Annotated in this window: 57 protein-coding genes, 1 tRNA gene and 1 pseudogene (1 of these 59 running past the window's edge); 22 read left to right on the forward strand and 37 right to left on the reverse strand. The window is 66.5% G+C overall.

Features of this window, described 5'->3' with window-relative positions; all coding sequences use genetic code 11:
• Positions 1-413, reverse strand: a 413-nt coding sequence (locus NP4_RS24355) for an IniB N-terminal domain-containing protein (RefSeq protein WP_218023988.1), incomplete at its 3' end; no start/stop codon positions are given.
• A 254-nt stretch (positions 414-667) separates the two neighbouring features.
• Here NP4_RS24355 and NP4_RS24360 point away from each other — a divergent pair.
• The 6 genes from NP4_RS24360 to NP4_RS24385 all read left to right on the forward strand — a co-directional run bounded on the left by NP4_RS24360 (position 668) and on the right by NP4_RS24385 (position 9,879).
• On the forward strand, positions 668-2,323 hold the full coding sequence (locus NP4_RS24360; protein WP_082876189.1) for an Hsp70 family protein: 1,656 nt from the start codon (positions 668-670) through the stop codon (positions 2,321-2,323).
• A 9-nt stretch (positions 2,324-2,332) separates the two neighbouring features.
• Positions 2,333-4,843 (forward strand): LuxR C-terminal-related transcriptional regulator, encoded by a 2,511-nt coding sequence (locus NP4_RS24365; RefSeq protein WP_082876190.1) that lies wholly within the window; start codon positions 2,333-2,335, stop codon positions 4,841-4,843.
• A gap of 58 nt (positions 4,844-4,901) precedes the next feature.
• Positions 4,902-5,993: a hypothetical protein gene (locus NP4_RS24370; protein ID WP_068002163.1), complete on the forward strand. Its 1,092-nt coding sequence runs from the start codon at positions 4,902-4,904 to the stop codon at positions 5,991-5,993.
• 189 nt (positions 5,994-6,182) lie between these two features.
• Positions 6,183-7,541: a S1 family peptidase gene (locus NP4_RS24375; protein ID WP_068002165.1), complete on the forward strand. Its 1,359-nt coding sequence runs from the start codon at positions 6,183-6,185 to the stop codon at positions 7,539-7,541.
• 254 nt (positions 7,542-7,795) lie between these two features.
• Positions 7,796-8,959: a S1 family peptidase gene (locus NP4_RS24380; RefSeq protein WP_373863864.1), complete on the forward strand. Its 1,164-nt coding sequence runs from the start codon at positions 7,796-7,798 to the stop codon at positions 8,957-8,959.
• A 77-nt stretch (positions 8,960-9,036) separates the two neighbouring features.
• Positions 9,037-9,879, forward strand: a complete 843-nt coding sequence (locus NP4_RS24385; protein ID WP_068002168.1) for an NRDE family protein — start codon at positions 9,037-9,039, stop codon at positions 9,877-9,879.
• Positions 9,880-9,931: 52 nt separating this feature from the next.
• Here NP4_RS24385 and NP4_RS24390 read toward each other — a convergent pair whose 3' ends face one another.
• On the reverse strand, positions 9,932-10,702 hold the full coding sequence (locus tag NP4_RS24390; protein ID WP_245998461.1) for a DUF8020 domain-containing protein: 771 nt from the start codon (positions 10,700-10,702) through the stop codon (positions 9,932-9,934).
• Between the two features lie 473 nt (positions 10,703-11,175).
• Between NP4_RS24390 and NP4_RS24395 the strand changes: the two genes are divergently transcribed.
• Together NP4_RS24395 and NP4_RS24400 are read left to right on the forward strand one after the other, a co-directional pair.
• Positions 11,176-14,316 carry a heterodisulfide reductase-related iron-sulfur binding cluster gene (locus NP4_RS24395; protein ID WP_068002175.1) on the forward strand — a complete coding sequence of 1,047 codons (3,141 nt, stop codon included), beginning with the start codon at positions 11,176-11,178 and terminating at the stop codon, positions 14,314-14,316.
• A 400-nt stretch (positions 14,317-14,716) separates the two neighbouring features.
• The gene (locus NP4_RS24400) at positions 14,717-15,472 is read left to right on the forward strand and encodes a lytic polysaccharide monooxygenase (RefSeq protein WP_068002178.1); all 756 of its coding nucleotides are present in this window, start codon (positions 14,717-14,719) and stop codon (positions 15,470-15,472) included.
• A 170-nt stretch (positions 15,473-15,642) separates the two neighbouring features.
• Here the strand turns inward: NP4_RS24400 and NP4_RS41155 are convergent, their stop codons facing one another.
• Complete coding sequence (locus tag NP4_RS41155; RefSeq protein ID WP_147288074.1) at positions 15,643-15,870, reverse strand: hypothetical protein; 228 nt, start codon at positions 15,868-15,870, stop codon at positions 15,643-15,645.
• 665 nt (positions 15,871-16,535) lie between these two features.
• On the opposite strand from NP4_RS41155, the gene NP4_RS24405 reads away from it, so the two are divergent.
• Complete coding sequence (locus tag NP4_RS24405; RefSeq protein WP_068002180.1) at positions 16,536-16,955, forward strand: hypothetical protein; 420 nt, start codon at positions 16,536-16,538, stop codon at positions 16,953-16,955.
• 7 nt (positions 16,956-16,962) lie between these two features.
• On the opposite strand, the gene NP4_RS41160 is transcribed toward NP4_RS24405, so the two are convergent.
• The 9 genes from NP4_RS41160 to NP4_RS24445 all read right to left on the reverse strand — a co-directional run bounded on the left by NP4_RS41160 (position 16,963) and on the right by NP4_RS24445 (position 25,529).
• Entirely contained in the window at positions 16,963-17,298 is a 336-nt protein-coding gene (locus tag NP4_RS41160; RefSeq protein WP_156524940.1) for a hypothetical protein, read from the reverse strand.
• Between the two features lie 121 nt (positions 17,299-17,419).
• On the reverse strand, positions 17,420-18,880 hold the full coding sequence (locus tag NP4_RS24410) for a hypothetical protein (protein WP_147288073.1): 1,461 nt from the start codon (positions 18,878-18,880) through the stop codon (positions 17,420-17,422).
• Positions 18,881-18,918: 38 nt separating this feature from the next.
• Complete coding sequence (locus tag NP4_RS24415; protein WP_062512662.1) at positions 18,919-19,278, reverse strand: phage tail fiber protein; 360 nt, start codon at positions 19,276-19,278, stop codon at positions 18,919-18,921.
• An 80-nt stretch (positions 19,279-19,358) separates the two neighbouring features.
• Positions 19,359-19,703, reverse strand: a complete 345-nt coding sequence (locus NP4_RS24420; protein ID WP_068002187.1) for an LtfC-like domain-containing protein — start codon at positions 19,701-19,703, stop codon at positions 19,359-19,361.
• Positions 19,704-19,718: 15 nt separating this feature from the next.
• On the reverse strand, positions 19,719-21,107 hold the full coding sequence (locus tag NP4_RS24425) for a hypothetical protein (RefSeq protein WP_068002191.1): 1,389 nt from the start codon (positions 21,105-21,107) through the stop codon (positions 19,719-19,721).
• Positions 21,104-21,556 carry a phage gene 29 protein family protein gene (locus NP4_RS24430; protein ID WP_068002194.1) on the reverse strand — a complete coding sequence of 151 codons (453 nt, stop codon included), beginning with the start codon at positions 21,554-21,556 and terminating at the stop codon, positions 21,104-21,106. The genes NP4_RS24425 and NP4_RS24430 overlap by 4 nt, the downstream gene beginning before the upstream one ends.
• Before the next feature lie 17 nt (positions 21,557-21,573).
• Entirely contained in the window at positions 21,574-23,256 is a 1,683-nt protein-coding gene (locus NP4_RS24435) for a Gp37-like protein (RefSeq protein ID WP_068002197.1), read from the reverse strand.
• Positions 23,253-24,134, reverse strand: coding sequence for a hypothetical protein (locus NP4_RS24440; RefSeq protein WP_068002201.1), 882 nt, complete (start codon positions 24,132-24,134; stop codon positions 23,253-23,255). Before NP4_RS24440 ends, NP4_RS24435 begins: the two co-directional genes overlap by 4 nt.
• A 54-nt stretch (positions 24,135-24,188) precedes the next feature.
• Positions 24,189-25,529 (reverse strand): hypothetical protein, encoded by a 1,341-nt coding sequence (locus tag NP4_RS24445; protein WP_147288072.1) that lies wholly within the window; start codon positions 25,527-25,529, stop codon positions 24,189-24,191.
• On the opposite strand from NP4_RS24445, the gene NP4_RS24450 reads away from it, so the two are divergent.
• Together NP4_RS24450 and NP4_RS24460 are read left to right on the forward strand one after the other, a co-directional pair.
• The gene (locus tag NP4_RS24450; protein WP_147288071.1) at positions 25,506-26,243 is read left to right on the forward strand and encodes a hypothetical protein; all 738 of its coding nucleotides are present in this window, start codon (positions 25,506-25,508) and stop codon (positions 26,241-26,243) included. The genes NP4_RS24445 and NP4_RS24450 overlap by 24 nt on opposite strands.
• A 559-nt stretch (positions 26,244-26,802) precedes the next feature.
• Complete coding sequence (locus NP4_RS24460) at positions 26,803-27,357, forward strand: beta propeller repeat protein (RefSeq protein ID WP_147288070.1); 555 nt, start codon at positions 26,803-26,805, stop codon at positions 27,355-27,357.
• A 3-nt stretch (positions 27,358-27,360) separates the two neighbouring features.
• Here NP4_RS24460 and NP4_RS24465 read toward each other — a convergent pair whose 3' ends face one another.
• The 12 genes from NP4_RS24465 to NP4_RS24510 form a co-directional block, all read right to left on the reverse strand.
• On the reverse strand, positions 27,361-27,750 hold the full coding sequence (locus tag NP4_RS24465) for a hypothetical protein (RefSeq protein ID WP_147288069.1): 390 nt from the start codon (positions 27,748-27,750) through the stop codon (positions 27,361-27,363).
• A gap of 40 nt (positions 27,751-27,790) precedes the next feature.
• Entirely contained in the window at positions 27,791-28,096 is a 306-nt protein-coding gene (locus tag NP4_RS24470; protein WP_068002217.1) for a hypothetical protein, read from the reverse strand.
• A gap of 161 nt (positions 28,097-28,257) precedes the next feature.
• Positions 28,258-28,566: a hypothetical protein gene (locus NP4_RS24475; RefSeq protein ID WP_068002219.1), complete on the reverse strand. Its 309-nt coding sequence runs from the start codon at positions 28,564-28,566 to the stop codon at positions 28,258-28,260.
• A 27-nt stretch (positions 28,567-28,593) separates the two neighbouring features.
• The gene (locus tag NP4_RS41165; protein ID WP_156524941.1) at positions 28,594-28,758 is read right to left on the reverse strand and encodes a hypothetical protein; all 165 of its coding nucleotides are present in this window, start codon (positions 28,756-28,758) and stop codon (positions 28,594-28,596) included.
• Between the two features lie 113 nt (positions 28,759-28,871).
• Positions 28,872-29,792, reverse strand: a complete 921-nt coding sequence (locus tag NP4_RS24480; RefSeq protein ID WP_068002222.1) for a phage tail tube protein — start codon at positions 29,790-29,792, stop codon at positions 28,872-28,874.
• A 105-nt stretch (positions 29,793-29,897) separates the two neighbouring features.
• Positions 29,898-30,353 carry a hypothetical protein gene (locus tag NP4_RS24485; protein WP_068002224.1) on the reverse strand — a complete coding sequence of 152 codons (456 nt, stop codon included), beginning with the start codon at positions 30,351-30,353 and terminating at the stop codon, positions 29,898-29,900.
• The gene (locus NP4_RS24490) at positions 30,353-30,568 is read right to left on the reverse strand and encodes a hypothetical protein (RefSeq protein WP_068002227.1); all 216 of its coding nucleotides are present in this window, start codon (positions 30,566-30,568) and stop codon (positions 30,353-30,355) included. The genes NP4_RS24485 and NP4_RS24490 overlap by 1 nt, the downstream gene beginning before the upstream one ends.
• A 58-nt stretch (positions 30,569-30,626) precedes the next feature.
• A complete protein-coding gene (locus NP4_RS24495) occupies positions 30,627-31,736 on the reverse strand; it encodes a hypothetical protein (protein WP_068002230.1) in 1,110 nt (369 codons plus the stop codon).
• A 342-nt stretch (positions 31,737-32,078) separates the two neighbouring features.
• Entirely contained in the window at positions 32,079-32,774 is a 696-nt protein-coding gene (locus NP4_RS24500) for a PE-PPE domain-containing protein (RefSeq protein WP_245998460.1), read from the reverse strand.
• 411 nt (positions 32,775-33,185) lie between these two features.
• The gene (locus tag NP4_RS41170) at positions 33,186-33,383 is read right to left on the reverse strand and encodes a hypothetical protein (protein ID WP_114755846.1); all 198 of its coding nucleotides are present in this window, start codon (positions 33,381-33,383) and stop codon (positions 33,186-33,188) included.
• A gap of 85 nt (positions 33,384-33,468) precedes the next feature.
• A complete protein-coding gene (locus tag NP4_RS24505) occupies positions 33,469-34,257 on the reverse strand; it encodes a hypothetical protein (RefSeq protein ID WP_082876191.1) in 789 nt (262 codons plus the stop codon).
• Positions 34,254-34,466, reverse strand: a complete 213-nt coding sequence (locus NP4_RS24510; protein ID WP_068002236.1) for a helix-turn-helix domain-containing protein — start codon at positions 34,464-34,466, stop codon at positions 34,254-34,256. Before NP4_RS24510 ends, NP4_RS24505 begins: the two co-directional genes overlap by 4 nt.
• A gap of 200 nt (positions 34,467-34,666) precedes the next feature.
• On the opposite strand from NP4_RS24510, the gene NP4_RS24515 reads away from it, so the two are divergent.
• A complete protein-coding gene (locus NP4_RS24515) occupies positions 34,667-34,909 on the forward strand; it encodes a helix-turn-helix domain-containing protein (protein WP_169813801.1) in 243 nt (80 codons plus the stop codon).
• Between the two features lie 566 nt (positions 34,910-35,475).
• Here the strand turns inward: NP4_RS24515 and NP4_RS24520 are convergent.
• The gene (locus tag NP4_RS24520) at positions 35,476-35,925 is read right to left on the reverse strand and encodes a hypothetical protein (RefSeq protein ID WP_062512639.1); all 450 of its coding nucleotides are present in this window, start codon (positions 35,923-35,925) and stop codon (positions 35,476-35,478) included.
• Positions 35,926-36,182: 257 nt separating this feature from the next.
• Here NP4_RS24520 and NP4_RS24525 point away from each other — a divergent pair, with 257 nt between their 5' ends.
• From NP4_RS24525 to NP4_RS41175, 3 genes and pseudogenes are all read left to right on the forward strand, one after another.
• Positions 36,183-37,520, forward strand: a complete 1,338-nt coding sequence (locus NP4_RS24525) for a helix-turn-helix domain-containing protein (RefSeq protein ID WP_082876194.1) — start codon at positions 36,183-36,185, stop codon at positions 37,518-37,520.
• 38 nt (positions 37,521-37,558) lie between these two features.
• The gene (locus NP4_RS24530) at positions 37,559-38,818 is read left to right on the forward strand and encodes a pyridoxal phosphate-dependent aminotransferase (RefSeq protein ID WP_174556174.1); all 1,260 of its coding nucleotides are present in this window, start codon (positions 37,559-37,561) and stop codon (positions 38,816-38,818) included.
• A gap of 376 nt (positions 38,819-39,194) precedes the next feature.
• Positions 39,195-40,457 (forward strand): annotated as a pseudogene (locus NP4_RS41175) (YibE/F family protein); the annotation flags it as partial.
• 619 nt (positions 40,458-41,076) lie between these two features.
• Here the strand turns inward: NP4_RS41175 and NP4_RS24540 are convergent.
• From NP4_RS24540 to NP4_RS24550, 3 genes are all read right to left on the reverse strand, one after another.
• Positions 41,077-42,432, reverse strand: coding sequence for a DUF7159 family protein (locus NP4_RS24540; RefSeq protein WP_068002245.1), 1,356 nt, complete (start codon positions 42,430-42,432; stop codon positions 41,077-41,079).
• Between the two features lie 105 nt (positions 42,433-42,537).
• Positions 42,538-43,860, reverse strand: a complete 1,323-nt coding sequence (locus tag NP4_RS24545) for a UDP-glucose dehydrogenase family protein (protein ID WP_068002249.1) — start codon at positions 43,858-43,860, stop codon at positions 42,538-42,540.
• Positions 43,861-44,048: 188 nt separating this feature from the next.
• Positions 44,049-44,119 (reverse strand) — tRNA-Gly (locus NP4_RS24550).
• 119 nt (positions 44,120-44,238) lie between these two features.
• Here NP4_RS24550 and NP4_RS24555 point away from each other — a divergent pair.
• Positions 44,239-44,916 carry a class I SAM-dependent methyltransferase gene (locus tag NP4_RS24555; protein WP_068002250.1) on the forward strand — a complete coding sequence of 226 codons (678 nt, stop codon included), beginning with the start codon at positions 44,239-44,241 and terminating at the stop codon, positions 44,914-44,916.
• A gap of 1 nt (position 44,917) precedes the next feature.
• On the opposite strand, the gene NP4_RS24560 is transcribed toward NP4_RS24555, so the two are convergent.
• Together NP4_RS24560 and NP4_RS24565 are read right to left on the reverse strand one after the other, a co-directional pair.
• Positions 44,918-45,628, reverse strand: coding sequence for a helix-turn-helix domain-containing protein (locus tag NP4_RS24560; protein ID WP_068002253.1), 711 nt, complete (start codon positions 45,626-45,628; stop codon positions 44,918-44,920).
• Between the two features lie 180 nt (positions 45,629-45,808).
• On the reverse strand, positions 45,809-46,423 hold the full coding sequence (locus tag NP4_RS24565; protein ID WP_068002256.1) for a trimeric intracellular cation channel family protein: 615 nt from the start codon (positions 46,421-46,423) through the stop codon (positions 45,809-45,811).
• A gap of 80 nt (positions 46,424-46,503) precedes the next feature.
• On the opposite strand from NP4_RS24565, the gene dcd reads away from it, so the two are divergent.
• Positions 46,504-47,082 carry a dCTP deaminase gene (dcd, locus tag NP4_RS24570; protein WP_062508183.1) on the forward strand — a complete coding sequence of 193 codons (579 nt, stop codon included), beginning with the start codon at positions 46,504-46,506 and terminating at the stop codon, positions 47,080-47,082.
• A 42-nt stretch (positions 47,083-47,124) separates the two neighbouring features.
• On the opposite strand, the gene NP4_RS24575 is transcribed toward dcd, so the two are convergent.
• The 5 genes from NP4_RS24575 to NP4_RS24595 form a co-directional block, all read right to left on the reverse strand.
• The gene (locus NP4_RS24575; RefSeq protein WP_068002495.1) at positions 47,125-48,768 is read right to left on the reverse strand and encodes a purine-cytosine permease family protein; all 1,644 of its coding nucleotides are present in this window, start codon (positions 48,766-48,768) and stop codon (positions 47,125-47,127) included.
• Between the two features lie 117 nt (positions 48,769-48,885).
• Entirely contained in the window at positions 48,886-49,422 is a 537-nt protein-coding gene (locus tag NP4_RS24580) for a YdcF family protein (protein ID WP_068002259.1), read from the reverse strand.
• A gap of 16 nt (positions 49,423-49,438) precedes the next feature.
• Complete coding sequence (locus tag NP4_RS24585; RefSeq protein WP_062508177.1) at positions 49,439-49,768, reverse strand: hypothetical protein; 330 nt, start codon at positions 49,766-49,768, stop codon at positions 49,439-49,441.
• Between the two features lie 92 nt (positions 49,769-49,860).
• The gene (locus NP4_RS24590; RefSeq protein ID WP_068002262.1) at positions 49,861-50,157 is read right to left on the reverse strand and encodes a hypothetical protein; all 297 of its coding nucleotides are present in this window, start codon (positions 50,155-50,157) and stop codon (positions 49,861-49,863) included.
• Positions 50,144-50,368, reverse strand: a complete 225-nt coding sequence (locus NP4_RS24595) for a hypothetical protein (protein WP_062508173.1) — start codon at positions 50,366-50,368, stop codon at positions 50,144-50,146. The genes NP4_RS24590 and NP4_RS24595 overlap by 14 nt, the downstream gene beginning before the upstream one ends.
• A gap of 98 nt (positions 50,369-50,466) precedes the next feature.
• Here NP4_RS24595 and NP4_RS24600 point away from each other — a divergent pair, with 98 nt between their 5' ends.
• The 4 genes from NP4_RS24600 (at position 50,467) to NP4_RS24615 (ending at position 54,006) form a co-directional block, all read left to right on the forward strand.
• Positions 50,467-51,249 carry an alpha/beta fold hydrolase gene (locus tag NP4_RS24600; protein ID WP_068002264.1) on the forward strand — a complete coding sequence of 261 codons (783 nt, stop codon included), beginning with the start codon at positions 50,467-50,469 and terminating at the stop codon, positions 51,247-51,249.
• The gene (locus NP4_RS24605; RefSeq protein WP_068002267.1) at positions 51,246-51,989 is read left to right on the forward strand and encodes a crotonase/enoyl-CoA hydratase family protein; all 744 of its coding nucleotides are present in this window, start codon (positions 51,246-51,248) and stop codon (positions 51,987-51,989) included. The genes NP4_RS24600 and NP4_RS24605 overlap by 4 nt, the downstream gene beginning before the upstream one ends.
• Before the next feature lie 194 nt (positions 51,990-52,183).
• Positions 52,184-53,287 (forward strand): glycoside hydrolase family 183 protein, encoded by a 1,104-nt coding sequence (locus NP4_RS24610; RefSeq protein ID WP_068002270.1) that lies wholly within the window; start codon positions 52,184-52,186, stop codon positions 53,285-53,287.
• A 23-nt stretch (positions 53,288-53,310) separates the two neighbouring features.
• On the forward strand, positions 53,311-54,006 hold the full coding sequence (locus NP4_RS24615) for a class I SAM-dependent methyltransferase (RefSeq protein ID WP_068002271.1): 696 nt from the start codon (positions 53,311-53,313) through the stop codon (positions 54,004-54,006).
• Positions 54,007-54,008: 2 nt separating this feature from the next.
• On the opposite strand, the gene NP4_RS24620 is transcribed toward NP4_RS24615, so the two are convergent.
• Positions 54,009-54,614: an alpha/beta hydrolase family protein gene (locus NP4_RS24620; protein ID WP_068002274.1), complete on the reverse strand. Its 606-nt coding sequence runs from the start codon at positions 54,612-54,614 to the stop codon at positions 54,009-54,011.
• Positions 54,615-54,921: 307 nt separating this feature from the next.
• Between NP4_RS24620 and NP4_RS24625 the strand changes: the two genes are divergently transcribed.
• Positions 54,922-56,748, forward strand: coding sequence for an acyl-CoA dehydrogenase (locus NP4_RS24625; RefSeq protein WP_068002277.1), 1,827 nt, complete (start codon positions 54,922-54,924; stop codon positions 56,746-56,748).
• Here the strand turns inward: NP4_RS24625 and NP4_RS24630 are convergent.
• Positions 56,720-57,671: the 3' portion of a GGDEF domain-containing protein gene (locus NP4_RS24630; RefSeq protein ID WP_068002280.1), read on the reverse strand. The gene runs 203 nt beyond the window's last position; 952 of the gene's 1,155 nt are visible here — the last part of the coding sequence; its start codon lies off the right edge, out of view; it ends in the stop codon at positions 56,720-56,722. The genes NP4_RS24625 and NP4_RS24630 overlap by 29 nt on opposite strands.

Below are 57,671 nucleotides of genomic sequence, written 5' to 3' on the forward strand. Positions count from 1 at the left end.
GACAGGCCGGCACCCAGGCCCGCGGCCGTCTGCAGTCCGGCCGACAGACCCGCGCCCAGGTCGGCGCCGGTGGACAGTCCGATATCCAGGCCCGTACCGGCCTGCGCGCCGCCGTTCACACCGGCCGCCAGCCCGGCCCCGAGATTCGCGTCGGTCGCGGCCGAGGCCACGGCGTTCAGGCCCGCGCTCGCGGCGGCGCCCGCACCCGCGGCCACAATGGCAGCCAGCTGCGAACCGCCGCTGACCAGTGCCGATTCGGCGACCATCGGCGCCACGGCGGCAATATCCTCCGGCGTCACGGCCTCGAGTCCGGCGGCGGTCAGTGCCGCGGCCGGATTGGCGCAGTAGTTCACCGCCGCCTCATGGTCGCGCAGCAGGCTGAGGATGAATTCCAGAATCGCGTTGGGGCTCATCGCGGATCGTCTCCCGGTTCGGGCGGACCTGGTCGATCCGCAGTAGTCGAATTGCCTTTCACGCTAGGAACGCGAACCGTTACGCCGAAACGGGGTGAACCCCCCTCCTCACGAAGCCGACCGCATTGGGGGCCAGCGCGGCATTAGGGGAATTTCCCCATATCCCCTCGATACGAGTAACGAGGATCCCCCAGCAACCGACAGGCCCGTTAGGTCACGACGACCTCACCCGCGCAAACGACAGGGGATCTCGCATGACTCAGGGCCTGGCGCTCGGCATTACCGTCGGGTCGTCGAATACGGTCGCTGTGACGACCGCCGCGGACGGTGGCGACCTACGCGGCGCCGCGACCTCGGTCCGACCGAGCGCGCCGGGTGCGGAGAACTTCCTGTCCCGGGTCGGCGATCCGGTCGACATCCTCACCGACGACGGCGCCTCGATCGCCGCCGCCGATCTGGTGGCCGGACTGGTCGGCCGCATCGTCGACGGCACCGCACCGGCGGCGACGGTACTCGGCTATCCGGCCTGGTGGTCGCGCCACACCGTCGCGGCCCAGCGCGCCGCCCTGGAGCGGGCCGAACTGAGCGAGGTGCGGCTCACCCCCGAACCGGTCGCGGCCGTCGGCTGGCTCACCGCCACCCATCCGGGCCCCGATTCCGGCGCGGTCGTCGTCTACGACCTGGGCACCACCGGGGTCACCGTCTCGGTGGTCGACGCCGGGCCGCAGGGTGGACTGCTCGCCGAACCGCTGCGCTCCACCGAGATCGGCGGCGCCGAATTCGATCTGCTGACAATGCGTTATGTCCTGGCAAATGTTGCGGGCGAAAACGAATTCGATCCCTTCGACCCGATGATCGAAAGGGAATTGGCCGCGCTTCGCCAGCGCTGCGCGAAAGCGAAAGAAGACCTTTCCGGAAATACCGCGACGGTGGTCGCGGTGCGACTGTCCGGTCAGGTCCGCGATGTTCGCCTGGTGCGCGACGAGCTCGAGGATCTGTTGCGCGAGCCGCTGCTGGCCTCGCTCGAGCTGATCCATCAGGCCGCGCGCCGAGCCGGTCTGGGCACGATCGGTCGAATCCTGTTGACCGGCGGCGGAAGTGCGATCCCGCTGCTGACCGAACTCGTCTCGACCGAATTCGGCACCGCGGTGATCTCGGCCGCCGAACCCGCCCACACAGCCGCCGCGGGCGCGGCGCTACTGGCCGCCGAATCGGCGGTCGCCGCCCTCGACACCACCGCCGAGGCCGAGCTTCCGGCCGCGCCCACCGACGTCGTCCCGCTTGTGCCCCAACAGCTCCCGGAACCCAGCAGAGCCCCGGTGCTACCACTGCTACCGCAGACCCCGCGCGCCAGCCGCTTCGGCTCCTGGCGTCGCACGGCCTTCATCGCGGGCGCCGCCGTGGCGGTCGCCGCGCTGGCGACCGGCACCCTCGCGCTGGGCACCGCCGTGCAGTCCACCCCCGCCTCGAATTCCTCCGGCACCTCCGCCGTCTCGCCCACGGGCGAGACGACCGGCGCGGCATCGACCACTGATTCCGCCGCGGCGATCGCGAATACCGGTTCCCCCCAGGGCAATCGGACCCCCAACGCGGCGACCCCGGCCGCGGGAAGGGCCGCCGCCGATTCCCCGACGCCGGGCGACCGTCCGGCCGATCAGCCCGCCCCGGCCACCGACAACCCGGCCGCGGCCCCGCCGCCCCCGAACAACAACCCCGCCCCGCAACCGAATCCGGCCCCCGGGCCCTCCGCGCCGACGGTCCAACCGCCGAACATCCAGCCGCCCACCGTGCCCAACCCGCCCGCCCCCGATCTGGGCAAGACCCTGAACAACGGTCTGGATCAGGCGGGCAACACCCTCGGCACCGTGCTGCAGGCGCCGGGCCAGGTCCTCGGACATACGGGCGGCTGAGGTCGAAACGTGGTCACCCCCAATGCCATCGCACTCGAATCCCTGCCGGGCGTGCGAGATATCCTGCGAGAACTGGACGCCCGGGATCATCAGGCGCGGGTCTATCTGATCCGCGGCCGCTCCGGTACCGGTAAGTCGACCCTGCTGGCCGGTATCCGAAACCGCCTGCGCGGCCACGGCATCGCCGCCCGCGACGAGATCGTCGCCGACGACGCCCCCGTCCTGATCATCGACGACGCCCACACCCTCGATCGGCCCGAACTCGAAAAGCTCATCGGCACCGTGGAATCGGGCCGCCGCACGATCATCGCCGCGACTCGCCCGCGTCCGCACGATCCGGCGCTGCGCGGCCTGACCGACGCCGTTTCCCGGCACGGCCGCGTACTGGACCTGCGCGCGCTGGCGGTGAACGAGATCGCGCCCTTCGCAAGGGAATTGGGTATGACGGTGCCGCGGCCCGTGGCCCAGCACATCCACCGCCAGACCGGCGGCATCCACGGCGGTGTGGTGGCCGCCCTCACCGCCGCCTGCGCGACCCGATTGGACGCGGGCATCAGCGCGGTCGACGACGCCGTCACCGCCTGGGCGCGCACCCTGCTCGACGGCACCGACCCGCGCCTGCTCGAGGTGCTGGTGGTCGCGACCACCGGCGCGGGCCTGGACCCCGGCGAACTCGCCGAGGTCCTCGACATCGAATACCCCGCCGCACTGGATGTCATCGATCGTGCCCGCGCCGGGGCATTGATCACCGACGCGGATCTGCTACTGGCCCCCGCGGTCGCCCCGCTGCGGACCCTGGTCGGCGATCGCCGCTTCCTGACCGTGCAGCGCAGGCTGCTGCAGGCCCGTCTCGACGCCGGTCTGCTGCGCGATCACACCGCGCTGCTGCTGGCCGAATCCGGCGTGCGCGATCCCCGGCTGGCCGAATTCCTCTGCGCCACGGCGGAAAAGGCGGGCGAGGAGGCCGTGCGCTACTACGCCGCGGCCGCGGCGGCGGGCGCCGATCGGCAGGCCGTCGCGGTGCACTGGGCCGAGGCCGCCGCGCACACCGGCGACGGCGATACCGCGCTGCGCCTCGCGGAACCGATCCTGTCCGACACCGCGACCGCCGCGGAACTGGCCGCGGCCGTACGTATCTGCGCGGGCGTGTGGACCCGGCGCGGCCTGGCCGCCCGGGCCGCACAGCTGTATTCGTGGCTCGGCGCGGCGCGCGTGGGCTCGGACTGGGCCGTCGGCGCGACCGTGCAGTACCTGGCCGGTGAGATCGAGGCCGCCGCCACGCTGTCGGCCTCGGCCGCGCACTGGCCGCCCACCGAGGACACCGCCCGCGCGAGTCTGATCGCCACGGCATTGGCCCAGACGCTGCACAATTCGGGCGAATCCGCCCGCGCCACAGCCGTTTCCGCGGCCTCGGCCCTGATCCAGGCCGCGCGCGCCGATACCGCGCCGACCGCCGGACGCTTCCTGCCCTGCACCGCGGTGTCGATCGCCACCCTGCTGTGTCTGAGCATGGGCGAGCCCCGCCGCGCCGCGGATGCCCTGCGCGGGCGCTCCGAACGCGATCCGCAGCTGTCGGTGCTGATCGCCTGGACCGCGATGCTCGGCGGCGACGAACAGGCCGCCGCGACCGTACTCGCCACCCTCGATCTGCCCGCGCTGTCCGAACGCGATCGGCTGCTGGCCCACGGCGTCGCGATCGGGCTGGCCCGCCGCAGCGGCGATCACACCGCGCTGGCCCTGGCATGGGAGGCCGCGCATCCGCTGTTCGACGATGTCGGCGCGGATCTGCTGTCGCTGCTGCCGATCGGTGAACTGTGGCTGGCCGGAATCCGGTTGCGCGACGAGGCTCGGGTGAGCCCGCTGGTCGACGCGGCCCGGGAGTTGTTGCGCCGCCTGGGCGATCCCCCGGCCTGGGCGAACGCCTTCCACTGGTACGCCATCCAGGCCGCGATCGCCCATGAGCGCCCCGACGAACTGCTGCCGCCCGCCCAGCGGCTCAAGGCCGCCGCGCAGGCCGGTGACGCCCATGCCGCGGTGCTGGCCGATGCCGGTCGCACCTGGGTCCTGGTCCTGCGCGGTCAGGTCGAACAGGATGAGGTGGCCGCGGCGGTCCGTCGACTCGCGGAAATCGGCCTGATCTGGGATGCGGCCCGGCTCGCCAGCGAGGCCGCCCTCGCCGCCGGTGATTCCACGGCCGCGACCGCACTACTCAAACTCGCCCGCTCGGTCCGCACCGAGGCCCGGCCGCAACGCGTGATCCAGGTGGCCGAGCCCGCTCCGCAACCGCGACCCGAACAGGCCGGGCCCACCCCCGATGCCCTGCTCAGCGAACGGGAACGTGAGGTCGCGGAGTTGGTGCTGCTCGGGCTCACCTATCGGGAAATAGGCGCTCGGCTGTACATCTCGGCGAAGACGGTGGAGCATCATGTCGCACGGATCCGGCGTCGGATCGGAGCCGGATCCCGGTCGGAGCTATTGTCGATGCTCCGCGCCATGGGACACGGTTCACTGCTCGTGTGAGGGCGGGCGCGAAATGACGCCGCCGGGGGCGCACGAGACGCGAAGCGAGGTAACGAGGATGGCCACAGGGGTGGGCCTGCGGATCGCCGACGACGAGTGCATCGCGGCGGTTCTGACCAGTGGGATCGAGGACACCCCCGAACCTCTGTACATCGCGCGCGAGTCGGTGCTGCACATGTCCGACGACGGCGATGCGGCCCTCGGTGGCGAACCGCCGGCGGGCCATTCCCATTCGATCACCGGCTTCTTCGCCGCGATCGGCGATCCGGCGGGCATCTCGGTCGACGACGGCGAGGCCTATCGCGCCGAGGATCTGGTGGCCACGGCCCTGTTCTGCCTGATCAATTTGGCCGCCGAACATCTCGAGGGTCCGGCCGAGTTCTATGCCACCCACCCCTCGTCCTGGCCCGAACCGCAGGTGAACGGGCTGCGCGAGGCGCTGGATTATCTGGGCCTGCGCGCGGTCGTCCTGGTCGACGAGGCCGACCTGCCCGGTTCGGAGGGCGGCAGCGGCCGCGGTTACGCGCACGACGCCGCCCGCGCGGCACTGGCCGCCGTGCTGTCCACACCGGCCGGCGCGACGCCGCCGGATCCCACCCACGCCGAGAACGCGTTGATCGTCACCGACATCCTGCCCGCGCTCCCGACCGCGGATCCGACGATGCAGGCCTATTCCGCGGCCTTCCCGGTGGCCGAGCCGGTGGAAACCGCGATCGTCGAACAGACGCCAACCACCGCGACGCCGCCGGCGAAACGCAAACTGCGACGCACCCCGATATTGATCGCCGCGGCCGCGATCGTGGGCCTGATGCTGGGCGGACTGGGTGTGGCCCTGCTGCTGCGCGGCCACGCCACCACACCCGTCCCGCCGCTGCCGGACGCCCACTCCCAACCGGTCACGACGACCCCGGCGACGCCGACCTTCGTACCCGCACCCGCACCGCCGATCACCACGATCCCGGAGCCGACGACGGTCCAACCGCCGGAGACCACCGAGACCACCACACCCCCGCCGCCGCCGACCACCGAGCCGCCGACGACGACCCAGCCGCCGACGACCACCCCGCACCCGACGCGCACCACCCCGCGCCGGACGACGATTCCGCCGATACCGACCATCCCGGGACTGCCGACGCTGCCCGGAATGTAGGTACACCTTGATCCGTGATCATTTCGTAGCGAACTTTGCCCGTTTGTGCCCTAAAGTGAAGCGCTGACCGGTGTTGCCGGATCCCCAATCCGAAACGCTCGGTCGGCTGCTGGACGAGGGCTGTTGCCGCACAACGGCTTTACGCCCGTCGGATCTACCCGGCACACCGGTGCCTGACGAAGGGACTCCATGCGCAAGTTGCCGGCGCAGCGCGCCACGGTCAAGGCGGCCGTCGTCGCGTTCGCCTCGACCGTATTGCTCGGCCCCATGTTCGCCGTGCCCGCGCAGGCGTCCCCCGCACCGAATCAGCCCGCCGCCGATCAACTGCCGCCCGAGCTGGCGCAGGCGATTTCGCGCGATCTGAAGATGACCCCCGCGGAGTACCTCGATCGCGCAGCCGAGGCGCAGCAGCTGCGCGACTACGCCCGTCAGTTCCGCGCCGAGCGCCCCGACGAATTCGCCGGAGCCTGGCTGGGTCCCGACGGTAAGCCGATCATGGCCGTCACCTCCCTCGACGCCGCCCGCATCGCCGCCACCGACGGCTATCAGACGCGGTTGGCCCCGATTTCGGCGAACAGCCTGGAGGATTCGCTCGATCAGCTCGCTCGCTGGATCAACGGCCTGCCGCGCGAGATCTCCTCGGCCGTCAATTCCGTCGCCATCGACTTCCTCAACAGCCAGCTGGTGGTGAACGTCGCCAACACCCCGGCCGGACATGTACTGAATCTGCCCACGCTGATCGCCAATATCAAGGTGGTGCTGTCCCCGAACAGCGGCGGCCCGGTGGAGCGCCGGCCCATGGGCGGCGACACCTACATCAGCGCGCCGACCTCGCTGGACAACGAGGCGCTCAAATCCGTCGATGTGTGCTCATTCGGTTTCAACAGCGTCGACGCCGCGGGCAACGCGCTGAACATCAGTGCGGGACACTGCGATCCGAATCTGGGCAAGGGCGATGAGAAGGCCGACGTCTGGGTGCCCGATGTGCACGACATCAAGGCCAGCCCGCAGGTCGGCTCGTTCGTGCGCGCCCAGCTGGGCGGCCAGAGCGGCCTGGACTACTCGGTGATCAAGCTCAACGACCGCGCGGTGCGGGCGGGGATGGATCAGCCGTCGGTGCGCGGCGCCAACGGCACCACGATCACGTTGACCGGAACCGCCGACCCGATCGTGGGCGCACCGGTCTGCAAGTCGGGCCAATCCTCCACATTCACTTGTGGTTTCGTGGTCGCCGATCGGGTCGAGACCCAGCTCTACACCGCCGACGGCGAATCGAAGACGGTGCGCGGCTTCGCGAGTACGGCCTGCACCCTGGGCGGTGACAGCGGCGGCGCCATCGTGTCCGGCACCCTGGCGCTGGGCATCACCAGCGGCTCCAACGCGGCCGACGCACCCGATTGCGGTGAGGCGAATATCGGTCTGGCGCAATACGGCGGCACCGCCTCGCTGGGCATTCCGATCCGCGCGATCCTCGATCACATCGACGCCAATTCCGGCGGCGGCCTCGGTTCCGGGATCGCGGTGCGGACCCGGTCGAATGCGGGATGAACCCGAACGCGAGATGAATTCTCATGACAAGTCCGAGACGAGTAGGCATAACCATCCGAACCCCATATAGTCGCCTCATGCTCCTGCCACGCATCCGTATGTCCGCCGCGGGATCGAGCCCGCGGAACCGTCTCCGCAAAGCAGCGGTTGCCGCGTCGGCAACCGCACTGGTCCTCGGACCTGTGGCGGGGTCGGCATCCGCGGAACCGGCTCCCGCTCCGGCGCCGAATCTGCCGGCCGAGCTGATCGCCGCTGTGCAACGCGATCTGAAGATCTCTCCCGACGAGTACCTGCACCGCGCCGATGTCGCGCAGAAGGTCGCGGCGTTCGCGATCAGCGCGCAGCGGCAGTACCCGCAGGCATACGCGGGCTCCTGGCTGGACAACACCGGCAAGGCCGTGATCGCGCTGTCGCAGGGACAGGGACTCGACGAGGCTCGCAAGGCCGCGCAGGACGCCGGATTCCAGGTCAAGGACGTCGCCAAGAGCGAGACCGTGCTGCGCAGCGAGAAGAACGCCTTCCAGCAGTGGCTTTCGGGTCAGCCGGAGGCGGTCGCCAAGGCGGTGCGCGGGGTCGTGGTCGACACCATGAACAACAGCATCGCGGTTCGCGTCGACAAGCCCGGCCTGCCGATGCCCGGTTTCGTCGATCCCGCCCGGGTCATCGTGATGCCGGCCGCGCCGGTCGGCCCGGAGCAGGCCGACGACGTCGCCCAGCCGATCGCGGGCCAGGCCAACGGTTCGATCGCCGCGGGTGACGGTTACGCCTCGGTGGCGGGCCGCATGCAGCTGATCTGCTCGTCCGGCTTCAACGGTCTGGACGCCAAGAACAATGTCGTGAACATCACCGCCGGACACTGCGATCCGAACATTCCGGCCGCGGGCACCGCGAACGCCCCGGGCATGTTCGAGTTGCTGCCCGGCAATCACGTCGGCAACCAGCTGGGGACCTTCCAGAAGTCGATCCTGGGCAACCAGGACTACTCGATCGTGTCGATCAACGACGCGAACCGGGATCGCTTCGGCAACAACCTGGTTCGGGTGCAGGGCGCGGCCCCCATCGCGATCACCGGCGTGGCCGATCCGGTCGTCGGCGCGCCGGTCTGCAAGTCGGGCACCCGCACCGGTTTCAGCTGCGGCGTGGTCAACGCGGTGGATCAGACCGTCCAGGTGGGCGATCGGGAGCTGACCCAATCGTTCTCCGCCAACATCTGCGCGCTGCCCGGCGACAGCGGCGGTCCGATCGTGACCGGCACCCTGGCCCTGGGTATCTCCAGCGCCTCCTCGGTCGCCGATTACCCGCACTGCATCATTCCCGAGGTGCTCGGCATGATCACCGGCGACGCCCCGCAGCTGTTCGCTCAGCCGGTCAACGTCGTGCTCTCCGACAACCCGGGGCTGCGCGTCCGCACCAACTGACGCCAACTCCGCGACAAGGCCGACGGCTACCCACCGTCGGCCTTTTCCGTATACGGCTCGCCAGGCATTCTGGACATATGTGTCTGGTGTTGATCGGGTGGCGCGCGCACCCGGATTATCGGCTGATCGTCGCCGCCAATCGCGACGAGTTCTACACCCGGTCAACCGAATCGCTGCGCTGGTGGCCGGAGGTTCCCGGCCTGCTCGCGGGGCGCGATCTGGGCAACGGCACGCGCATGCCCGGCACCTGGCTGGGCCTGATGCCCGACGCGCATCGCTTCGCCACGGTGACCAATGTGCGCAATCCGGCCGAGAGCCGCCCCGCCGCGCCCTCGCGCGGGACCCTGCTGCTGGACTACCTGCGCGATTCGGTGGGCCCGGAGAAGTTCGTCCGCTCGGTCGCCGCGGCCCCGGACGATTACTACGGCTACAACCTCGTGGTCTCGGATCTGGAATCGCTGTGGTGGCACAGCAATCGCAGCACGCTGACCCCGACCGAACTGCTGCCCGGGCTGCACGGGCTGTCCAATGGCGCACTGCTCGGCTCGGGAGATGTCCACAGCGACATCACCATTCGCACCGACACCGGAGCGCCCGCCTGGCCCAAGGTACGTGACGGCCTGACCGCCCTGCGCGAGGTGATCCGCACCGATCCGGCCGATACCGCGGCCTATTTCGACGTCCTGGCCGATCGCACCGTGGCCCCGGACGACCAGTTGCCCGGCACGGGGGTATCCAAGCGGCGCGAACGCGCGATCTCCCCGCGCTTCATCGCCGATATCGTCCACGGAACCCGCTGCGGCACAGTGCTGCTCGTGCGCGAGGACGGCACATTCGAAATGGCCGAACGCACATTCGGGCGACTGGGTCGTCCACGTGGCGAGGTATCGTTCAGCGGCACAATGCGATTGCCCGACTGACAGACGAAAACGGCCCGTACTCCGAGGAGTACGGGCCGTTCGAGGCCGAAACTCAGTTCTGCGGCGCGTTCTGCGCCTGCTGCTGCTTGGCCAGGTTCTCGTCGCTCCACTGCGTGCTGCCCGGTGCGGCGGTCATCGTGTTGACCAGGTCGACAGCGGTCGCAATCAGCGCGGGACCACCCACGGCGACTGTGCCGAGAATGCCGCCGATGCCCGCACCCAACGGAAGACCCGCGAGGCAACCGACACCGAACAGCGGGAGGCCGAAGATGCAGCCGACGACCGCGCCGATCGCGGTGCCGACGAAACCGCCGACAGCCGTGGCGATTCCGAACTTGCTGGCGAAGTCGTTCATCGCCCGCTGGTTCTCGATCGGGGAGGCGACATCCTTGAGCACGACGCGGTTTCCGTCGCGCGTGATCTGCTGCGGCTCGACCTGCGTCTGGTTCGCGATCGGCGCCACGGTCTTGTCGGGAACCAGTTCGAGCTCTTTACCCTCGCCCTTGATCTCCGGCTTCACCTGGACCTGCTGACCAGCGAAGGTGTAGGTCAGCGGCAGGGTGACCACCGTGGCGCCCTCGGCATCCTTGATGTCGACGGTGTCGACCTGGGTGGCCTCTTCCCCCGGCTTCGCGGCGACCTCGGTCTTCGACAGCTGGAAAGTTCCCCCCTGCAAGCGCGTAACCACCGACTTCGGCGTTCCGGGCTGCTGCGCATCCACCAGCTGGACCGAGTAGTTGATGCCCTTGGCGGCCGGAGCGGCCGGCTCAGCGTGGGCAGTTCCCAGCCCAACGGTCATAGCGCCCACGACCAGGGCGCCCACCGCAGTACCTCTGCGGAACTTCATTCGGTTATCCAATCCATCATCAGGTTTCGCTGTGCTCGACGTCCCCGCGAGAGCCCACGCATCCCTCAGGTCGATCCCTGCGGAACCCTCCCCGAGCGGGGTGAAGACGGCACAGCAAGCAGGACGACTGGAGCCTAGTCGAATAGCTGACCAGAAGCGAGATCCGTTTTCCGCCAATCCAACTAAGCCTGTCCTGGGTTCAAGTCTTCGTTTGCCGGGTTTTACCGTGATAGCGAACCGCGGTCACACATATCCCCAGGAAAGTGGGTGAGGGCGGTCACAATACGGGGTGGGTCAAGCCCCCGCAAGCTGGGGCAGGCCGACCCGCAAGCTTATGATGGACAGACCAAGTTACCGGCGGGTAACTTACTGCCCGTTAGGATACGTGCAACCGCGGTGGCATCAGCCCTGCCACCGGATGCTCGTTGAACCGAAGGAAGGGTCGCGACATGAATGCCCTGACAGTGACGCTGGGCACGATTGGGGTGATGTTCAGCCTATTGGCGTGGGCATCATTCGTCGGCGGCGTCACCAAGATGGTGCGAGCCATCATGATCGGACAGCCCGCCCCGGACCGATGGCGGCCGTTCTTCCCGCGCCTCAAGACGATGATCGTCGAATTCCTGGCGCATACCCGGATGAACAAGTTCCGCACGGTCGGCTGGGCGCACTGGCTGGTCATGATCGGATTCCTCGCCGGTTTCATCCTCTACTTCGAGGCCTACGGGCAGACCTTCGAACCCGAATTCCACTGGCCGATCATCGGCGACTGGCACATCTATCACTTGGCCGATGAGCTGCTCGGCATCGCCACCGTGATCGGCATCGTCACGCTGATCGTGATCCGCCAGCTCAACCACCCGCGCGTACCGGAACGCCTGTCTCGCTTCAGCGGTTCGAAGTTCGGCCCGGCGTACACGATCGAGCTGATCGTGCTCATCGAGGGCCTGGGCATGGTGCTGGTGAAGGCGGGCAAGATCGCCACCTACGGCCATTCCACGGCGTGGACCGATTTCTTCACCATGCAGGTGGCCAAGCTGCTGCCCTCGAGCGTCGCGATGGTCGCGGTGTTCGCGTTCGTCAAGATGGTCTCGGGCAGCACCTTCCTGCTGCTGGTCGGTCGCAATATCAACTGGGGTGTGGCGTGGCACCGGTTCGCGGCCTTCTTCAATATCTATTTCAAGCGTGAGGACGACGGCGGTGTCGCGCTGGGCGCGGCCAAGCCGATGATGTCCAAGGGCAAGGCCCTGGTGGATATGGAGGAGATCGATCCCGACAGCGACACCCTGGGTGTCGGACGGGTCGAGGACTTCTCGTGGAAGGGCTGGTTGGACTTCACGACCTGCACCGAGTGTGGTCGTTGCCAGTCGCAGTGCCCGGCGTGGAATACCGGAAAGCCGCTGTCGCCCAAGCTGTTGATCATGTCCCTTCGGGACCACGGCGTGAACAAGGCGCCGTATCTGCTCGCGGGTGGCCGCAAGGATATGGGCGGCGACGAGGTCGGTCTGGTCGATGCCGAGGGCAAGCCGGACGAGTCCGCGCTGGCGAAGATCTCCGAGGCCGCCCGTGCCGAGGCCGAGCGTCCGCTGGTCGGCGCCGAGGATGTGCACGGCATCATCGATCCCGAGGTGCTGTGGTCGTGCACGACCTGTGGTGCGTGTGTGGAGCAGTGCCCGGTAGATATCGAGCATGTCGACCACATCATCGATATGCGCCGCTATCAGGTGCTGATCGAATCGGAGTTCCCCTCCGAGCTGGCGGGTCTGTTCAAGAATCTGGAGAACAAGGGCAACCCGTGGGGCCAGAACGCCAAGGATCGGCTGAACTGGATCTCCGAGGTGGACTTCGACGTTCCGGTGTTCGGCCAGGACGCGGAGAGTTTCGACGGCTACGAGTATCTGTTCTGGGTCGGTTGCGCGGGCGCCTATGAGGATCGCGCGAAGAAGACCACCAAGGCGGTCGCGGAGTTGCTGGCCACCGCGGGCGTGAAGTTCATGGTGCTGGGTCAGGAGGAGACCTGCACGGGTGATTCGGCGCGGCGCGCGGGTAACGAATTCCTGTTCCAGCAGTTGGCGATGCAGAACATCGAGCTGCTGAATTCGGTGTTCGAGGGTGTGGAGGATCGCAAGAAGAAGATCGTCGTCACCTGTGCGCACTGCTTCAACGCGCTCAACAACGAGTACCCGCAGGTCGGTGGCGCCTACGAGGTCGTGCACCACACGCAGCTGCTCAATCGCCTGGTGCGGCAGCGCAAGCTGGTGCCGGTGTCGCCGGTGTCGGAGAAGGTCACCTATCACGATCCCTGCTATCTGGGACGGCACAACAAGATCTACAACGCGCCGCGTGAGCTGATGGCGGCCTCCGGTGCGGCCGTGGCCGAAATGCCTCGGCACGGTGAACGTTCCATGTGCTGTGGCGCGGGTGGCGCGCGGATGTGGATGGAGGAGCAGCTCGGTAAGCGGGTCAACCTCGATCGCACCGATGAGGCGCTGGCCACCCTGGACGGCGGTAACTCGCCGTCGCTGATCGCCACCGGCTGCCCGTTCTGCCGCGTGATGCTCACCGACGGTGTGACCGCGCGCAAGGATTCCGGCGAGGTCGGCCAGGGCGTCGAGGTCGTCGACGTGGCGCAGCTGATGCTCAATTCGATCGAGCGGGCCGAACCGGCGACGCTGTCGGCGAATCTGAAGGTGGTCCAGGAGCCCAAGAAGGTCGAACCCGCACCGGAGCCGGAGCCCGCGGTGGCCAGCGCGCCCGCGGAGACGGCCGCCGCCGAGCCCAAGGCCGCCCCGGCCTCGGGTAAGGGCCTGGCCATGAAGGGTCCGGCGAAAGCACCGGGCGGTAAGGGTCTTTCGATGAAGGGGGCCGCCAAGGCTCCCGGCGCGAAGGCCGACGCCCCGGCCGAGGACCCCGCCGAGACCCCGGCCGCACCCGCGGCCAAGCCCGGTGGCCTGGCCATGAAGGGTCCGGCGAAGGCTCCGGGTGGCAAGGGTCTGTCGATGAAGGGCGCGGCGAAAGCGCCCGGGGCCAAGGCGACTCCGGCCGCGGAGTCCGCGGAGGCTCCCGCGGAATCCGGCACGCCGTCCACGCCGACGGCCAAGCCGGGTGGCCTCGCCATGAAGGGCCCGGCCAAGGCTCCGGGTGGTAAGGGTCTGGCCATGAAGGGCGGCGCGAAAGCGCCGGGGGCCAAGTCCGCCGCGAGCGAGGAGGTTTCGGCGCCCGCGGAATCGGTGCAGGCCGAGGCCGCGGAGGCCGAGCCGACCGAGGCCGTCGAGACCAAGTCGACCGAGGCCGTCGAGACCAAACCGACCGAGGCCGTCGAGACCAAACCGACTGTTGCCCCGAAGGGGCTGGCGATGAAGTCCGGTTTCAAGCGGCCGGGCGCGAAGGCTCCGGGTGCTCCGAAACCCGCCACTCCGGAACCGGCCGCGAGCGAGGAGGTCTCGGCGCCCGAGGCCACCGCCGACGGCGATGCGGCGCCCGAGGCCCCGAGCTCCGGCGAGGGCAATGGCGCGCCGAAGCCCCCGGCGGCCAAGCCGGGTGGACTCGGTTTCAAGTCCGGCGCCAAGGCGCCGGGCCGGAAGGACTGAGCGGCCCGTAGTCACGCCCGAGGGCGGTGTTGCCAGATATTGGCCGCACCGCCCTCGGCGTATTCCCGCTCGGCCGAGCGGGATTCGTCGCAGTCATAGCCAGAAGTTTGCGACGCTTCCGAATGGCATTTTTTCGAAACGAACCGACCGCTCCGAAACCGCCTCCGGCAATCGATCAGCGCCCGGTTCGCCACCGTACTCGGCGAAGATCGAAACCTCTTGATCTGTAACGTGTTTCGATCGACACCATACGAAGATCATTCCCGGTCGAGGCAACCCCGAAGAGTAGGGGGTTACCTTCCGGACGGTTGACCGTCTCGAGCGAGCGGGCTTACCGTAATAACCTCTTTTCACTTCGAGCCGATCCGGATCGGATACCCAAACGGCTAGGAGTACCCCCATGTCTCGTCGGAGAATTCTGTCGTTCCTCGGTGCCGCCGGTCTGGCGCCACTGCTGATCGCAATCCTGCCCGCCGGTCAGGCGAGCGCACACGGCTACATCTCCTCACCCGCCAGCCGCCAGGCGCAGTGCGCGCAGAACCAGCTGCCGTGCGGGCCCATCAAGTACGAACCGCAGAGCGTCGAGGGCCCGAAGGGCCAACTCAATTGCAGCGCAGGCGATTCCCGCTGGAAGGACCTGGACGACGACAGCAAGCCCTGGAAGGTCGCCCAGGTCGGCAGCTCGATGGCCTTCACCTGGACCTTCACCGCCCGGCACGCGACCACCGATTGGCAGTACTGGGTCGACGGCAAGCGCATCGCCACCGTCGACGGCGGCGGTCGCCAGCCGGGCCAAAATGTCACGCACACGGTCAATTTCGGCAACCTGACCGGCCGCCACAAGATGATCGGCATCTGGAACATCGCCGACACCGGCAATGCCTTCTACGCCTGTGTCGATCTCCAGATCGGCAGCGGCCCAACGCCTCCCACCACCACGACGCCACCGCCGACCACGACCCCACCCACCACGACCCCACCGACAACAACCACCAGCAACCCCAATCCCCCTGCCGGACAGTGGGCTTCGGGTACGACCTACAGCACCGGCGATGTGGTCACCTACAACGGCGCCCGCTACCGCTGCCTGCAGACCCACACCGCCCAGGACGGCTGGACGCCACCGACGACACCCGCTCTGTGGCAGGCGATCTGATCCAACGTCGTCGAGCGGCTGACGGGTGAGGGACCGCTCGGACACCACAAAAAAAAATTGCCCCCGCCGCTACTGCGGCGGGGGCAATTCCTCCTGCAGGGGAGTCGGTGTGGAGATCTGTCGGGAATTACCCCACCTCCCCCGAGGTGGGGCCGTTCGGTCCCTGTGAACTACTGGCCGGTGCCGCCGGTGCCACCGCCGGTGCCGCCCGCCTTCGAGCTGCCGGTGGCCAGCGCCTTCACCAGCTCGGTCAGGATCGACGACGATCCGGTGGCCGGATTGTCGGTGCCCGTGCCGGTGCCGCCGTCCGCGGCCGCCACACCGGCGCCGGCGATCATGATGCCCGCAGCAGCAGCGCAGGCCATTCCGACAGCACGAAACTTCTTCATCAGGAACATATCCCCTCGAATTGATCCTCCCGCGAGCGCCGCGGCCGAATTGCCGCGGTCCCGCTGGTCGGCGACTGAAGCGCCGCCGACAACGAATTTCCTATCACGCCGACCGAACAGTGTCCTATCAGTGGTTCCGCCGCGCGGATCACGTATCGATAGCGGTCCGGTAACGGGTATTTCACGGAGGAAGCTTCACTCTTCGCCGACTCGCGCACCGAATCGACTGTCTTAGTACAGCCTTATTCGATCGAGGGGCGAATCGATACCTGCGGTCATGGCCGACCGAGCACCATGCCGAGCGGGCCACAGCGATTCGATTGTCATTACCGATATCGCGTATCCCGAAGCAGTAGGCAACAATTCAGCTACTGTGAGATATACATCACTATCAATTTTTCGTAACGCCAAGCGCTTTCGAGCCGACATAGCTCGATTACGCTCATCGCTGCTCAGCGCGCCGAGCCGACCCGCAACCGAGGCCGAATCCACCAGCGTCACTTCCGGTTTCCCCGCCCCGCACCTGCCGAAACCTCGATTTCGTTTTCCCGCAGCGAAGTTCGCATCCGCCGGGCAAGCTTGCGACATTCCGCCCGCTCGGGCATTCTGTAGCGTTCCGCCGCGCCAGCCGCCCCGCCGGCCCACGCGGCGCCGCACAGCAGAAAGCAAACCTCGTGGCGCACCAGACCTACGATTACGACAAGACCGACCGAATCCCCCTGGACCAGCTCCCGTGGCCGCAATCCCCCGCGGACATGCCCTACCCTGTCCGCGCGGCCCAATTCGCCACAATCGCCCTGGCAGCCTTCGGCCTGTTCCTGTCGATATTCGGTTCCACCGCGGGAAATCCCGAAGCCGTCGGCGCCCTGGTCTTCGGCTTCCTTCCCACCTGTATAGCCGCGGCGGCGTGCCTGCGATTCGCCCAACGCGGCCGAATCGCCCACACCACGGTAATAATCTGCGGCGCGATAGAAATACTCTTCGGCCTGGCCGGAATGCTCAATCACACTCCGCCGGGCCTACTGGGATTGCTGTGCGGCCTCACCACATCCGCGACGCTGACGCGGCCATCGGCACGAGCCTGGTTCGCCTGAGCGAGAACTAGTTGCTCGCACCCGGATTCGGCGGATACTTTCCACCGATAGTGCCGAAGGTGTCCTTCAGATACCAGAAGAAATGCTTCTCGGTGAAGAACGCCTGGGCGTCGGGCAGCCCGGAGGTCGCGGTGTTCGGATCACCACCGCCACCAGGAAGCGGCGACGGGAAGCTCCCGGCGCGAATCGCGCAGGTGATGTTTCCGGTGCCGGTCCGGTCCGGTCCGGTACGAACCAGAAGGTGTACTTGTACTTCGCGGGGCCGCCGCCGGGCGCTCCCGGCAGATAAGCCTGTTCCGCACCGACGAATTCGGCCGTCGCCGGGACCTGGATGGTCGTCCACTCGTCGAGCGGCGTGACGGGGATTTTGATGATTTTGGACATGATTTACTTCCTGTTGTCGAGACGGAAAAGACGGCTCCGGCCCCCGAGTCGGGAGGCCGGAGCCGTCGCATTTCACCGCCTCAGCTGATCCGCACGTACGACCCGTCGCCGATGACGGTGGCGGGATAGGCCGGGTAGAGACCGGTATCGATGATCTCGGCCGTGATCTGATCCCCGTCGTTCAGGGCAACCGTGGTCGGCGGCACCTGGGACGGACTCGAACCACTTGCGGGCCCCTGGGCGATGACCGGGCCGCCGGGTCCGTTGCGCCGCAGTTGCACCTGGATCTTGTGACTGAAAGTGCCTGCTTCCCAGTAGATCTTCGCGCTCACCGAGGCTGACGCCTTGCTGCCCTTGACGATCAGAGCGTCCCCGGCGACCGTGGATCCGGCCTCGGCGGTCCAGCCGCCCAATTGTGCCCAGCTGCCCGAGGTCTGCTGGGCGGCGGGTTTGGTCATGCCGCCCGGTTGAAAACCGTTGACCACCTTCACCATCAGCGTTCCGCCAGCGGTCGCTGTCGCCGTCAGTCCCGTCGCGCCGAGTGCGCCGCCGACAGTGGCGAACATGCCGGCGACACCGGTCGTGGCGGTCGCCGTTCCGGAACCGAATGCCGCGGCATCGGCTCGATATCCGACCAGAGATCCGCTGCCGCCGAACGCTGCGGGCGTCGGCACGACCACGTCCGCGATGAGCGCGCCGACCGCCGCGAAGGTGGCCGGGGCGCTCACCGTCGCCGCCGCAGTGCCGGTGGCCGCGAAGGGAGAACCCGAGCCCATCGATACCGCAAGGGTCCCGTCCGCGCCGAAAGCGCTGGACAAACCGGTTCCAACCGTCAGGGCTCCCCCGGCAGACGCGGACCCCGGGACGGGGGCAGCGGGGGCCGTCTTGGACGACATCGACCCGATTGCCCCGAAGGCCGCGGTGATCACGGCCTTACCCTTCACCGCCACGGTAGCGACGGCACCGCCGGTAGCGGCGAATGGCTCGACAACCTTCATGTTCTGGCTGTACGAACCACTCGCCGTACCGATTCCGGAGAAGGACGCGACCGAGTTGACCGTGGCCGTCGCAGCGCCGGTTCCGGAGAACGGACTCCAGGTCGAACTCGCGGCCACGATGGTCGCGGAGAGCGATCCCTCACCACGCAGCGGTAGTTCGGGAAAGTTCAACCGGCCTTCGCCACCGAATGCGGCGGGGACGGTGGCCGTCCCCGTCATCACGGCTGTCCTGCCCGTCGCGCCCGCACCCACGGTGAAATCCGAAGGGGTGTATTGCGACGGGACGGCGACGATCGTCAACCATCCGGTGGTCTCCGCCGCCGCCGGGATCCGTGCCGCCGGGATCAACGCGGCGATCAGCCCGCCGGTGGCGGTGAGAGCGGCAGGTACGAAGGCGGGAACGACCGGTATCTGTCCGCCGTCCACCACGATGAGCGGTGCGCTCGGCAACGACACCGCGACGGACGGCGGCGCGGGGGCCGCGGGAAGCGCAGTAGGTGGCGCGGGCAATGTCGCCGCGCTCACCCGTGCTGTAGCTGTCACAGCGCCTCCGATTCAATTGTCGGGAAAGATGTTCCGACCTAGTTGATGGTGAAGGTCGGGGTGATCATCAGCGTGCCCTGCGCGCCCAGGGTGGTCGACGGAATGGCGACCTTGTCGATGAACTGGTCCGCCGCGGTCCCGTTGGCGGACTTCCACAGTCCGGCCCAGGTGTAGGTGCCCGGCTGCAGGTCGATGGTGACCGGGGAGCCCGTCACCTGGCCGTTGGCCGCGGCGGCCCAGGTGGTGGCCTTGCGCTGGTACGCGGGGGTGCCACCGCTTGCCTCGTTCGCGCCGGTCGTGCCCGGATCACCGATGTGCACCGAGACATAGATGGTCGGCGCGATCGTGGCGTACGCATTGCACAGCGCGTCCTTGGTTTTGGTAACGGCGATAGCCATATCGGTTCCTTCTCCTTGGGATGGATGGTGATTCGTTGAATGCCATTGGGCATCAACGCATTCGGGTAGCGTTCGAGAAACTAGGTGCGAATGACCGTGCCGGCGTACCAGGCGTAGGTCGTCGCCGGGCCCGCAGGCCCGGCCGGGTAGGTGACCAGCATCGTGTACCGCGAATTCGCCGGAACGGCATCGGCGATCTCGGTCGATACGTTCCAGGTCGCCGTGGTCGAGGTGACCGTCGCGGGCCACGAACCCAGCGCCGCGCCGCCCGGAGCGGTCAGAACGAGGGAAATCGTTGTGCCGCTCGGAAATACGGCGCCGCCGGAGGGCTGAACGGTTTGCACGAAGCTGGCGCCGGTGGTCAGTTTCAAGGGTTCGATGGTCGGCTGATATCCCAGGAATCCGGGATCGCTCGGTGTGGTCATGGGTTTCCTCTCGGATCAGGCGAACGAACAGAGGGTGCCGTCGAAGAATGTCGCCGCGCCGCCGGGATCACCGCGTACGGCGGTGCCGCCCTGAAGGGTGGCGTAGCCGGGCGAGACGAAGGTGTTGGCCGCCAGGAAAACCACGAAGGTCGCACCGCTGGCGTAGGTCCCCGGGGCGGTGACTTCACCGGAGAGCCGCAACAGATTCCACGGTCCGGTGGCGGACGGGGCGGAATACAGTGCGGTCCAATACGCGAGGTTCGACGCGGCGGGATTGGTCCACTGCAGACCGACGCTGATCACATACCAACCGGACTTGGTCACCTGAATCGCGCCGTTGCCGAGGTTGACATTGACATTGTTCGACGACCGCAAGGTGTCGAACGTGCCCTGCGCGATGCGGTTGTAGCCGGTGGGCTGCGGAACACCGTTTTCGTCCTGCCGGAATATCGACCAACCGGTGCCGACCATCGACGGTTGCGTGGTATCGGCCGCGGTGAACGAATCGAAGTCGCAGCCGAAGTATGCGTTGGCGCCCCAGCTGGAGTTCTGCAGCAGATATTGGCTCATGAAGCCGGTCCACCGATTCGTGCTGCCGACCGGTACCTCTCCCGCGATGTCGGTATACGACAGCAGCGACACGCCACTTACCTGCACGGTGTAGGTATTGCCCTTGGCGCTGAGCGTCAGGGCGTCACCCGTCTCGATGGGCGCATTGCCGGTGGCTTTCCACTGCGTCAACGTTATTACGCCACCGGATCGGGTACCTCGACCGAGATATAGCGAATTTCCGCCCGCCACCGCCCAGACGAACGTCGACAAATCGGCGGCGGCGCGGATGACAGGACCGCTCCCGGCGAAACTACCGGACTGGTTGAGATTGCCGATCACCACCGATGCCGATTGCGCATCGGTGTAGAGCGGTGTCTTCCACAGTGCGACAACGCCACCCGAGTCGGTATTTCCGCGTTTGTCGAGACCGGCCTGCCCGCGGACCACGACCATATCGGCGACCGGTCCGGACTTGAAGGAGTTCCAGTTGGCCGTATTCCAGGTATCGAACGAATCCGAGAACGTCGCACCGCCGACCTGATTCTGCTGCTGCTGATTCTGCAGATTCGCGATCGCCGAGGAGTTGGCGGTCGCGGTGTCCTGCGCGGAGTTCGCGGTGTTCTGCGCCGATACCGCACCCGCCTGCGCGGTGGCGGCGGCATTCATCGCCTTGTTGGTGGCCCCGTTGATATTCGTACCGGCCGCGTCGACGCCCTGAAACGATTGCAGCACCGAGGAAATGATCGACTGCCGCGCACCGTCGAAGGTGATCTTCTGCATACCGCCCAGGGCGCCGGTGCCCGGGCTCAGGCCGTACTGACCCGCCTTGGTTTCCTTGTCGGGCTGGGTCATCGCGCACTTCCCGGCGAATCCGGTTCGCGCCCGATCTGGTCGGCCGTTCCGATCACCGCGACATTGGCCGGAAGCTCGCGCGGATCGACCAGATGGCGCAGCTCCCCGGTCTCACGCAGCTGCCGGACGATATCCGCGCGCTCGTCCTGCGTCAGCTGGGTCATATCCGGGACGGTGGCCTCCGGCGCCCGCTCACTGCCCGCGGGAGCCCATCGCCCGGAACCGTTGAGCCAGTGGGTGACTCCGCGCGCGGGCGGATGGAATTCCTTGGTCTGCTCGTCGGGATAGTGACGAAATCCCAGGTCCCACAGGTGCTTCGACCACTGCCGCAATACATCGGGGTGTACCAGCAACGGTGCGTTGCGCGGGCCGGGCAGGCCGACCAGCGCCCAGGTGAACGCGTCGTAGGGATCGTTCTGATTGCATTCCTCGTACACGGGAATGGACATGAAATTCTCTCCGAGATCTACATTTGGACGGCCAGCGACTGGATTTCGTCGACGATGTCGGCGATCACCCGCATCGACTTGGCGAACGGCATGTCGTGGTCCTTGTCCGTGCCCACGGTGATCTGCCAGGCGGGGCTGGCGGTGCGCGACCAGGCCAGTTCCAGTTCGGTAACCTGATCGACGTAGATCGAGCCCGCGGGCATGCCCTTCACGGTCGAACCGACGCGGTCGCCCAGGAAGAAGTGGCCGCTGCCCTGATCGCCGATCAGATACGGCTCGCCGTTGGCGACGGTGAATTTATGCGTGAAGTAGCGGCGGGTCTTCCACAGTCCCTCACCCATGGTGAGCAGCGAGCCGAGGGTGTACGCGCGGTCGGCGCTGTTCTCGAAATGCTCGTAGTAGTGCGACCAGCCCGCTTCCTTGATCCGCTGCGGCGATTCGTATCGCATCCAGGCCAGCAGGGTGTCCGAAAGCAGTGCCATGGCAATGGTATTCACCACCTCGGTGACGCCATTGGCAACGCCCTGCAGAATCGGCCCCGCGAAGGGGATCTCACCGAGCAGACCGCCCATGACCATGCCGGTGAATTGGATGGCCGAGGAGATCGCCTCGTTCACCCCGGGCATGGAATGACCGCCGGTGAGCACCTGCACGGCCGAGGACGGCGAGACGACGAATTGGGAGGACTGGATGCCGGTGTGTTCGTTCTGCCGATAGACCACCCAGGGACTCGACGGCAGCGTGCCCATCCAGCCCGGCTTGTTGTACAACTCGGGTGCGTCCGGATCGGGCAGCCGGTTCGGAGTCGTTCCCAGCCAATCCTTGTCGAACTTCTCGATGGTGTGCAGCAGGCCGTCCCAGATATTTCCGCCCGTGCTGGTTCCGCTGTAATAACCCGACTTGTCGACGATGTCGACCACGAGGGTTCCGTTACGCAGGTTCGCGCCCGGCCACGGCGGTGGGTCGCCGCGCAGCCAGCGGCGCGTGACGACCGCCAGCTGCGCGGTTTCCAGGGTGCCCGCGGCCACCTCGTGGAAATTGCGGAAGCGGGATCCGAAGATGGTCCAGATCGAGCTGTCGGTATCGAATCGGGTCGGCGACACCACGATCGGCCACTGGGATTGATCCAGGGTCGCCCACCCGTTCAGATCGATCGGATCCACCGGAACCGGCCAGTCCTGGCGGTTGTTCAACCGCAGCAGGTTCAGGAACAGTGCCGTCTTGAGGACCCAGATACTGGGCCCGGCCAATAGGAATTCGCGCGGAAACTGAAAGCCCTCGGGGAGAAAGGGATTGGCCCAGCAGTAGATATGCTTGAGCTCCTGATACGAGTGCATGAACAGCAGCTCGACGGTCGTCACACCGCGTTCATCGGTTTTGAGCACCGCCTTCTCGAGCCGCCCGTCCCAGCGGGCGCCGTCCTTGTCGACGGTGATGTGCACGTTCTGGGTCGGTCGGCCCTCGATGTCGACGGCCCATTTCGCCAGGTAGTAGTCGTAGGGCAGCACCAGAACGCCGGTACCGGCCTGATTCAGGATCCATCGGAAGTCGGCGCTGATCTCCGCGCCACAGACACCACGCAGATTCCAATCGCCGTCCCACAGCCGCACCAGCGGGCGGGCGAAGCGCTGTTCCTTGCGAATTCGTTTGGCGATCTGGGCATTCGAATAGATGCCCGGCAGCTCCAACGCCGTCGTCACTGCAACCCCCAGGGCCGCGACCAATTACGCGGCTGCACGACCAGCACCGAGGCACGCACCGGAGCGAATGTGACCGAGACGGGCACCGCCGTCGCCGGTGTATAGGGCGGCACGGAATGCAGGAAGCTCACGCCGTTCATCTGCGCCCACACCTGTGAGTGATCGGCGGCGACGATCATCTCCTCCATCGGATCGGTATCGACCGTCAGATCCTGTTTCGCCGCGGTCTGCGGCAGGGTGATCACGCGATTGGCATGGGAATCGCCCGGTATCCACGAGAAGTCGGGCAGCGTCCACTTACCCGGGGCCGAGCACACCCACTTCAGCCACATGGGCTGATCGGTCGGATTCGACACGGTGACCGTGCCGGATTCGATGCGGCCGCCGGTGGTGTCGACGGCGGCGGTCCACGAGCTGGTGACATCGGATTCCACCCACCACGGATTACCTGCGGTACAGGTCATCACGACCTTGCCCCAACTCTTCAGATGCGGATCCTTCTCCGGCTTGAAATCCGGCTGCTCGGACATGCGCAATGCGAGCGAGCGGGTGCCGTAGTCGGTGGTGATGGTGAGCGTGGAATCCCGGTCGTAGGCCCAGGCCTTGCGCCAGGCGGAGTCCACCGCCTCCCACGACTGCCCCGCGGCCTGAAAGATGTTGACCGCGAACACCACATCGCGCTTGTTCGTCCGATATCCACCGAACGAAGATCCGGCCTGAAATGCCGTCTGATTCCAGATCGTCGTCACCGGAGCGTCATAGAGCCCGCTCGGCGACGTCGCCAATTCCACCCCCTCCCGCCCACGCCCCTGACCGGCGATCGTCCACTGCGATCCATCCACGCCGGTCACCGTGATCATCGCGGCTTTCGGTGCCACAGTTGTGCCTCTATTCCCTTGAATTCCAATCGATTCCGACAAAGCCCCACGCACTCAGCGCGCATGCATCAACTCCCACTGCGCGGCAAGCACTTTCAACCGCCCGATGACATCCTCACCACCGGCCGTCGAAATATTCACCAGCGCCGGACGATCCGGCTGCGCCACCGGACCCGGCGCACCGCCGCCGGACGCACGCCCGCCTCCGCCGGCGGCCTGCGCCAACATCTTCTGCAGGAAGTACGGATCCTGATTCAGCGCCTGCAGAAACTGCCGATTCACCTCGGTGCTCTTGGCATTCATCACGAATTCGCCGTCGGAGAGCCAGGCGGGGATCTTGTCGCCGATGGAGGATCCGGGGCCGCGGACATCGCCACCGGACGCGTATACCGGCGCCTTCGGTGGGTTCTGCACGCTTCCGGCATTCACCGACGGCTTGTCCACCATGGCGTATTGGAAGTTGTCCGGCCCCTTCTGGACAATGCCGCGCTCCTGGAAAGGAGCCGTGGCGCTGAGCCCCTCGCCCACATCGTGATCGACCCAGAGGCCGAGATTGGGCCCCGCGCGATTGTCGATTCGTTCGGGCGGTCGCATCACGCCGATCGTGTGCCGGTTGCCGTTCGGAGCATCCTGATAGATCTCCAGCCAGGGATATTCGGTGGTCCGGCCGTTGACCGTGGCACCGGTGGAACCCGCCGTCCCGGCGACGCCGTGGCCCGGGGTGAAGACGAGATCGCCGTTCACCGTGCCGATCGTGGGCCCCAGGCTCGGCACGAAGGCATCGTGGGCACTGTATTTGATACGGACCGAACCGTCCTGAGCCTGCCAGACCTGCGCCTCGGGCGTCCCGGTCTTCGCCTCGGCGGGCTTGCCATCGGAATCGAGCTTGACCGAGGGGTTCTGGCGCAGGACCACCAGGCCGTTCTTGTAATCGACGTACATCGATACGCGGGTGTGCTCGGGGTCGAAGTCGGCCTGCGGGTCGCGATCGTCACCCAGATTGTCGTCGCCGGTGACGGAATTGAACGCCTTGGGCACGTGAATGAAAGCACCGGCGCGGACGACTCCCTGTTCGGCTACCGGATTGATTCGAACGACACGAATCTGCGGTTTCACACCCAGATACTTGGGGTCGTAGCTGTTCGGGTTCAGCGCGTAGGCGGTCTCCCAGTCCACATTGTCCACCGGGGCGTGGCCGAATACCTGTTTGAAGGCTTCCATGGATGCCGCGCGCCGCGGATCGGCGTCGATGGGCGTCGGTTTCGGAGCCTGCGCATGCAGAAACCGGGACATGGCGCCCAGGACATCGCCGATTCCAGGCAATGCCAGCGGGGGCCCGCCGCCCGGCGCGAGCAGTGCACGCCGCAGGTCGTGGGGTTGATCATCAAGAATCATGTCACCGTTGTCTCATTTCTCGACTACGCCGGTACCGCGGCAGCGCGGCGAGATACCATGTGCGGCAACGCCGTACGAATACGGCAGCGCGCTTCGAAAGGAAATTCCGTGTCCTGGTGCCGCCTCGGGCCGATCCTCGCCGTCGCGGCTACCGTCCTGTGCGGCGGTTGCGGCACGGCCTCGGAGAACACGGGCGCACCCACCTCTCCGGTATGGACGCCGATGCCCGAGGTCAATTATCTGAGCGATTTTCCCGTCGCCGACAAAATGTCGGAGAAGGCCGCTGCCGAACTACAGGTCACGCATCTACGGGAAACGCTGCGGCTGTTACCCGCCGAGCTCTCCTTCGCATTGTCCGACCATTGGGACGGTTTTGAACTCGGACCGAACTATCGCGGCAGCTGCCTACTGCACGAATCCGGTCCAGATGCTCCGCTGAAAATCGGAACGACCTATGTGGTGACAGGCGCCATCAGATCGCCTCATTCGTATCTCCCCGACTTTCGCACGGCATGGCAACAACTCGGCTGGCCGGTCACCTACGACGAGCGAATCAATCCCAGAATCATGAAATCCACCACCCCCGACCATTTCACGATCGTGGCCGAGATCGCCGACAACGGAGACTTCGGAGTAGACATCACGTCACCCTGTTTCCCCAGCGCCGCCCAGGGCAATGCCGCACCGACCCCGCACTCCATTCCGCATCCCTGATCTCGAATCATGAAGCGATGGCATGTCGTCGGGATCGGCACCGCGTCCCTTGCGATCGCCACGCTTTCAGCCGCTTTCGGCAAGTTTCGTCTCCGCCGATGAGGGGTTGGGTGCTCGGCGCGGTCGAACCCTGCGGCTCGGGTCGGCCGTGCCAGCGGATCGAACACACCACCGACGGCGGTCGAACCTGGCAGGTATTGCCCCGCGACGATCCCGCAGGGTGCGTGGACCATTCGCTTCGCCACCGCCTCCGAAGGCTGGGTAGCCGCACAGGGAGTGCTGTGGTGGACCCGCGACGGCGGGACCCATTGGGAAATAGCGGATTGGACGGGTGCCGCCCTCGGCCACAACACCACCCTGCCCGGCGACTCCGTCCATTTCGTCAACGGGAGTCGATCGGGTCAGCTGGAGTTGTCGGTTGGCCGGATGGGCGAAGCCGTAGGTAAAGTCTCGTCTTTCCGCACCGACGGCGATTACCTCACCGATCCCCTCGTCGAGAACGTATCGCGCGACGACACCACATGGGTATGGATCTATGGGGAGACGAGAGGCCGCGACGGTGCCGCGACGCCGGTTTCCACGGGAGCCAAAATTTGCCGGAGAGCAGTGGTTTTCGTGGCGCACCCCTTGTAACGCGGCGGATGAATACCTGTCCGCATTGCAGGCGCCCACGACCGACCGGGTCGTTGCCCTGTGCGCTCCGCCCGCCACGGTGTCCGGATATCGGCAGCCGAGGTTACTCGTTTCGGCCGACGGCGGCGAAACCTTCACCACGCGCGATAATCCGAGCGCAACCCTGACAACACTGCTGGCCTCCGCGCAGGACACCATCGCCCTCGGCGTGGACGGCACGATTCACACATCGTTCGACGGCGGTATACAACGGACTCGGACGTATTCGCCACCGGAGTCCGGCGGCTACACCAACTTCGGCGACCTCGGCCGAACCGATCACGACGACGGGCCCGGATTCGTCACACCGTCAACCGGTTTCACGTTCCAGTCCGTGAGGTTCACCGCAGACAACATCCATTCTTATCGCTCCGAGAAGACGCTCCTGGTAACCCGCGACGGCGGCCACAGTTGGTTACCCGTCCACTTCGGCTCACGCTGAGCGTCAGCTGACGAAGACCGACAGATACAGGCCGGGGCCGACGGCGCGGCCCGCGCCGTTCTGCCGCAGTCGCACATCGATCACGTCCCTGGCCAGCAGCAGGGGCTGGCCCGAAATCGGCAGGGATATCGGCCTTTCGGCGGACAGCGTGATGCCGGGTGCAGTGGTCAGGGCGGCGAATGTCTGCAGCACCACCCCGTCCCGCAGCTGCCGCACCTCGATGGTCACATTGTCGTTCGCTGCGCCGGTTATGGGGGAAAAGCCCGCGGGGGCAACGATTTCGACGTCGGTGACGGTATCGCCGCTGTAGAACGCGGGCGAATACACCCCGGCGACCGCGACGACATCCGCCCCACCGGCAGGTTGTGCCGGGAGGGTAGCGGAGTAGATCATTGAAACCTCGTTCAGTTGTTCCGGGTGCGGCTCTGTCACCTCACGCCCCGCTGGTGAATTGGTCGATCAACCGGCGCATCGACCGGTCTCGCTGTTCGTCGCGGACCGATTCGAGGGCCGAGACCGGGCGGGGCATCGGCTGGATGCGGGGTGGTTCGCCGCCTGCTGCGGCGATGATCGCGGCCTGGACGCCCTGTAGCGCATCGATCACCGACAGCAGCAGGTAGCTGTCGATGGTGTATCCCTCCGGCCGGGGGCCGGAGGAGTCGTCGGCGGCCGCGTCGGAATCGAAGGACTCGTCCTCGGCCGCGAGCAGTTGCTCGGCAAGCTCCCGATCCGTGGCCAACGCCGAACGATATTGCGACCCATGGGGCAACCGGTCCTTGAACGCCCAGATGGTTCGCCAGTCTCTGGTGCGAATGTCGTTGGGCCCGAAGCAGTCCCGGACATCGATGCCGCGCTCGAGCAGGTCGTAGTCGAGCGCGGCACCGAAACGTTCCCAGAACTCTACGAGCCCACGGATCCCCCCGGCAGGTCACCGGCGCCCTGGCCGAACATATGCGCGTAGAGATCGCGCTGGAAGGCGAACCATTCGTCGTGCGGGCGGTCGGCGAAGAGGTGTTCGACGGCGTCGTAGTGCTCGCCGAGCACGATCGCCATCTGTTCGTCGTCGCTGGTCGCCTCGCGCAGCGCGAGCACTTGGCCGCGCGTGACGGGCGGGATTTCGATGTCCTCGGTCAGCCGGTAGGGCACGCGGCGCTTCGGTGCGAGCTCATTGCGCAGCTCGTAGAAGCGACCGCGATCGATGGCACTCATGGGGTCGTGTTCTCCGGATCGGTTGTTTTACTGGGGATTCGACGCGTTCGAGTCGGTCTGCGAGTGATCGCCGGCCGCGCTGTGGCCGAGCTTGAACACGGCGTTGACGTACTCCGTGGCATTGAAAACCGGGTATTCGCGGTCACCGTCGGTGAGGGTGACGGGGTACTGAGTGGGAATGGCGGACACCATGAACCCGCTTTCTCTTCGAAAGTATGTGGACAGAAGATGTGGGGGCGTGGCGCGACCGGAGACACGCGCGCACGCTCCCACGCCCGGCTGGGCCGGGTGATCGGGACCTGGGGTCAGCTGACGGTGACCGCGCAGGTCGCGGTGAGCGCCGTGCTGGAACCCGCGGGGGTGAAGGATGCGGTGATCGTCGCGGAACCGGCGGCGACGCCGGTGACGACGCCGTTGGCGGCGACCGTCGCGACGGAGGTCGCCGACGAGTTGAAGATCACCGGGGCGGTGATCGTGCCGCCGTACTGATCGTTGACGACCAGCGGCGCCGACGAATTGCCGCGCACGATCGAAAGCGTCTGCGGCACAACCTTGATCGAGCTGATGGTGTACTTGATACCGCTGGCCGCGAGCAGCTTCTGCCAGCCGGCGCCGCCGAAACCGTGCGCCACCGCGTAACCGGCGGCGTCGTCCTTGAACGCCACCAGGGTGAGCTTCTGGCTCAGCACCTCGGTCGGCGTCCACTGCTCGCCGCCGTACTTGCTGACGGCGACCTTGGGCAGAACCTTGAACACATAGACCGGGGCGGCGTCGTTGCCGTCCTTGCCGATGATGATCGCCGAGTAATAGGTGATCTGCTCGGAGGTGGGCTGCGGGAAGAACACCTCACCAGAGCCGGCGGCGGCCGAAAGCTGCTGCAGCGCTGCGCCGGTGGTCAGCTGCAAAGTGGTCAGACTGGTCTGCTGCGGCTGGAACTCGATGGTGGTGATGTCGCTGGTGATGTCGTTGCGCACCGGCTGCAGTTCGCCGTAGGCCTCGATCGGGGCGGCGGTGATGCCGCGGGCGAAGGCGATACCGGTCTTCTTGTCGATGAGGCCGACCGGCTTGTAATCCGACGGCAAGGGCTGCAGGTTGGCATTGCCGTCGGTGAACGACGCCGGAGCCGGGGTGGGCCAGGGCGCGAGGAACACCGCCGCGTCGAGCGGCTTGAGCAGCAGCGACCGCTGGGCGGCCTTCAGATCCGACAGGCTGGTGGGGGCAGGCATGAGACTCCATTCGAGACATCCGCGCGAGCGGATGTGGCCAATAAAAAAGCACCCTTATCGGGTGCTGATGAACGTCCCTGTCTCCGGCAGGGTTTCGAGCCCGACCTACTGGCGGCGGGCTTCGATCGAGAACGCGGCCTCGACCATCTGATTGAGCGGATCGAGGTCCGGGACCTCGGTCAGCCCGCGACTGCGCCGCAGAATCGGCGGATGGAACTTCGGTTCCTCGGCGGTGATCTCCTCGACGTAGTCGACGAGTACGCCGTTCACCCGGGTGGCCGGAGCGTCGAGCACGGCGTCTCGCACTCGCACGGCCAGCCGCTGGGCCTCCGATCGTGTGGAGCCGAAGACGACCACGCTGACCTTCGCCTTGTAGGTAATGGCGTTGATGTCGAGCGTTCCGCCGGTCTGGCGCACCCAGATCAGCGGCAATGCCGACTGCAGCTCCGAGGGCGTCGCGGGCAGTGTGCCGACGGTCCTCGCGATCGGGGCGAACAGATCGGTCAGAAACCGCTCGAAATCGGGGAACTCCCCGGGCGCCGGATAGATCGGATCGGCCATCACACGGCTTCCGGCTGTGGCCCGAGCGAGACGATCGCGCTCAGGCTGCCGGCCGTCGACGCCGGACGACCCGCGTCGACGGCCAGGGCCATGCCCTGAACCAGATTCGCCAATGCGTCCAGATCGGCGCGCAGCGTGACGACGCGGGCCAGCAACGCGGACATATCGATGGCGAAAGACGCGGGAAGACTGATGGTTTCGTCGGATACGGACACTTGTACCTCTCCTGGTTGGGACAGCGGAATATGATTTGGCGGTTCGTATTTCGGCGGGCTAGCGCACATGCGACATGTAGGTCGCGGAGCGACGGCGCAACTGTTCGGCCATGCCCGGGTCATCGAGCTTCTCGTGCGGCTTGATCACATTGACAGTCATGGTCCGATCGATCTGCGCGCCGCCCCCGACGGCCGCCCCCGACGGAACATTCAACGGCAGCGGGGTGTAGGTGCGCGCTGGAGCCGAAAACTGTTGGGAAAGACTGCCGAAGGTATCGAGCAGGTTGTTGGCGAACGAGGCGGCCGCGGCGCCCGCGGGTCCACCCGCCACACCCGCCGCCGCGGTGACAACCGCCTTCTCGACCTGTGACCTGGTTTTGGCGAAGATGTCGTACCAGCTGTGCCACTGCAGGAAGGGGAACAGCGGGCCGGGCTTGTTGAGCGACAGGAAGCCGCTGTCCCAATCCTGCGGGCCGTGTTCCTCCTCGACCTCGCCGCCCTCGGCGAAAACCTGCGGTATCAACGCCTTTCCCGCGGCTTGACCCGCCAGCTGCGCCAGCATGGGCCATTGCAGGAATGGGAACAGCAGACCCGGACGTGCGGTCGACAGGAAGCCCTCGCCATCGCGCGGGCCGCCCTCCACCTCCCCACCGTCGGCGAAACCGAGCGTGCGGCGCAGCGTGGTGAAAAGGCCCTCCGCGGGAGGTTCGAACGGATGGGATGGCCCGATCGGAAGGGCTGTGCCCTTCGCGGTCGGCCGACGCGGGGTGGTCCGGACATTGTCCACGTTCTCGGCGGTGATGCCGTAGCGGGAATCGGTATCGGACAGAACCGCGTCGAACAGGAACGACCCCCCGCCCTTGCTCGCGAAATTCTTCAATACCTCACGCTTGGAATCGACTGCGGCGGAGGACAACGCGTTCAGCGCGCCGGATTTGAAATCATTGGAGCTCGGCGTCCAGGTGATCGGCGCAAGTCCGGGGTGTAGCGGGACGAAGGTCTGACCGCCGTCCGGCTCGTATCGAATCTGTTTCAGGCTCGACGATCCGTTCACATCGACCCACAGCGGATTGCCGTTCTGGTCGTCTACGATTTCATACGAGGTTCCGTAGCCTGCGAACGATCCGTCGAAATGTTTCACATCCAGCGAATTGGGATCGTATCCCACGTTTCACCTACCTAGGCAAGAATATGCGCGGAGCCGACGACGGTGTGAGCATGGCGGTCACCGCCTCGACATCGAAAGCTGCTGTCCGGCCGGATTGATCGGCCAGGAAAAAGCAGGGTGGACAACAAAGAATTGAGTTCGCCCGGTATGGATATCGCCAGGCGGCCGGTCATCCAATTCAGCTGCCCGCCCGAGAGCGTCGTTGTGCACAGCAGCCCGAGGAACAGCCGATCGAATGATTCGACCGATCGGCACGTGATTCCGCTGGGGCAGTGGACGGTTCTTCCGACCGAAGCCCCAGTTCCGCAGTGCCACAACCGGACTCTACCGATGCCACGCGGATCATCCGTGTGCGTTGAGGATTGCCGCGAGGCGATCGCAGTAGCCACCCTCGATGTAGGCGACGTTGTGCGTGCCGCCGACGAGATAGCCCTTCATCAGTTCGGCCGCCCGCGTCCAACTCGACCACTGCCGGACCGGATGCCGCCACCAGTCGAGTTGATCGGGCTGCCAGCGATTTCGGCCGATGCGCTCGGCCAGGTCCATACTCCAGCCGCCGAGTTCGGCGAAACTGAAGGCCGAGACACCGTCGGCGAGGGCACGCAGCGGCGATTCGGCGGGGCAGGAGGTGATGCCGTCCCCCGGGCTGGCTACCTCCCAGGTGAAGACGTCCTCGGGCCAGTCGCCGCGCTGGCCGTTGATGCCGAAGCCGACCGGGTCGCGGTCGATCGAATCACCCTCGCGGCGCAGCGGATTGGCGATATTCGCCGACCAGACGATATCGCAGTCGTCGTGTTCGCCGGCTGCCTTGGCCTCCAGGAAGCGGGTGACCACCTCGGCGCCGAGGCTGTAGCCGAGGAGGCCGACCTTGTCGGGTGTGCGCCGGATCGCCGCCGCGAGTTCATCGACGCCGCGCTCGATCGACTGCTGTTCGGAGCAGCCGCCGATGGCTCCGTGCGGATTGACCGGACCGATACTGGCGGGATAGTCGACATCGGGGCCGATCCGGTAGCTGGTGGGATCCAGTTTGCGAGTCACGAATGTCAGCAGATTGTTCGGGCCTGCCGCTGGTTCCGCGGTTCCCCGGCAGGTCAGGACGGTGATCAAGGCCGCTCCTTCGAAGCGTGGGTCACGATCGGTGGAAAGGGCGGTCCCACCCGGATGCGCAGGCATCGGGTGGGACCGCCGAGCGCCCCGGCGTCCGGCCGCCTGCGACCGCTGCGAAGGGGTGGGAATCGCGGGAGGCACAGGCCGGGCAGGGCGGGTTCGGGAAGTGTCTCGGGTATTCGAGAGGGGATTCGCGCGAAGTAGGTTGGGCCGGAATGTGATCGAGGGGAAGTTTTCGATTCCGGGCACAACTGTGGCGCTGCAGATAGCTTCACCCAAGCGAATCGGTTTGTCAACGCCTTCGCGGAAAGAATATCGAAAATTGCTGGTAGAGCATCGATTTCAGTGTCGCCTGGACGAGTCCGGCACTATGCGCCCAGCCTCGACGAGAACCTCGAAGGCCGCGCGTTTACGTGGACAGGATTCGACCGTGCATTGGCGGTGCAGGCGCATGAGTTCGTGGGCCTGATAGAGGGGTGGGGGAAGTTTGGGGGCGGTGTGGGTGGACATGTCGAGTAGTTGGGTGAGGCTGTAGTGCATGGGAAATGCTCCGAATATGAGTCAGGCCGGCGAGTTCGTGGAACTCGTCGGCCTGGGAGGTGTCAGAGAATGGGGCGCGGGCAGTTCAGCCGGCGCGCCGGATTTCGATTCCTACCGTTTTTCGCGGGGTTGTGGAATCGGTTGCGGCGGTGCGGCGCCGACGTAAGGGGTGGATCAGGTGGGCGTCGAGAACTTCGCCGACCACGAATTGTTCGGGCCAGTCGGGGGACCACGGGCCGGGTATGGCGGTGATACGTCCGGCGTCGCGCAGGGTTTGGATGCGGCGCACCGTGAGTGTTCGGTATTGCTCGCCCAATTCCCGTGCCAAGGTGGCGATTCCCGAGGCGTTGAGGCGGCTGCCGCGAGCTTTTGCGAGTTGGGCCGCGTCGAGTTCGATGACGGTCGCGGGTGGGCACACGATATGGTTCGCGGTCTCGATCGCCGATCGGATCTCACCGGGCGCGCCCTCGACCCCGGGAGTCATGGCCAGCGCGATGAGATTGCGATCCAACCAGCGGGCCAAACCCCCGGCCGTGGTCGCCCCGTCGTAGTCCAGCCCCCGGTGCTCGCATACCAGCCGCACCCAGGAAACCATGGTGGCGTGCAAGCGGTCCGCGGCCGCGGCGGCCACGGGGTTGTACGGCAGCGGCTGCGCGCCGGAACGTTGCCGCCAGCCGCGGTCTCGTTCGCCGAGGCGGGCCCGGCGGGTCACCGCGTCGAGGAGATCGGTGGCCAGGTCGGGGATTTCGCGCAGCAGGGCGGACAGTTCCCGGATCGCGGCGCGGTCGAGGTACAGCTGGTCGTCGCCGTGGATTCGAGCAGCGCAAGCTTCCCCACTTCGCTGCTCTCGAGCCCCGGGTTCGAACGGATTCATGCGGCCGCACCCCGTCGGCAGCAGGTCGGGGAGTCGTTACCGCCGGGGCAGGCCAGCAGGTCGGTCGGACTGCAGTCCAGCGCCAGGGCGAGACGCCCGAGGTCGGTCAGCCGCAGTGTCGCCGGTGCGGCCAGCCGCTCGGTGAGGGTCGCCTCCGAGAGCTCGGTGCGTCTGGCCAGTTCGGGCAGGTCGACGCCCGCCGCGGCCATGGCACCTTCGACTCTGAAGGCGATGCATCTCTCTTCTAGTTCCATACGGAGTAGCTTAAGGTCCGTATGGACCTTCGGCAAGTCCATACGGACCAGTAACCATGACGACACGCGGAACTGGCGTGTCTGCGCCAACACGCCGAATGTGTTTGCAAGAACGCCGTTCGGACTTCACAATGGTCCGTATGGAATTGCGGGACATGGACGACGAGATCAATCGCGCGGTCGGCAGCGAACTGCGGGCCGCGCGGGCCCGGCGCGGCCTCACTCGGCCGCAGCTGGCGGCCGCGTCGGGATTGGCGGTGAGCACCATTCAACGTTTCGAAAACGGTGAGCGCTCACCGGACATGCTTCAGTTACATGCCCTGAGTGACGCTCTCGGTATCTCTCCCCAGGAGATCGTCGCCAAGACGATCGAAGTCGTCGAACGATACCGGAAATAATTCCCGCGGGTCTCGACCCAGTTCCCACGCCGCTCGGATCACATCGCTGACCGTGGCGGTGCCCAGCTGTATCCGTCGCACGATCTCCCCGCCCAGTCCGGCGCCGACAATCGTCAGCGCCTCGCCGTCAAGCAGCGTGGCGAACCACGCCGCCCATCTACTCGCCTCCATGCGGCTTTATCCCCTTCGAATTCCAAGACCCACAACGGATCCCATGACCTCCCGGTCCGATACGGACCGAATCTTTCGTACTCCGGGGAGCTGCGCCGGCCGGAGAACAACGAAAGGACGCCCACCCCGCGAACGGCAGCTCCCGTTCGCCTGCGCGACCCGTTTGGGGTGTCAGTCCGCCTCGCCCTATCCCATACCTTCCATCCGTCCGTTATGCCCAGCCGCACAAACAATTTCGGACATATCCGACGGCCGGAGTATACACAGACCAGCGGGGTTTTCGTCAGATGCACACGAGGACAACGGAACCCGTTCCGAGAAATACAAGACCCCGGTATCCGGGTCCGCCCCGTCGACTGCCAAGGGAGGCGGACCCGGGTCCGGGGAGCGAGGTTTCAGGCCTCGCTGCCCCCACCCACCGCCAGCGCCGTCGTGATGACCACCGAAAGGGGTGGGAGTTTGCTGTCCCGGCTCGGCGGAACGACCCAGTGGCACCCTTCCCGGGTCCATCGGCCGAGACCGGTGGGCAACATCACGGCGCTGCCGGCTGCGGGGATGCCGATATCCAGGCGATTCAGAACGTCGAGAACCTGTGTGCCCGGTCGACTGTCGGGCACCACCAGGAAACTCCACCGAATCTGACGCGCCAGCATGGGACCGGCCATCCCCTGCTCGGACAGGGAGTCGCGGACGCGTTCGGCGCGCATCGTCGGTAGATGTACGACACCGATACGTCCGGTGATCGGCAGCATGACGAAGCCACCGCGTTCGGTGACCGGCAGCCCGAATTCGTGCCGGTAGAACGCCACCCAATCCTCTACGGTCCTGAGCTTCTCCACGTTCACGGCGAACTCCCTCGATCCTCCTCCAGCTTCGCGCCGGTCGACTCCCATTCGAAACGCCCGGCCGCCCTCCTAGCGCTGCCCTTACGCTGCCTCTGATCTCTTCACCTGCAAAATCGCTGATACCAGCTCGGTTTCGGCTGTGGTCATGATCACCATGCGCTCGTACCCTGGATTACGAAGTTCGTTGCGGAAGGGATGACGTCGTGGTCCGGCAGTGGTCAGGGAAAGAAGCCCGCGCCCTCCGCGATGCGAAGCGGATGAGTATCAGGGAGTTCGCGGCACATCTGGGTGTGCACGAACGCCTGGTCTCGAAATGGGAAGCAGGTGGCGCCCGGGTGCATCCCCGCCCGGTGAATCAGGCCGCCCTCGATACATCTCTTGCCAGGTCCGACGATGTTGTGCGGGCGCGGTTCGCGGCGTTGATCGATCAGCCCCTTATCGATCGACCCGCATCTGAATTCGAGGTGCGCGGTGAAAGTTCCGCGCACACCAAGTATTCGAGCGACGCGGAACTTTTGGCACTCGTAGACGCCGGTGCGATGAGAGGTGATGCGTTAGCAGCGATTTCGGAGAGGGATCTGATCATGGCGGCTGCCCACGAAGCAAGCGAGCACGCCGGCCGAGCCGAGGCCACCAACGTCGGTGCGTCCACGCTGGAGCAACTCGACGCCGACGTCACGCGCATCGCAAACGACTACGTCCATGTGCCACCGGTACCGATGATGGTGGAGATGCTGCGGGTCCGGCGGCGGGTGTATCGGCTGCTCGAGGGACACCAAAGGCCCTCGGACACAGGCCATCTGTACCTGCTCGCCGGTACGCTCTCGGGTCTACTGGCCAATGCCAGCACCGACCTCGGATATCACGACGCCGCGGGTGAACAGGCCAGGGCCGGGTGGGCTTACGCGGAACTGTGCGGACACAACGGTTTACGGGCCTGGACCCGCGGTATGCAGGCGCTGATCGAGTACAAATCCGAGCGCCCGCGTCGGGGTGTGCTGCTGGCCCAGAACGGCCAGCAGTACGCCGAATCGACCACGGCCCGGGTGCGGCTGCACAATATCGAGGCCCGGATCTGGTCCAAACTGGGCAGCGTCGCCGACACCCAGCGGTGTATCCGCGAGGCCGATTCGGCCCGGGACAGCGATGGAACCGATTCGCTGCACGACGAGGTCGGCGGGGTCTTCGGCTTCAACGAGCCCAAGAGCCACTACTACGCCGGGGCTACCTACATCCACCTCGACCAGGCCGAACCCGCGCTGCAGGCCACCCAGCGCGCGATCGACCTGTATGCCAGCGGGCCGGAGGAGCAACGCTCCTACGGCGCCGAATCGCTGGCACGGGTCGACAACGCGGCCGCGCATCTGATCAACGGCAGTCTCGACGGGGCTGCCGAGGCGTTGCGGCCGGTGCTCGAGCTGGCCGAGGACAAGCGCATCGCCCAGTTGGAGGAGCGCCTGACAAAACTGCGCCGACGCATCGCCGCGCCCCCGTTCCGCGATGCCGCGGAGGCCCGTCACCTGGACGAACGTATCGAGGAGTTCTGCGGGGCATCGGCGGCCGTGCGGATGATTCCGGTGCATTTGTCCGCATAGGGGAAGGCGGCGATAAGGGCTTGCCAACCAGTGGCACCATTGGACGGGTGAGCCCTACCAGCCAGTCACCTCATCTACCGCCGCGCGTTCTGGAGCAGTCGACCAAGCTCCAGAACGTCGTCTACGAGATTCGGGGGCCGGTCCACGCCCATGCGGCGCGGTTGGAGGGCGAGGGCCATCGCATTCTCAAGCTGAACATCGGCAATCCCGCTCCGTTCGGCTTCGAGGCTCCGGATGTGATCATGCGGGACATGATCGCGGCGCTGCCGTATGCGCAGGGCTATTCCGAATCCAAGGGCATCCTCTCGGCGCGCCGGGCCATCGTGACCCGCTACGAGTTGGTGCCGGGCTTCCCGGAATTCGATGTGGACGACGTCTACCTGGGCAACGGCGTCTCCGAGCTGATCACCATCACCATGCAGGCGCTGCTGAACAATGGTGACGAGGTGCTCATCCCCGCCCCGGACTATCCGCTGTGGACGGCCATGACCAGCCTCGCGGGCGGTACGCCGGTGCACTATCTGTGTGACGAGGCCAACGGCTGGCAGCCCGATATCGCGGATATCGAGTCGAAGATCACCGACCGCACCAAGGCGCTGCTGGTCATCAATCCGAACAATCCGACCGGCGCGGTGTATTCGACGGAGGTGCTGCAGCAGCTGGTGGCTCTGGCGCGCAAGCATCGGCTGCTGCTGCTGGCCGACGAGATCTACGACAAGATCCTCTACGACGATGCCAAGCACATCTCGCTGGCGACGCTCGCGCCGGATCTGCTGTGCCTGACCTTCAATGGATTGTCCAAGGCCTATCGGGTCGCCGGATACCGTTCGGGCTGGCTGGTGATCACCGGGCCGAAGGAGCACGCGGCCGGATTCCTCGAGGGTATAGATCTGCTGGCCTCCTCGCGGCTGTGCCCGAATGTGCCTGCGCAGCATGCGATTCAGGTGGCGCTCGGAGGTCATCAGAGCATCGACGATCTGGTGCTGCCGGGTGGGCGACTGTTGGAGCAGCGCGATGTGGCCTGGGAGAAGCTGAATATGATTCCGGGTGTGTCGTGCGTGAAGCCGCGCGGCGCGCTCTACGCGTTCCCGCGCCTGGATCCCGAGGTGCACGAGATCCACGACGATTCCAAGTTGATCCTGGATCTGCTTCTGCAGGAAAAGATTCTGATGGTGCAGGGCACCGGATTCAACTGGCCCCAGCACGATCATCTGCGGATCGTGACGCTGCCGTGGGCGCGCGATCTGGCCGTCGCGATCGAGCGGTTCGGCAACTTCCTGGCCAGCTACAGACAGTGACGAACGGTCCGTAGGCACTGCCGGACGAAACAAACCCTGAGTTCGAAAAATTGAGGTTTTTGAAGACTTAGCTAGCGCAAAGATCGGCCGTTTGTGTACAGTAGTCCATGGCACTTCAAGGTGCCCGGCCGAGCCGCCTACCCCCCTGGGTCGCTCGGCCCCGGGTTCGACCGCCTACCCCCCTGGGCCGTCGGATCCCTGGGCGGCGGAGACATCCCCCTGCTCTCCGCCGCCCCCTCCCGCCTCTCAGCTGCGAATTATCGAAATCCCGCATGGTAGTCCGCATTCGGCGAAGGTGTCGCCCGTCCTGGTGTTCTTGAAAATCAAATCCTTTAAGCTCGCTTCGGTCAGGCACGCAACGGACAGGTAGGGACCGGTGAGCGACCACCATCACCACCACGATCACTCGGGGCCGATCGCCATCGGCGCCACCGCGGCCCGCGTGGTAGTCGGGCTACTCGCCGGCATCGGCCTGCTCGTCGTGGTCGGCGCGATCTGGCTGTGGCCGAGTCATCAGCACATCGATATTCCGCTGCCGATGCAGAACGGTGGCGGCGGCGCGGTGCAGACCGAGGCCGGCACGGTGGTCATGCAGGACATCGGGCCGTGCGGCAGTCAGTCCAACGGTAAGGTTTTCGACGACACTCCCCTGGCGCCGCCCGCCAAATCCTATGAGTGCCAACGCAGTATGGTCTCGATCGACTCCGGACCGCATCAGGGCAAGCACACGCTGCTCGAAATCGCCCCCGGCCCAGGACAACCCGATCTGCGCGCCGGTGACAAGATCCGGATCGTGCGGCAGAACGATCCCAGCGGCACCCCCGTCTACTCCTTCGACGACTATTCGCGCGGATGGCCGCTGGCGCTGATCGGGATCGCGTTCGCGGTCGTGATCGCGGCGGTGGCGCGCTGGCGCGGCGTGCGCGCGGTGATCGGGCTGGTGCTCGCCTTCGGGGTGCTGGTGGTGTTCCTGCTGCCCGCGCTGCTCGACGGTAAGCCCGCGCTGCCGGTGGCCCTGGTGGCCGGGGCGTTGATCCTGTACATCGTGCTGTATCTGGCGCACGGGGTGAATCTGCGGACCAGTTCGGCGCTGCTGGGCACGCTCAGCGCGATGGTGCTGGCGGCGGCGCTGTCGTGGCTGACGCTGAAGCTGACCCATGTCACCGGCCTGTCGCAGGAGGACAACACCAACGTCGCCACCTACGTCCAACACGTCAGTATCACCGGATTGTTGTTGGCGGGCTTCATTATCGGCTCGCTGGGCGTGCTCAACGACGTCACCATCACCCAGGCCTCGGCGGCCTTCGAACTCGCCGCCATCGACGAGGAGGCCACGCGCCGTGAGGTTTTCGCCGCGGCCATGCGGGTGGGCCGCGACCACATCGCCAGCACCGTCTACACCCTGGTCCTGGCCTACGCGGGCGGCGCGCTGCCGCTGCTGCTGATGTTCTCGGTCGCCGGACGCTCGATGCGCGACGTCCTCACCGGCGACGCCGTCGCGATCGAGATCACCCGCTCGGCCGTCGGCGGCATCTGCCTGGCCCTGTCGGTACCGCTGACCACGATCATCGCGGTCCTGCTGGCCCGACCGTTCTCGCTGCGCACCGAACCGGTCGCACCGGCGCGACGGCGATCCGCCGCGCATGCGCATCGGCATGCTGACGACGACGAATCCGCTTCTCCGAGAAGGCGTTTCCCGGCCAGGGCGCAGGAGGACGAGCCGTACGAAGAGGACGAATACGACGAGCATGTCGGCCGACGACCGGGCAATTACGCCACCCGGCAGGCGCAGGCGCGCGCCACGGCGGATTTCGGACGCGACGAAACGGGACCCCGTGGCCCTGGGGCGAGACGAATTCCCCAGGGCGGCTACGAGTTCGAGCAACCACGCGAGGGCCTGCCAGCGCACTACGCGCCCGAGCAACCGCACCAGGACCCAACGCACCATGTGCCCGAGGCGGACCAGCCCGACTACTCAGCACAGCACTACGCCGGACGGCATCCGGACGACGGATATTCATCGCAAGGCGACTACACGAGCAACGTAAACCCTTACGCCGGTCAGCAATACGACGACTACGGCCACCTGGACCAAAGCCGCCACGCCCGCTACGACCCGCAGGTCCACCACCCCGGCGTAAGCTATCCCGATCAGCCCCCGCGTCACGGTCGGTCGGAGGACCGGCCGGAGGAACAGGAGCGCCCGCGCCACCGCTATCGAAGGGATTGGCCGCCGAGCGATTACGACCAGTAGCGAGCTACTGCGGCGGGCCCGGGAACAGTGGCGGCAGGGGCGGGATCGCGGGGACCACGATCGGAGGCAGGCCCGGGACCATGATGGTGTTGGGGCCGGGCGGCGGCGGGGCGTCCTCGGTGGTGGGTTGCTGCCAGCGCGGGGGCGGGGCGGCCACCGATTCGTTGGTGGTGTCGGTCGGGGACGGGGTCGCCGTGGGTTCGAGGACCACCGGGCGGGGCGTGCTCGGGGTGGTCGTATCGGGTACCGATTTACTGCTCTGCGAATTGCCCTGCAGGACTTGAGGGGCCCAGCCCAGGCCCATGCCGAGGGCGGCGACGACGACCAGTGCGCCCACCGCGACACCCGCGACGCTCATTTCGCGCCGGCGGCCCCGGGGCAGTTCGATGCCGAGGCCCCGGGAGGCGCGGCGGGCCCGGGGGGCGGGCTCATCGGACAGCCAGGCGGGCTGCAGTTGTTCGGTGTCCTCGGTGGCCATGGGGCCCGCCGGGGGCGGGGTAGCCATCGGGCGGGCGGGACGGGCCAGTAGCGCGGCGCCGCGGGCCACCACCGATTCGGGATGCGCGGGTACCACCGCGGGCATGCCGAGCCAGCGGCCGAGTACCCGAGTGACCAGGGGGATCTGGGCGCAGCCGCCGATCGCCACCACGGCCTGCACGGCCTGTTCGGAGCGCATGATCACATCGCGGGTCATCCGGGCCGAGGACTCGACGGCCAGCATGATCAGCGCCTCGAAGTTCTCCTGGGAGATCAGGACGAGACCGTGTTCGGACGGCAGCGCCACCGCGGTGTTGACCGACAGCTGTTCCTTGGCCTGACGGCACAGCGCGTCCAGTTCGGCCAGGCCCTGCGGATCCGGCGGATGGGCGATCCGGCCCGATGCGATCTGCTGTTCGCGGATCAGCGAATCCAGATAGTCGCCGCTGATATCGCTGGTGCGCTCGCTGTAGAGGATGTGGCGACTGGCGACGTCGACGATGCTCACCGACAGTCCGGAACTGCCCAGATCGTAGAGCGCGATGGTGCGGTAGCCGGATACCTCACCGGCCGACTCCAGAAACTGCAGCGCCGCCACGACCTCGGGCACCAGTTCGTAATTGGTGAGCTGGCGACGGGCCAGAGCGGCGCGTAGGGCACGGGCATGCTGTTCGCTGCGGAAAGCCAGGGCGGTGGCGGCGATCTCGGGGCCCAGCGCGGCGGCTAGTGCGTCGGCGGCGACCTCCTCGACCCGCTGTTCGTCCACCGATAAGGATTGCAAATCGAATCGATCGGGCGCGAAACGCTCGGCGGAATTTCCCGGATGGGGACGCGCGACGCGGATCGCGCCCGCTCCCACCGAAACTCCCAGTACCGAACTCATCTGCTGCCCATCTCGTTTTCCACTCCACGACGTGCGCGGCGGCCGCCGCATGCGGATGGCCAGCGTCGCCCCACGGTGGGGGCCACTGTACCTGTTCCCGACACCCTACGACGTGCCGAGCCCGGCGTACACCCATCCCGCCGCACGCCACTGGGCGCGATCGAGACAATTGCGCCCATCGATGATCGAACGGGCCCGGACCACCCGATCCAGGTCCCGAGGGCCCAGGGCCGTGAATTCCGCCCATTCGGTCAATACGAGCACCACATCGGCCCGTTCGCACGCCTCGGCCACCGAAGTCGCGTAGTTGAGCGTCGGAAAAACTTTGCGCGAATTCTCCAGCGCCTTCGGGTCGTACACGGTGACCACCGCGCCGTGCAGTTGAATCATCCCGGCCACATTCAATGCCGGCGAATCGCGCACATCGTCGGATTCCGGTTTGAAGGCCGCGCCGAGTACCGCGACATTGGCGCCCAGTAGCGATCCGCCACACGCCTTGGCCGCCATATCCACCACCTTCGTGCGGCGGCGCATATTGATGTTGTCCACCTCACGCAGGAAGGACAGGGCATGGTCGGCGCCAAGCTCCCCCGCGCGGGCCATGAAGGCGCGGATGTCCTTGGGCAGGCAGCCGCCGCCGAAGCCGAGACCGGCGTTGAGGAAGCGGCGGCCGATACGGGCGTCGTAGCCCAGCGCGTCGGCGAGCACGGTGACATCGGCGCCGGTCGCCTCGCACACCTCGGAGACGGCATTGATGAACGAGATCTTCGTCGCGAGAAAGGCATTCGCGGAAACCTTCACCAATTCCGCTGTGGCCAAATCGGTTCGAAGATACGGAACCTCGGCGGCGATCAGATCGGCATAGATCTCGCGCAGCAATTCCTCGACCCACCCGGAGTTCTCGCGCGCCGCATCCACACCGACCACCAGCCGATCCGGGCGCAGCGTGTCCTGAACCGCGAAACCCTCGCGTAGGAACTCCGGATTCCAGGCGACCTCCACCTCCGTCGAGGCGGCGGCGCGGGCGCGCACACCCAGTTCCGCGGCGGTTCCCACGGGAACGGTCGACTTGCCGATGATCACCGCCGGCCGCTCGAGCATCGGCGCCAGCCGGTCCACCACGGCGTGCACGTACTTCAGATCGGCGGCGTACTCACCCTTCTTCTGCGGTGTTCCCACGCCGAGGAAGTGCGCGTCGGCATGCGCCGCGGCCTCCTCGTAGGAGGTGGTGAACCGCAGCCGCTTGCGATCGAGATTGCGCCGCAGCACCTCCTCGAGCCCAGGCTCGTAGAACGGCACCACCCCGTCGGACAGCTTGGCGACCTTACCCGGGTCGACATCGACCCCGATCACCTCATGCCCGAGCTCGGCCATGCACGCGGCATGGGTGGCTCCCAGATACCCAGTCCCGAACACCGTGAGACGCATGATCGATTGGTAAGCGTCCGCGATGGCCGGGTCGCGTCGCCGAGGCAAGTCCCGGGGCAACATCAGATGTACAAGCGGAAACCCGCACGTCAAAGGGCATAAATCGAATGTCTGCCCGACCTGCGGAATCGAGATGTCCGAGCGCGGAACCACATTGGAGGTTACGGCCGGAAGGCGGGAAATCGAAGAGCCGGTGACGGGAATCGAACCCGCACTCTCAGCTTGGGAAGCTGATGTTCTACCACTAAACTACACCGGCACTGCCAGATGGCTGCTCGACAGACATTAGCAGACCGCCCGTCGCGGCAGCCAACTTCCCAGGTAAGAGACTCTGACCAGCAACGATGGCCGGGGTGCGGTGGCATTGGAGGAGGGTGGATGGCGCCGGAGGATATCGATCGAGCCGAGCGGGACGGTGCGGCTCCGTATTCGCCGAGAACGCTTGCGATATACGACTTTCGGGTGTTGTGGTTCAATCTGCGTTTCGTATGGCGTTGTGCCGCAAAGCATGTGCTGGCACTGTATGACCGTGAGGTGAGCGCCGATCATCTGGACATCGGCCCGGGAACCGGGTGGTTCCTGTGCCGTGCGACCTATCCCACCGCGCTGCCGCGGGTGACGCTGATCGATCTGAACCCCAATTCCCTGGCTACCGCGAGCGGGCGGCTCCGACAGCGCGGGATCGCGTCTCGGACCCTGGAAGGCAGTGTTCTGCAACCGCTTCCGGTGGACGGGCACCGATTCGGTTCGGTGTCGGCGACCCATCTCATGCACTGCGTGCCGGGCGGGTGGGACACCAAGGGCGAGGCGTTCCGCCATATCGCCGCGGCGACGGCCGAGGACGGGGTGTTCTTCGGGGCGACCGTGCTGGCCAGCGGGGTCCCGCATACCGCGCTCAGCCGCTACGAGATGCGGCGCTACCAGACCCTCGGCGCCTTCCACAACGAGCACGACGACCTCGACGGGCTGGTCGCCGCGCTCGAGCGGGCGTTCGAATCGGTGGAGGTGCGCACGCGCGGTTCGATGGCGCTGTGGACCGCGCGGCGGCCGCGCTGAATCAGCTCGCGGCCGGGCTCACCATCCACAGCCACCAGCCGGAGCGCGGGTACTGCAGGGTGAGCGAGGTGATGTGGTACTGCTGGCGCTTGCCGGTGGCGGGATCGATATGGGTCACCACGGGGACCGGTGCGACCTCCTCGATCTGGTTGTTCCACATGGTTTCCCACTCCGGGGCCTGACTGCAGGAGCGGACGAGCGACTCGAAAGCGACCGGATCGAGCAGTCCGGCAGCCATCACCCGCAGGGAATACACGAAGGTGTGGGCGAGCATTTCCCATTCGGCAATCATCTGCCGCGGGCTCGGATCGAGCAGCAGCCATTCCACGACGCTTTTTCCCGGGGTCAGACCCGGAAGGTGTCGTCGGGCGGCGGCATTGGCGGCCAGGGTTCGATAGGTGCGCATGTCCTGGTAGAACGCGGGCGCCGAAATCGCTTCCAGCGCGGACATCTCGTGCGCGGTGGGCTCCTCGTAATCCGGCAGCTGCGTATTGGCGTACAGGCTGGTCAATGCCCGTGCACGAGTGGGCTCGAGACCCAGCGCGTTGAGTAGCGAACCGAGGACGCTCTGGGTGAGGGGCCGCTTGTTGCGCTCGATGGCCGAAAGCGTCTCCTCGGAGATCCCGACCATTGCGGCCAGCTCGCTCTGCTTCAGATTGGCATTGATTCTGAGCTCACGGACGTAGGAACCCAGATTCCGAACCGACGACATCGAAAAGATCCCTTACTCGGACCCGGACAAGCTGTACGGGTCGCAACTGTTGACTCCGGCTCGACAACTATCCACTGTTGTTGTGGGCCGGGCAAACGCGCTCAGCCCGGATCCGGGGGGTCGGGGTGGGATGTCCGACTCGCCGGAGGGGAGAGCCGGACGCCCACCCTGCCGGGACCGCTATCGCGGTTCGCGGCGGTGCGGACGCGGAAGGTGCAGGCCGAAATACACGGCCGCCATGCGCAGGGCGAAGACCAGCCCGGCCGAGACCATGGCCGCCGGACCGGGACCCGCGCCCAGGCGGTCCATGCCGAGGTAGCAGCAGGCGCCGATCAGGGCCGCGATGGCGTAGACGTCCTCGCGCAGCAGCAGGGGCGGGAATTCCCCGCACAGCACATCGCGGATCACCTCACCGGTCACGCCGGTCATCACCGACAGGATGACCACGGCCAGCGGTGTGGCGCCGGCCTCGATCGCGGCCCGCGCGCCGATCACGGTCACCACGGCCAGACCCACGGCATCGACCACCAGCAGCGACCGCCGGGGCAGCGACCAGAAGCGCAGATAGGCCATGGTCGCCAGGCCCACCCCGCCGATCACGGTCAACAGCACCCAATCATGGGTCCAATACAGCGGATAGCGGCCGAGGATCAGATCGCGGAGCGTGCCACCGGAGATCGAGGCGGCGAAGGCCAGGGCCAGCCCACCGAAGGGGTCCATATCGGCCCGGTACGCGGCCAGGACACCACTCGCGGCAAAGGCCGCGACACCGACCAGATACAGCACGTGCAGCATGCGCACATGATGTCAGCAACCTCCCGGCGGCCCGCTCCCCGCTGCCCGGCTCCGCGGCCGACGCACTACGCTCTGTCGACGTGCTGCTTTCCGATCGCGACATTCGTGCCGAGCTGGCCGCGGGCCGGCTCGGGCTGGAGCCGTTCGACGAGAAGCTGGTTCAGCCGTCGAGTATCGATGTGCGACTGGATCGGATGTTCCGGGTGTTCAACAACACTCGCTACACCCATATCGATCCGGCGCAGCGGCAGGACGAGCTGACCACCCTCGTGGAACCCGCCGACGGCGAGCCCTTCGTCCTGCATCCGGGCGAATTCGTCCTGGGTTCGACGCTGGAGGTGTGCACGCTGCCCACCGATCTGGCCGGACGGCTGGAGGGTAAGTCGAGCCTCGGACGACTGGGGCTGCTCACCCATTCCACGGCCGGATTCATCGATCCTGGTTTCAGCGGGCACATCACCCTGGAGCTGTCCAATGTCGCCAATCTACCGATCACGCTGTGGCCGGGGATGAAGATCGGGCAGCTGTGCCTGTTCCGGCTGTCGAGCCCGGCGGAGAATCCGTACGGCAGTAAGGCCGCGGGGTCGAAGTATCAGGGTCAGCGCGGGCCGACGCCGTCGAAGGCGTATCTGAATTTCCCACTGCCCGACCAGGTCTGACGTCAGGCGGGGTCCATCCGGCAGCTGGACCCCGCCCGACGCTCACCGCGGCGGCAGGACGTGCGCCCCGGCCTTGTCGGTGGACAGCGCCAGGGAGCTGATGTACTGAATCTCCCCGGCCGGCCCCGGAACTGCCGAGGCGATCATGTCGGGGCGTTCGAAATCCATTCCGGTGACGTGGCAGGTCAGGGTTTCGCCCGAGGGGTTGCCGTACTCGTCGAACATCGGCAGTTCGATGCCGTCGTCCGTGCGGCGCAGGTAGTAACGGCCCCGGGTGACCACGGCGGTGAGCGGGGTCGCGACGAAGGCGATGACGACGGCGACGATGGGCGAATACGGCTTCAGGGTCTCGCCGAACAGGCCGAAGAACGTCATGATCGACAGCGCCGCCGAGAGCCCGAACCCCACCAGGCCGACGGGGTTGAAGTTGTAGAGCATGCCGCGGCGGAATTCGGGCTGCTTCGGCGAGATCTTCAGCAGGTATTTGTTGACCGCGATATCCGTTGCGACAGTGACGATCCAGGCGATGCCACAGTTGGCGTAGAAGCCGAGGATGTTGTTGAGGAAGTCGAACATGTTGGCTTCCATCAGGATCAGCGCGATCGCCAGATTCAGGCCCAGGAACACCAGGCGGCCCGGATAGGTCTTGGTGACCCGGGTGAAGGAGTTGGTCCAGGCCAGCGAGCCCGAATACGCGTTGGTCACATTGATTTTGATCTGACTGATCACCACCAGCACCACCGCGAGGGTCATCGCCAGCCAGGACGGGACCATATCGCGGTAGATCTCCAGGAACTGATGCACCGGCTGATTCGCGATGTCCTGTGCGCCAGGCAGATTCGCGATCAGGTACACCGCCAGGAACAGACCGACGACCTGCTTGATCGCGCCGAAGATCACCCAGCCCGGTCCGGCCAGCAGCATCCAGCCCCACCACTTACGGGAGTTCTCCGGGGTTTTCGGCGGCATGAAGCGCAGATAGTCGATCTGCTCGGCGATCTGGGCGATCAGCGACAGGCACACCCCGGCGGCCCCGAGCATTCCGGCGATGCTCACCGCATTGCCGTCCTTACCGCCGTAGGCGAAGAAGGAGCCCACCGAATCCGGGTGCCGCACAACGAGAAAGACGAACGGCAGCACCATCAGCAGCAGCCACAGCGGGGTGGTCCACACCTGCAGTTTGGCCAGGGTGTTCATGCCGTAGATGACCAGCGGGAAGATCAGCAGGGTCGAACACAGATAGCCCAGCCACAGGGGGATGTGCAGACCCAGATTCAGGCCCTGCGCCATGATCGAGCCCTCGAGGGCGAAGAAGATGAACGTGAACGACGCGAACACCAGATTGGTGATCACCGAACCGTAGTAGCCGAAGCCGCTGCCGCGGGTGATCAGGTCCAGATCGAGGTTGTAGCGGGCGGCGTAGTAGGCCAGCGGAAATCCCGTGAGCATCACCACGATCGCGAAGATGCCGATGCCCAGCAGGGCGTTGCCGGTGCCGTTGGCAATGCCGATATTGGCCCCGATGGAGAAGTCGGCCAGATAGGCGATGCCGCCCAGCGCGGAGACGCCGACGACCGCCGGACTCCATTTACGGTAGCTACGCGGCGCGAAGCGCAGCGTGTAGTCCTCCAGCGTTTCCTTCGTCGCGGCGACCGAATCGGTCTGCCGCGTCTGCACGTCGACCACTTGAAACTCCTCACTCCCGCCCGTCGCGAACGGGGTTCGGAGATCGAGATTCACGGTTGAATGTAGAGTTACTTTTTCCGGGCAGTTACGGCTACGTTACTTCCCTTCGGTAATTCCTCAACAGGTCTCGACGGCGGCCTTCACATATCCGGCCGACTGGTAGACGTACTGGTACGCCCAGCGGAGCGGCGAGATGCGCGGGTGGGCGACGACCACGAGAAGCTCACCGCCCCAGCACTTTCCGAGCACATAGCGGGCTCGGGAGACGTGCGGTGTGAAGGTCACCACAATCACCCGGCGCCAGCCGTCCGTCCGGGCCCGGGCCGCCAGTTCGCGGCCCTCGCCCAGGGTCGTGCGCGGATCGGGGTCGAAGCAGTCGACCCGGAACCGGTAACCACCGTGGCAGATCCGGTTCATCAGGGCGCTGTGCTCATAGGGATCGGAGAACAGCACCCGTGGCGCGTAGCCGTCGCGGGCCAGCCGCAGGGCCAGTTCCTCGCGGCCGTCGTGGGCCCCGCCCAGCACCACGATGGCGTCGGCGCGCATCGGGGTATCGATACGCGGGCGCACGTAGACCGGCCACAGCGCCGCGACGTAGACGGCGACGGCGACCGCTGTGACCGCGGCCGCCCGCACCACGCGTCGGCTGCGCACCCGCCCGATCAGCGGATCAGTTGGTGGTGAAGCATTCGGTGGCGATCTTCTGCGCCGCGCCGCGGGCCTTGTCGGCGTCTTCCTTGCTCATGCCCTGGCCCGGATCGGCGGTGGGGGTGCTGGCGCCGGTCTTGGTCATGGTGCGCAGGCCGTCCTGCGAAATGCCCGCGTCGACAAAGTGTTTCGCCGCGCAGTCGGCCAGGTTTGCCTGCAGGCCGCCGGACTGCAAGGACTTGGAGACGTCCGCCTGGGTGATCTGCGGCTGGGAGTCCTTGCTATCGGAGCCGCCGCAGGCCGCCAGCAGCGGCAGGGCGACGAATGCGGCGGCGATCAGCGAAATCCTCAACTGTTCCTCGATTCTCGCAAATGGTCGGGGCGGTGGCGCGCGCACCGCGGTGGTGATCCTGCCGTATCACCCGGCGCGGCAACAGACGTGGGTCACAGATCCATGGCCGCGCGCAGGGCCGTATCGATGCGCTCGGCGGTTTCGAGGTCGATCTCGCCCACCCGTTCGGACAGCCAGCCGCGGAAGATGCGGCCGATATTTCCCGCGTGCACCCAGCCGTGGCCCGGGATGGACACGGCGAGGATGTCGTTGGGGTCCTCGTCCTCGACCTCGGCCGCGATCAGCCAGGGGCGCGGGGATTCGTTGATGCCGTCACTGGAGATCAGGACGATATTGCGACGCCGTTGCGAACCTTGCGGGTGGTAGATCCACAGTTCACCCCTGCGCACGCAACTCCTTCTCCGCGGCCCGCAGCTCGGCCTCGTCGGCCGCCGCCACCGCGACCGGATCCGCCACCGGCCCACAACCGGTACGCACGGCCTCTCGGCGCGCGGCCCGCGATATCCAGGCGGACGGGGACATTCCCGCCCGCGCAGCGGCCTGCTCGGCATACGACCAGGCCGCCTCGTCCAGGGACAGAGTCACCTTACGGGTTGCCATACCAATTATCGTACCGGCGCGAGGCGGCGCAGTGGTGGTGTTGGCGGAATGCCAATTGTTGTTAGTGTGGGTTCGGCCACTAGTGCGCGGGAGTCGGGATGTTGAATTATCAGCGGGTCGGGCATGGGGAGCCGGTTGTGCTCGTGCACGGGGTGGGGAGTCGGTGGCAGGTTTGGGAGCCCGTCATCGAAGCGTTGGCGGAGCGGTTCGAGGTGGTGGCGGTGGATCTGCCCGGGTTCGGGGCCTCGGAGGCGTTGGGGCGCACGACCGTTGACGAGCTGACCGATGCGTTGGCGGCTTTTCTGGTGGACCAGGGGCTGACGGGGGCGCATCTGGCGGGAAATTCGATGGGTGGGTTGATCGCGTTGAATGTGGGGGCGCGGGGGCTGGCCCGGAGCGTGACCGCGTATTCGCCGATCGGGTTCTGGTCCACACCGGGGCGGATCTGGTGTCAGCAGTCGCTGGGGCGGTCGAAGGATTTGGCGATGCTGTTGCGGGCGGCGTTACCCGCGGTGCTCGGCACGGCCGCGGGGCGAACGGCCTTTCTGAGCTTGGTATTCGGCAGGGCCTGGGCCGTGAGTCCGCAGACCGCCATCGAGACCGCGCACGGCGCGATGTACTCACCCGGATTCGAGCCCGCGCTCGCCTCGTTCGAATTCGCGCGACTGCAAGACGCCGGGCGGCTGGCCCGAATACCGGTCACGATCGCGTGGGGCAATCGCGACATCCTGCTCACCTACGCCACCCAGAGCCGCCGCGCTCGCGCGCTGCTGCCGCACGCTCGCCATGTCACACTGCACGGGAGTGGCCACACGCCGTTCTACGACGATCCCGCGGGATGCGCGGAGATCCTGGTGGAGACGACAGAGAGAACGATATGAGCAACGTATCGCTGAGCTTCGACGGTAATCGCGCGCTCGTCGCGCTGGATCGGCCCGACAAGCACAACGGCCTGACCATTCCGATGCTGCGGGACCTGGTGCGAGTCGCGCGGGAGGTGGGTGAGCGCGACGATATTCGCGCGGTCATCCTGTCCGGTAACGGCCCCAGCTTCTCCAGTGGTCTCGATATCGCGAAGGCCACCGGCGATCCACTGACCATCGTGCGCAATTTCGTGCCGATTCCCTGGCGCGGCACCAATACCTTCCAGGAGGCGTGTTGGGCGTGGCGGCGGCTGCCGCAGCCGGTCATCGCCGCGGTGCACGGCCATTGCTACGGCGGCGGTTTGCAGCTGGCGCTGGCGGCCGACTTCCGATTCGCCACACCGGATGCCGATTTCTCGGTCATGGAGGCCAAGCACGGCCTGATTCCGGATATGACCGGGCCCGTGACGCTATCGCGGCTTATCGGTATCGATAAGGCGTTGCTGTTGACCATGACCGCCGATTCGGTGGATGCGGCATACGCCGAGCGAATCGGTTTGATCACCGAGGTCACGGCCGATCCGCAGGCCGCGGCCGATAAACTCGCCGAGCGGATCGCGGCCCGTTCTCCGCATGCCGTGGCCGCCGCCAAACGCCTTTTCGATCGCACCTGGCAGCAGGGAACCCTGCGCACGCTGGGCATCGAGCGGGCGACCCAGCTACCCCTGCTCGTTCGACAGGCCCTCGGCCGCCGCTGATACCCAGCCTTTCGTCCTTTCGTCCGAAAATTTTGTTCAATACCCGAATCTTCGGAGCGGGAAACCACACACGGTCTCGGCAAACTGTTAGCATTTTCACAATTGCCAGCCAAGTCGATGATCGTGTGCGGTGGTGACACAGATCTTCAGTTGGGCCGCACCGGATCGGCGAGATCCCGGAAGGCCCTCCGACCTTGACCAAGACCGCATCCATCCTGCTGTCGCTAGCGGGTGTCTCGGCCTTGCTCCTCACCGTCTGCCCGCCTGCCGCGGCGAATCCGAACGCCATCAATCCGATTCCGGTGCTCAACGGCACCAGCGGCCTACCGCAGTTGCCCGGGCGCACCCGGGCCATATTCCAGGTGACCGGCATGGCCAGTCCCAATCACACCGAGAACAACAATGTGCTCGGCACCGATCTGGGCATCATGTGGGACAACGGCGAGGGGCAGATGCTCACCGCCTTCGGCGATACGGCCGGGGTGGGCTTTCCGAATCTGCTGTCGGGCAGCGTCTGGGCCTGGCGGTCGAATGTGCTACTGCGCAGCCATACCCATGATCCGGCCAACGGCGTGTACTTCGACAGCGTGGTCCGCGACGGCGTCGGTCAGGCCCGCGATCTGATTCCCAGTCCGAAGATCCCGTTTCTCGAGATCAGCCGGATTCCGACCGCCGGTATCGCGGTGGACGGGGTGCAGTACATGAGCCTGATGTCGGTGCAGAGCTGGGACGAGGTCGGACAGTGGACGACCAATTATTCCGGCCTGGCCGCCTCGGCCGACAACGGCGAGACCTGGGCCGATCTGGCCTTCACACGGCGACCCGACGAGGGCGGTAATGCGAACTTCCAGATGAACGCCTTCGTGAAGAACGACGGCTTCGTCTACGAATACGGAACGCCCTCGGGGCGTAATCATTTCGCCTATGTCGCGCGGGTGCGCGAGCACGATATCCAGAACCTCGACCTGTACGAGTACTGGGACGGCGAGCGCTGGCGCAAGGGTGATCCGAATGCCGCCGCGCCGATCACCGGGGGCGTGGGCGAGCTGTCGGTGATGTGGAACGACTACCTGGGTCAATATCTGATGCTCACCACCGATCCGTGGAATTCGGTGGTGATGCGGCGGGCATCGGCGCCCGAGGGACCGTGGAGCCCGCCGGAGGTATTGATCGATACCCGCGAATTGCCGACCGCCTACGCGCCCTCGATCTTCCCGTATCAGACCGGGCGCGATCTGTATTTCCTCACCACGGTGCACAGCCAGTACAACGTCCTGCTGATGCGAACGACGCTGTAGCCGGGGCACATACACTCGGCGGCATGGATGCGGCGGAGTGGGATGCCCGATATGCACAGAGCGAACTGGTGTGGGGCGCGCCGCCGAACGCGACCGTCGTCGAGCATGTGTACGGACTCGATCGGCGGGTGACGCCGCAGCCCGACGCCCCCGGCGAACAGCCGCCCGCCCTGCCCCGCGCACTGGATCTGGCGTGCGGGGAGGGGCGCAACGCGGTCTGGCTGGCCACGCACGGTTGGCAGGTGCGAGCGATCGACTTCTCCCAGGTCGCCATTGACAAGGGGCGGACGGTCGCCTCGCGGTTGTCGCGTTCGGTGCGGGGGCGCATCGACTGGCAGTGCGCCGATGTGACGGATCTGGCGGAGGCCGATGTGAGCGGGCCGTTCGAGTTGGTTCTGATGGTGTTTCTCCATCTGCCCGCCGAACAGCGCCGAAAGGTGCTGGCGCAGGCCGCCGAACGGATCTCCCCCGGCGGGACGCTGCTGGTGCTGGGGCACGATTCGCTCAATCTCACCGAAGGCCATGGCGGACCGCAGGATCCGTCGATTCTGTTCACGCCCGATGATGTCGCGCGCGATCTGGCCGCGGCCGGGGAGCATATGCGGGTGCGGACGGCCGACCGGGTGCTGCGGGCGACCGAGGGGCGCGACGCGATCGATGCGCTGGTGATCGCGACGCGGGTGGTTCCGGATCTGGAGGCGCAGGCGATCGAGTCGTAGTCTCAGTCCCGCGCGGACCAGCGGCGCAGCCAGGGTTCGACGGCGGCGGCGATCTCATCGAAGCCCGCCCGGAACGAATGTGGTTGGGCGGGAATGATTGTCACCTGGGCGGCGTCGGCCGGGTCGGGGATGCCGAAGGGATCGCGGGCACCGTTGATCACCACGACGTCGACGTGTTGCGCGGCCGCCAGCAGTTCGTCACGGCGGGACTTCTCCGGCTTACCCGGCGGATGCAGCGGAAATGACAGGGCCAGAACGCCTTTCGCCCGGGCCGCCACGGCCGTCCGGCAGGCCACCCGCGCGCCGTTGCTGCGACCGCCCTGGACCAGGGACGCGCCGCGCACCTTCTTGCGCAGTGCGGCAACGATTTCCAGCCAGGCCGCGTCCTGCACGGTCGCCGATCCGGGAGCGCGGCGACCGGCGACGCGATAGGGCTGGGTCACGCGGGCCACGGCCACGCCGAGGTCGACCGCGAGATCCCGGACGACCAGCAGGTCCTTGGCGTCGACGCCGCCGCCGGAGCCGTGGGTGAGTACGAGCAGCAGCCGGGCTCCCTTGGGCCGGTCGAGTTCGATCTCCGCAGGTCCGGCACTCGTGTCGATGCGCACCTGGTCACGGTAACCCTCGCCCGGACTTCGTCCGGGCAAGGGAGATGAGGGCGCGCGGGCAAGAGAGACGAGGGCGCGCGGGCAGGGGAGCTGAGGGCGCGCTGGCAAGGGAGAGCGTCGTGGGTCTGTTCTTCGCGTCACATTCCGCCGTCGGAGCCTTGGACTGCCCATTACTCGTCGGTAATATACGGTGTAAGTTACCCGCGAGTAGTAGGCGGACAAGTCGGTCGACTACCCGGTGGCAACACAGTGGGCGGGAACGGACAACACACCGACCGCACCGACTCAACGGAGAGTGAGTACAGACATGGGTCACTACAAGAGCAACGTCCGCGACCTGGAGTTCAACCTCTTCGAGGTGCTCGGCCTCGGCTCGATCCTCGATTCCGGCGCTTATGGCGACCTCGACGCGGACACCGTCAAGGAGATGCTCAGCGAGGTGCGTCGCCTGGCCGAGGGTCCGCTCGCGGAGTCGTTCGCCGATGCCGATCGCAACCCGCCGGTCTTCGATCCCGAAACCCACAGCGTCGCGATCCCCGAATCGTTCAAGAAGTCCTTTCGCGCCCTGCAGGAAGGCGGCTGGGAGAAGCTCGGCCTGCCCGAGGAGCTCGGCGGGCTCGGCGTGCCGCGGGCCGTGCACTGGGCGATCAGCGAGTTGATCCTCGGCGCGCAGCCGGCCGCGTACATGTACGCCGCGGGCCCCGGCTTCAACGCGATCTTCTACAACAACGGCACCGAGGAACAGAAGAAGTGGGCCAAGATCGCGGTCGACCGCGACTGGGGCGCCACCATGGTGCTCACCGAGCCCGATGCGGGTTCCGATGTCGGCGCGGGCCGCACCAAGGCCGTGCAGCAGGAGGACGGCACCTGGCATATCGAGGGTGTGAAGCGCTTCATCACCTCCGGCGACTCCGATGACATGTTCGAGAACATCGTCCACCTCGTGCTCGCCCGCCCCGAGGGTGCGGGCCCGGGCACCAAGGGTCTGTCGCTGTTCTTCGTACCCAAGTTCCACTTCGACCACGAGACCGGCGAACTGGGCGAGCGCAACGGCGTCTTCGTCACCGGCGTCGAGCACAAGATGGGCCTGAAGGTCTCGGCCACCTGTGAGGTCACCTTCGGCGGCCACGGCATTCCGGCCAAGGGCTGGCTGGTCGGCGAGGTGCACAACGGCATCGCGCAGATGTTCGACGTCATCGAGAACGCGCGAATGATGGTCGGCACCAAGGCCATCGCCACCCTGTCGACCGGTTACCTGAACGCGCTGGACTACGCCAAGCAGCGCGTCCAGGGCGCGGACCTGACCCAGATGACCGATAAGGCCGCCCCGCGCGTCACCATCACCCACCACCCGGATGTACGTCGCAGCCTCGCCACCCAGAAGGCGTACGCCGAGGGCATGCGCGCGCTGTACCTCTACACCGCGGCGCATCAGAACGGTGATATCGCCGAGCAGGTTTCGGGCGCCGACGCCGATGTGGCCGCGCGCGTGAACGATCTGCTGCTGCCCATCGTCAAGGGCGTCGGCTCGGAGCGGGCCTACCAGTACCTGACCGAATCGCTGCAGACCCTGGGCGGTTCCGGCTTCCTGCAGGACTACCCGATCGAGCAGTACATTCGCGACGCGAAGATCGACTCGCTCTACGAGGGCACCACCGCGATCCAGGCGCAGGACTTCTTCTTCCGCAAGATCGCCCGCGACCGCGGTGTGGCGCTGGCCCATGTGGCCGGTCAGATCCAGAAGTTCATCGACTCCGAGGCGGGCAACGGCCGCCTCAAGGGCGAGCGCAAGCTGCTGGCCACCGCACTCGAGGATGTCCAGGGCATGGCCGCGACCCTGACCGGACACCTGATGGCCGCCCAGCAGGATCCCAAGGAGCTGTACAAGGTCGGCCTGGGTTCGGTGCGATTCCTGCTCTCGGTCGGCGATCTGCTGATCGGCTGGCAGTTGCTGCGGCAGGCCGAGATCGCGCTGGCCGCACTGGACAACGGTTCGACCGAGCCGTTCTACCAGGGCAAGATCGCCACCGCGCAGTTCTTCGCCCGCAACATCCTGCCCGAGCTGACCTCGACCCGCGCCGTGCTGTCGAACCTCGACAACGACATCATGGAGCTGGACGAAGCCGCGTTCTAGTGAAACGAGCAGGCCCCGTCGCCCACTGTGGTGACGGGGCCTGTCTCGTTTCCGCGGGCGGTGCGACCACAACGGTGTTGCCGCCCAAGTGTTTCGCGCGGTACATGGCCGAATCCGACCGGCGGAACAGGTCTTCGGCCAACGGAACCGGCGAATCGGAGAACGCGGCGCCCACGCTCGCGGTGACGGTGACCGGCAGACCCGCCATGGCCTCGATAGCGCCGCGCAGGCGCTCGGCCACCTCCTCGACGGACTGCCCGTGCAGTCGACCCACGACCGCGAATTCCTCGCCGCCGGTGCGCGCGACCACCGCCCCGCGCGGAGACGCGGCGCGCAGGCAGTCGGCGGTGCGGATGAGCACCTCGTCGCCCACGGGGTGGCCGAAGGTGTCATTGACGGATTTGAACCGATCCAGGTCGAGGGTCACGACATAGACGCCCTCGCGACAAGCCGTCCCGGCGAAACGCTGGACGCGCGAATCCAATCCGCGCCGATTCAGCAGTCCGGTGAGCGGATCCGACAGCGCGTCCAATCGGATCAGCCAGTTGAAGAACTGCACGACCGGCATCACGACGATGAGCACGACCATATTGGCCAGGAAGGTACCCACGCCCAGCGCGACATCCCCCGCGCCGTGACCGTGCCCGAGCGTCATCATGGCCGTCACCACGACGATCGACAGCAGCGCCCACAGCAGATGCAGTCCGAGCCAGCGCGTGCCGTGGAAGATGGCGACATACGCCCCCGTCGTCACCAGCAGCACGATGCCGAGCGCGCCCAGCAGGCGATCGGACACCATGATGTTGTTGGCGGTGATGTTGACATCGATCAGCGCGACCCAGAACAGCGACTCCCGCTCGCGCGGCCACGGGAACAACCACCACCGCAGCGTCCACAGCCCGGCGAGGGTCGCCGCGACGGCC

Source organism: Nocardia pseudobrasiliensis NBRC 108224 (assembly GCF_001613105.1).
Classification (GTDB): Bacteria; Actinomycetota; Actinomycetes; order Mycobacteriales; family Mycobacteriaceae; genus Nocardia; species Nocardia pseudobrasiliensis.

Coding starts and splice junctions, on each gene's coding strand:
- NP4_RS24445 (WP_147288072.1), bottom strand. CDS start 25,529: ATGATTCTTGATGATCAACCCCACGACCTGCGGCGTGCACTGCTCGCG.
- NP4_RS24560 (WP_068002253.1), bottom strand. CDS start 45,628: ATGTCGTCGGTTCGGAATCTGGGTTCCTACGTCCGTGAGCTCAGAATC.
- NP4_RS24540 (WP_068002245.1), bottom strand. CDS start 42,432: ATGAGTTCGGTACTGGGAGTTTCGGTGGGAGCGGGCGCGATCCGCGTC.
- NP4_RS24510 (WP_068002236.1), bottom strand. CDS start 34,466: ATGGCCGCGGCGGGCGTCGACCTGCCCGAACTGGCCAGACGCACCGAG.
- NP4_RS24615 (WP_068002271.1), top strand. CDS start 53,311: ATGGATGCGGCGGAGTGGGATGCCCGATATGCACAGAGCGAACTGGTG.
- NP4_RS24395 (WP_068002175.1), top strand. CDS start 11,176: ATGAATGCCCTGACAGTGACGCTGGGCACGATTGGGGTGATGTTCAGC.
- NP4_RS24430 (WP_068002194.1), bottom strand. CDS start 21,556: ATGTCCATTCCCGTGTACGAGGAATGCAATCAGAACGATCCCTACGAC.
- NP4_RS24425 (WP_068002191.1), bottom strand. CDS start 21,107: ATGACCCAGCCCGACAAGGAAACCAAGGCGGGTCAGTACGGCCTGAGC.
- NP4_RS24605 (WP_068002267.1), top strand. CDS start 51,246: ATGAGCAACGTATCGCTGAGCTTCGACGGTAATCGCGCGCTCGTCGCG.
- NP4_RS24565 (WP_068002256.1), bottom strand. CDS start 46,423: ATGCTGCACGTGCTGTATCTGGTCGGTGTCGCGGCCTTTGCCGCGAGT.
- NP4_RS24475 (WP_068002219.1), bottom strand. CDS start 28,566: ATGAGTGCCATCGATCGCGGTCGCTTCTACGAGCTGCGCAATGAGCTC.
- NP4_RS24515 (WP_169813801.1), top strand. CDS start 34,667: ATGGACGACGAGATCAATCGCGCGGTCGGCAGCGAACTGCGGGCCGCG.
- NP4_RS41165 (WP_156524941.1), bottom strand. CDS start 28,758: ATGGTGTCCGCCATTCCCACTCAGTACCCCGTCACCCTCACCGACGGT.
- NP4_RS24545 (WP_068002249.1), bottom strand. CDS start 43,860: ATGCGTCTCACGGTGTTCGGGACTGGGTATCTGGGAGCCACCCATGCC.
- NP4_RS24465 (WP_147288069.1), bottom strand. CDS start 27,750: ATGATCTACTCCGCTACCCTCCCGGCACAACCTGCCGGTGGGGCGGAT.
- NP4_RS24485 (WP_068002224.1), bottom strand. CDS start 30,353: ATGGCCGATCCGATCTATCCGGCGCCCGGGGAGTTCCCCGATTTCGAG.
- NP4_RS24595 (WP_062508173.1), bottom strand. CDS start 50,368: ATGGCAACCCGTAAGGTGACTCTGTCCCTGGACGAGGCGGCCTGGTCG.
- NP4_RS24400 (WP_068002178.1), top strand. CDS start 14,717: ATGTCTCGTCGGAGAATTCTGTCGTTCCTCGGTGCCGCCGGTCTGGCG.
- NP4_RS24415 (WP_062512662.1), bottom strand. CDS start 19,278: ATGGCTATCGCCGTTACCAAAACCAAGGACGCGCTGTGCAATGCGTAC.
- NP4_RS24420 (WP_068002187.1), bottom strand. CDS start 19,703: ATGACCACACCGAGCGATCCCGGATTCCTGGGATATCAGCCGACCATC.
- NP4_RS24480 (WP_068002222.1), bottom strand. CDS start 29,792: ATGCCTGCCCCCACCAGCCTGTCGGATCTGAAGGCCGCCCAGCGGTCG.
- NP4_RS24625 (WP_068002277.1), top strand. CDS start 54,922: ATGGGTCACTACAAGAGCAACGTCCGCGACCTGGAGTTCAACCTCTTC.
- NP4_RS24360 (WP_082876189.1), top strand. CDS start 668: ATGACTCAGGGCCTGGCGCTCGGCATTACCGTCGGGTCGTCGAATACG.
- NP4_RS41170 (WP_114755846.1), bottom strand. CDS start 33,383: ATGCACTACAGCCTCACCCAACTACTCGACATGTCCACCCACACCGCC.
- NP4_RS24525 (WP_082876194.1), top strand. CDS start 36,183: ATGAGTATCAGGGAGTTCGCGGCACATCTGGGTGTGCACGAACGCCTG.
- NP4_RS24505 (WP_082876191.1), bottom strand. CDS start 34,257: ATGAATCCGTTCGAACCCGGGGCTCGAGAGCAGCGAAGTGGGGAAGCT.
- NP4_RS24600 (WP_068002264.1), top strand. CDS start 50,467: ATGTTGAATTATCAGCGGGTCGGGCATGGGGAGCCGGTTGTGCTCGTG.
- NP4_RS24375 (WP_068002165.1), top strand. CDS start 6,183: ATGCGCAAGTTGCCGGCGCAGCGCGCCACGGTCAAGGCGGCCGTCGTC.
- NP4_RS24385 (WP_068002168.1), top strand. CDS start 9,037: ATGTGTCTGGTGTTGATCGGGTGGCGCGCGCACCCGGATTATCGGCTG.
- NP4_RS24370 (WP_068002163.1), top strand. CDS start 4,902: ATGGCCACAGGGGTGGGCCTGCGGATCGCCGACGACGAGTGCATCGCG.
- NP4_RS41155 (WP_147288074.1), bottom strand. CDS start 15,870: ATGTTCCTGATGAAGAAGTTTCGTGCTGTCGGAATGGCCTGCGCTGCT.
- NP4_RS24555 (WP_068002250.1), top strand. CDS start 44,239: ATGGCGCCGGAGGATATCGATCGAGCCGAGCGGGACGGTGCGGCTCCG.